The organism is Hymenobacter crusticola (assembly GCF_002154225.1).
GTDB lineage: Bacteria > Bacteroidota > Bacteroidia > Cytophagales > Hymenobacteraceae > Hymenobacter > Hymenobacter crusticola.
In genome coordinates this window covers 1-57671 of sequence record NZ_MTSE01000016.1, presented here as the reverse complement: position 1 = coordinate 57671, position 57671 = coordinate 1, and the positions used below count along the sequence as shown (strand labels likewise).

The following is a 57671-nucleotide window of genomic DNA, read 5'->3' as shown; positions in this document are numbered from 1 at the left end:
CGGCTACGCTCGGCGCGCCAATATCGACGTGCGGGCTCGTATCGACGACTTGGTGGTGAACCGTTGGAATATCGGCCTCTTCGTCTTCGATACTGGGCGTTTCGTGCAGCTCTTCCACGCCGCTCTCCACCGGCACGCTTTCCTCCGGCGCGGCAGGAGCGGAAACAGTTGCCACCGGCCTAGGCGCAACAGGTTGGGGCGGAGCCATCGGCCGTGGAGCCGGGGCCGCCACTGGTGGTGCTACCCTCGGAGCCGACTCGACTGCGGGTGCAGCACCAACCACCGGGACGCTAGGTACTGGAGCAGGTGCACTTGCAACGGGCGCACCCGTTTCTACGCTAGTTTTTTTTTTAGCCTCGCCGTTAGTGGCGTGGCCGTTGCTGGTACCTAGGTCGCGGGCAAACTGCACGGCGCCATTGAGGTAAGCTAGCTTCATCAGCGTAAGCTCCACGTGGAGGCGCTGGTTTTTGGCTTGCTTAAACTCCCGGTCGCACTGGCTCACCAGGTTCAGGGCCGAGAGCAGGAAGGCTAGGGGAGAAGCCTGGGCCTGTTGCACGTAGCGCGCTCGTATGCCTTCCGACACTTCCAGCAGCTGCACCGTCACGGTGTCTTTGCACACGAGCAGGCCGCGCAGATGCTCAGCTGCACCCACCACGAAGTTGTGGAGGTCGAAGCCGTTCTGCATCACCTCATCCAGCAGCAGCAGGGCCGCCGAAAGGTTTTCCGTGAGCAGCGCGTCTACCAGGCGGAAGTAGTACTCGTAGTCGAGCACGTGCAGGTTCTGCACCACATCCTTGTAGGTCAGATTATGACCCGAGAAGGTCACCATCTGGTCGAACATGGACAGAGCATCGCGCAGACCGCCATCGGCTTTCTGAGCGAGCAGGTGCAGAGCATCGTCTTCGGCGGCAATGTGCTCTTGCGTTGCTACGTAGCGCAAGTGCTTGCGAATGTCCTCGACGCGGATGCGATTGAAATCGAAGATCTGGCAGCGCGACAAAATCGTGGGGATGATCTTGTGGCGCTCAGTGGTAGCCAGGATGAAAATGGCGTAGCTCGGCGGCTCTTCCAGGGTCTTCAAGAAGGCGTTGAAGGCCGCGTTGGAGAGCATGTGCACCTCGTCGATGATGTAGATCTTGTAGCGGCCTGCCTGCGGGGCGTAGCGCACCTGCTCCACTAAGGAGCGGATATCTTCGACTGAGTTATTGGAAGCCGCATCCAGCTCGTGCACGTTGAAGGAGGCGTTCTGATTGAACGCCCGGCACGACTCACACTCGTTGCACGCCTCGGCTTCTGGCGTGAGGTTGGTGCAGTTGATGGTCTTGGCCAGAATACGCGCGCAGGTAGTTTTGCCCACACCGCGCGGACCACAAAAGAGGAAAGCTTGGGCTAGGTGATGACTGACAATAGCGTTCTGCAACGTGGTAGTCACGTGCTGCTGCCCAACCACGCTACGGAAGGTGGCGGGACGATACTTACGGGCCGAAACGACGAAATTCTCCATAGTTCTTCCTACAAAGATACCCCAAAAAGGCGGGCTTTGGAAGGGAACAAAATTAAGCCAGCGTAACGTTTCTACTCCTGAATGCGTACATTTGCACCCCGCTACTTGTGGCGGGAACCGTTCTTTCAAATTTGGGGCTGACCGGAATTGACAGCTTGTGCAGGTCGCGAGTAAGCGTGTCAGGAGTTGGACGAAGCTCTCCTGTGAAAAAATCGCCCAAACAATAAATGGCGAGTATAGCTACGCCATGGCTGCTTAGTCTAGGTACTAAGTAATGCCATCGTCCCGCATCCGTCTTCCCTTTCACGGGTGAGTACGGGGCGTCGTAAGTAAGGGGATAGTCTTGGTGGCACTGCGACATCAAGGCGAAACTCAAGCAGATAAGGGTAACCTATAGGCCTGATGTGCGCCCGGGTTGCCACGAAAATTCAAGCATAGATACACACGTAGAAAGCTCGACGGCTTCCTTGTCTGGACCAGGGTTCGAATCCCTGCAGCTCCACAGAAAACCCCGCTCCTGAATCAGGAGCGGGGTTTTCTTTTTTTCTGGGGTACCAGTGGGGGTAAGGCTGTGAACGGTTCCGTCTTGTTTACTGCTTAGAAAAGAAGTTTTGAGTGCGGCGAGTAAGCAGTATGACCTAGGCTTTGCCGTGTAGCAGCTACCTAGCTAACGTGCCTAATTGGCTTGGCGCTGATCCTTTAGTCGGGTTTTAAGGGAGTCACCGCTGCCCCTTTCTGAACTGCTTGGGATGCCTTCAAGGGCGCCCCGTTGAGGGTGACGTGGTCAAATTTTACGTCTGCGTACTTGTTTGGGAAGGTGGCTGTTTCGGCCGTAGCCTCCACGTTTTTGAATGTGATATTCGACACCTTATCAGTGGGGTTGCCATCCAAGACCGCGAACTGCTTGCATTTCACCTTGATCTTGGAAAGGGTAATGTTGCGAATCGTGCCGAAGGGCTTTTCTGTGCTACCTGCCATGTTGAAGAACTGCGTCCAGGGCGAGAGGGTGACGAGGGTGCCGCAGCGCCCAGTTACGTTTTCGATGGTAATGTTCTCGTACAATTGGTACGTATCGGGGCGCATCTTGAACAGCAACAGCGGCCGGTCGTTTTCTACTTTGCAGTTGCGCATCGTGATGCGATTGGCGTGGATGCATTCACTGCCGCAGGTTAGGTTGGCGTGTACTTCCCCAAAGGTGCAATTCTCCACCAACACGTCTTCGATCGGACCGTTTTCCGGGAGATTTTGGGCATTGGGTCCTTTACCGCCTTTCATAACGATGCCATCATCGTTGACGGAGATATAGCAGTTGCGAATAGTAACTTTCTTGCACACATCAATATCCACGGCATCGGTGCTCGGCGCCTTCACTGGCCGAAACGGCGACCGAATATCGCAGCCGTCTATCAGCACATTATTGCACTGGTATAAGTGCGTGGTCCAGAAGCCGGAGTTGTGCAGCTTTACCTTCTCGATGGTTACGTTGTTGCAGTCCCAGATAAAGAGCAGCCGGGGCCGGTGTACTTCTAGGTTGGTAGACGACTTGCCGATTTTCTGCATGGAGTCGCGGTGCGCCCAGAAGCTTTTCCAGAACCGCAGCCCGTTGCCATCGATGGTACCGGGACCCGTCACCCGAAAGCCGTTCACCTGGTACGCATTGACAAGCGCCGCATAGTAATCCAGCTTTTGGCCCTCCATCCGCGACGGAACTAAGGGATAGTCGGCAATCTGATCGGAGCCTTTAAGCTTAGCGCCTTCCTGCAACCGCAGCTGGGTATTCGGTTTGAAAAACAAGGCTCCGCTTAGAAATACCCCTTTCGGAATAACCACCGTGCCGCCTCCGTTGGCGTTGGCCTGGTCGATGGTCCGCTGAATAGCTTTGGTATTCAGCTGCGTGCTATCAGTGCTCGCTCCAAATTGGGTGATGACGTACTCTTTAGGTGCAGCTGCTTTCGGCGGGGCAACGTCGGGAGAGAAAGACAGGGAGAATGCAGCTAGCCCAAGCGGGAGCAGCGCAACAAGAACTTTCATAAGACGAACAGAAGAATGAACAGCGCAAAGAAGCAGCTTTGCTGCGGGAGCACCGTTCTGTAGTTACCTGATTTCAGCTGTCAACGATGTTGAATTATCAGGCATTGCCCACTACATCTGTTCCTAGCTCTGCCAAAGCCTACCCTCCAAGTTGCCTTCTTGTGGCAGCAAAGTAGCATCATGCTAGGCACGGATACCTGCAGGAACCTAGGTATTGGTAGAATAGTAGCTAGGTCGAATACTGAGCCGCTGAGGGCATACTAACCTACTACGTCAGCCTGTAAAGAGCACAGCGATAAATGCTGTGCTTGTGCTATTAAGATTAGTATATAGGCTAAAATACTTATCAACAGCGTGTGGATAACGTTGTTGATAAGTATTTTAGAGTTGTGTTCCTTGCCTTAAATAACGATTCTGTAGGGCCCTAATAGATAGAAGTAGAGGTACATCAGTGCAGGCCTTTTGTACGTACGAGCCAATGTTACCTACGCAACCTAGCTTGGGTGGCGCCTGTGCCCGGACGAAGCATGGCCGCTTCGCCAGAGGTGCCCCGCATGGCCTGTTTTAGTCCTTCGCTTACCGTATGGGCACAATCCTCTACGTGCTGCTTGATTTGTGCTACCAGCTGTTCTTCGTTGCTGTGCGGAATGAAAACCGCGTCTAAATATTTCTCCATCGGAATGAATGCCGATTGGGAGTGCTCTTGGTCGGGATAAAGTTCTACCGTGAAGTTCGTGATAGTATAGCGGTAGCTTCCCTCGGCGGTGTTCAGCGCGACGAGGTAATGTAGTTTGTAGGGAATACGGAGCCCTTGCACTTGTAACTCATACTCCTGTGCACCGGGGCTGCTTATGCTTGCTTGCGGCTGAGGCCGTGCGTGCTCTTGGCGCGCAGGCAACTGAGAATACTGGCCAAGCCACTGCATCCCGCGCGCGTGAAGCTTCGCTTGGGTCTGACCTCGTAGCAGTACCTGCTCATGGTACGCAACCTGGTGCGTGTCGGAGGTACGCGGCAATTCAATTTCTCCGTGGGCGACGGCGGTGGGGTGGGAGGAAACAACTTGAGCCTGCCCAGACAGGGAACCGAACACGAACAGGAAGCACAGAAGACGCAGCATAGCGAGGTAGCAAGGATAGTCCTTGCCAGGAAAAGCAATACTGTGCCAGTTTACCGCGTGGCTTCCTTATTTGTGCAAATAGCCTCGCACAAAGTGAGCAGCTCTTTCCTTTCGCTTACAGGCAAAAGCTGTCCCGTCAGTTCGTTGCACAAACCTAGCTCTTGTTAATCAACAATAAATAGTGCAGCCCATAAAGGTTGCCTTAGCGGTGCAAGGCCGCCGCGTAGCGGCCTTGACCTAGGTACTACAGCGGACGGCGAAAGGGGCGAAACGGCTGCGAGACTGCACGCGACGCAACTGTGCTGCGTCCGCCATGCGCAGTGAAAAAAGACTCAATAGCTGTTTCCAAGGCCGGTTGATCCAGCAACGATACCGTCGCTACTACATCTTGGGCGGCCAGTGGCGCTTCCAGCTGACTGAGCCGGCAGGCGCTAAGGCCGAAAGGATGCTCAATGAATAGCAATGCTCCATCCTGAGCTTGCTGGTTGTGCCGGTAGCGCCACGCTTGGTTGAACGATGGCCGCGCCGTGTCGCGCTCTTCATTGGTAGGGACGAAGCCTAGGCTCCGCAGGTAAGGATCGGTCATGGTCAGCAAAGCGAAATAGTTAGAGCGTAGGAGATATTTCTGCCGACCAGTTCACCTGGCGCAGCAACACGCGGAATTCGGCTTCCGAAGCTACCCGCCCCTGAAAACTGTAGAGTAGCTGCCCCTGAACGACCTCTAACAAGGTTAGCTCGGCGTCTTCGTACACGATGAGGGTTTCCTGACCGCAGTCACTGGCTCGGCTATAACGTGTTTGCCCCGGAGGAGAGGCATAACGAGCAAAGCCAAACGTTAGCAGTAGTTCGGCGGAAGGCTGGTAGGGGGAGGACATGCAAACAAACCGGTGGAGGCCGCACCACCAACTGGCAGTGCGCAAAGCGAGTAGACCGGATGAGCTAGGCCAGCCAGCGCCGTCGCTTAATAGCGAGGGCTGGTACTGGGGTCAAGCGATGCCCGTGATGTTAAGTTCATTCAGGCCAGAGTACTTTCTAAAATAAGTAGGCGAGCCTACCTAGCTTCCTTCGCTGATTGACAAGCTTCTATGCCTTGCACTAGCTTCTTGCTAGCTGATGGGTGCAGCCAGGAAGCTACGCCGAACGCACTATTTGCGCTTACGGGCCGGCTGGCGGCTGCTGTCATGATAAAAGAGCCGCCAGCACCCTAGGTTGTTCCGCGAAAAAGAAAGCCCCTCTCACTGGCCGCGAAAAGGGGCTTTCTTTCTGCAGAAAAATGAATAGCGCCGAGGCGGTGCTGCGGGTTATTGGCCAAACAACAGGTGTTTGCTTTTCTTGGCCGCGCTGTACAGGCTAGCCCAAACCTGATCGGTTCGATCTAACTGCACGATGGACTCCGTGAGGCGGCCGTAGTTGCTTTTATACACGGTGCGGTGCGAGCCATTTTTATAAACCGAGTATTGCAAGCCAAGAGCTGTTTCGTTGGGAACGATGCGGTGGGGGGCCGTCGGCAGCAAAGGGTGAATAGCCAGCGTGTAAGCGAGCGGACCGGTGAGTCGTAGTACGCCAATGCCACCCGTGCCCTGCCGCCAGGGGCGATACTGATCGATGTTGTGCAGCACCGTCTCTAGCACCGCTTTTAGGAAAGGGTGACCCGGGGCCGCCACAATATGCCACTGCTGGTATTCGCCACCGTCCAGATGCGCTACTTCCTCCGATTGGCCGAAGCCCGCGTGCTGCTCGCCGGGCTTGTTACGCCAGTGTGCTAACACATACTGGTCGTCGGGCTGCAAGAAGTTGTCCAACGGGCCCGTGCAAGTACTCTTGATATCGAGGTAGACCCCGCCGTAGTGGTACAGCAATAAGTAGCGAAACAAATCGGCCCGCGCGGCGCCGTAGCGTGGGTTGATTCGTTCGTAGTAGTGCAAAATCTCCGGCCCGTACTGGTCGCGGATGAAGGCCACAATGTCCGCATCATCATACAGCCGATGCACCCACCCCGGATTTTGCCGCTTGAGACTGTCTACGTTCTCTTGCAGCTCGGCTGGTAGCTTTTTCGACATAAACGTCTGGTGAATAATGCGGGGAATCCCCGAGCCCGTAGCCGTAGGCCGCGGTTGCAGAAGACTACTGATGGGGGTAGAAGGAGCAGACGTCTGATTCATAATAAGTCCCGTTCGAAGTGAGAAAGATTCGGTAATCGCAAGCAAGTGTACGATTGCTTATTCGTGGGAGGAGGCAAAGAGCGGAAAAGACGAGGTCAGACAAGCGCTTAAAAGTACTTTGCTTGTGTGCGCTACGCCTTGAATAATTATCTATTACCAAGAAAGCCCCTGCCGAGATACCTAGCTCAGCAAGGAGGTGAAGGGCGCTGTTCGGCTAAAACAAGCGTTAAAGTACGGCGCAAGTATACTATTTGATATTAATTCTAAATTAAGTATTGCTACGCGGGTGCTACACCTGCTCCTTGGTACTCATGATTTTAGCGTTCTGAGCGGAGGCAAATCGCAAAGCTAGCGCCTACTAGGAAGCTCGTTACCGCATTATTGTACTCGCTTAGTTTGTGCGCTAGCTGAAAAAAGCTGTACTGGAGCGCACGAAAAAGCCCGGCTACTCCACTAGCCGGGCTTTCTGTTTTCAAGAGGAGCGCTGATGCGCATAACTATAACGAGTACAAATATAACTTATATATAATAAATAACAAATATTTATAAATTAAGTTTTACAAAATATTAATCTGCCGGATTTCAAAAGGGTTTGGCTTACGAGCACGCGCCGTGAAATAGCGTTGCCTGCTGCGTATTTTTATCCTTAGCAAGGACCTATCTAGGTCGTTGAGGTAACTTAGCGCACCGAACGTTTGCTGCACGTCAAAAAACACTGCTTAGCCAGAACCCAGTGAGTTGGACTTGTGAGCTAGGGAGTAGTACCATCGGTATGCGAAAGGGGGAGTAGGCTACGTTATAGCTCTCCTTTTCGGCTATTGCGTTCGGCTTTGCTCAGCAGGAGCTAGTCACAAATGAGCTTGCTTTGCGCGAGCTTCTTTTCGCATAAAGACTGAACGCCAGCAAATTGAGGACTTTGTATTTATATAATAAGTAATATATATTATAAAATTTATAGTCACATTTCAAAGGTTTTTCGCCTTTTGCCTAGGTGCATAGGATAGTACTTTTAAGTAGTAAAACCGCTTAAGCTGCCCTCGCACATGAATAAGATTGCACCTACCAAATCAAGCTGCTCCGTTGAAGCACCTTGTGGTTACTATACGATCGATGGAGAATTCGTCGCCGGGGAGGTAGGGCAATATGCATTGTTAGCCGGCACGGCTGTGCTAATAGGCGGCCTGCTGGTAGGAGATTTGGGTGGTGCACTCGCTGCCTTGCCTAGTGCCCTGTTTCTGCCTGCCTCTTAGCGAAAGGCGGTAAAAAGCAGAAAAGCCTCAACCAAGGAGCTGAGGCTTTTACTTACCATACCAAGCACCTGAGAGCGTGCTTCTGGGCTAGGAAATACAAATTCAATGCCATATATATTTAATATTCACTATTTACAGAAATTCACCTGTGGTTCCTTTCGTGCGTGAAGCGATGAGTTACGACCCTAAATACGGTCCCGATGCCCAAACTTCGGCGCAGCGGGCCTACGTGCTACAGCAGATGCAGGCAACTAATCCGGCCCGCTATAGCAAGCTATCTGCTTACGTGACAACGCTTTTGACACGATATGTGGATGGCGAACTAAGCTGGACCCAAGTGCAAGCGCTGCGCGCAGCTGCCGAGCCCCGGCCATTCCGAACCGGGAGACTAGAAGCCTAGCCTAATCGCTGTATCGAAAGACTCTTGCCGACAACAAGTATATTATTAGTGGGTAAGCACCTACAACACGAAGCCTTGTCTTACAGCGACGAGGCTTTTTTGTTGGTATAAAAAACTCCTTTGCGTGACAGAACTACCACTTTGGGTGTATCATCGGCTGCGATATTCACTTCGGAAGCGGTGCGGCCGCTGATTCATCCGGCAGGGGAAGCTCAACGGTGAAAACAGTCCCTTCTCCTTCTTGGCTGTGGAAGTAGATGCGGCCTTGGTGCAGCTCCACAATCGCTTTAATAATGGACATGCCTAGGCCCGTGCTACGCTCCCCGCGCAGGCCAGGGCGCCGGGCACGGGTGAATTTTTCAAAGAGCCCGGCTTGGACTGCTGCCGGAATGCCCACGCCCGTATCAGCCACTGTCACAATGGCTACTCCTGGCTTGTGGGCGATACGCAACGTAATGGTGCCTCCATCGGGGGTAAACTTTAGGGAATTCGAGAGCAGATTCCCGATCGCCTGCATGAATTTGTTTTGGTCAATTTCGACGTACAGCAGTGCAACCTCAGGCGTAAAAACGAAGTGCTTATCTAGCGCGGCCGCTGAGGCTTGGTACTCTTCCATAATCAGGCGCACCTTCTCTACCAAGTCGATTCGCTCGCACTTCAGCTCGACGTTGACGGAGTCCAGAAATTCATGATCTACAAAATCACGAATCAGGTTAACACTATCCCGGCAGAGCACACGCATCTGCTCGATCATGTGCATCAGCTCAGGATTTTGCAGCGGCGCCGCAGCATCGTGAAAATAGTCGCTCATCTGCTGCAACAAGGCTAGGGGGCCGGCGAGGTCGTGGGAAAGGATTTCTAAGGTGGTGTTCTTCTTGGAGTTATACTTGTCAGAGTGCCACAAGGCTACCTTGGTAGTGGTAATATCCTGCACTAGGCCACCCACTTGCTGGCCCGTCGCGGCTTCCGCGAGTTGGTGAGGTGTGACGGAGAGCCACTGATCGGCACCGTCGGGGGTGAGCAGGTGCAATTCGAAGGACTCCTGGAGGCGCCCGGCGCGCCAACGTTGCCAGCAATCGACGGCATGCTCGTAGTCATCGGGGTGCACGCGCGCAAGCAGGGCCGGAAGTTCTTCATTCACTTGGTCGCAGTGCCCGCCTAATATGCGTTCGTAAGCTAGGTTGACATACGCCACGTGTTGCGTGGGTACATCATACACGAAGAACACAAAGGGCATTTGATGCAGGAAGTGCTCGGCGAAAGTAGAGGGGAAGGGCATAAGGAGAGGACGGTCTGGGCGGTGCGGCGGAAAAGATAATAGATTGATTGATAGCTTGCTCGCATTAGCAGAGTCAGATCAATGATCAATCAAGAATATGCTGCGGAAAGCGCAGCCTAGGGTGAACAGTGGCTTACAGATGCTGCCAGATTAGCCAGTTAAAAGTTTAGCTGCGCCACTACCTCCGCCACGATAGCGGCATCCGACTCTAGCAGGGTCGCGTCAAATTCGGTTGGTACAGCAGCTGCCGCGCTCATTACTTGGCGCTTGGCGCTAGTATGAAACTCGTGTGCCCCCGTGTGCTCGGCTAGCGCACGGGCATTGAGAGGCGTAATACCTGCACCAGGCATGATGCTGAGCCGCCCAGCGGCTTGCCGGACGAGCCGAGCTAGCTGCTCCTGCCCGGCCACTGCCGAGGGGTGCCCACCCGAGGTAAGCACGCGGTGGCAACCTAGGTCGATGATAGTTTCTAGGGCCCGGGCCTGGTCGGGGCAGACATCGAAGGCGCGGTGAAACGTAATTTGCATGGAACCGGCCGCCGCGATAAGTGCCTGGCAACACGCCTCATCTATTTGCCCGGCAGCATTGAGGGCGCCGAGCACTACGCCCGCGCAACCTAAGTCGCGGCAGGCCGCAACATCGGCGAGCATAAGAGCTTGCTCGTCGGCGTCGTAGCAGAAACCGCCGGGCCGCGGCCTGATCAGAACGAATGCCGGGATGGTGAGCACCGCTTGCACGCGCTGAATCAGGCCGTAGGAGGGCGTGATGCCGCCTTGCTCCAGATTCTGGCAGAGTTCAATACGTTGGGCGCCACCCTGCTGCGCCGCCCGAGCCGACTGCACGGAGTTAGCGCAGATTTCCAGTATCCGCTTCACGAGAGTAAGTATTCGCTCTGGATGAGCTGCTGCTGGTTGGTTTGGTCGCACACAGCGTAGCTGAAGCCCTTTTGCAGGGCGTAGGCACCGTGTTGACCCTGGGCATTCACCGCAATGAAGCACACCTGGATATCGCGGGCTTTGGCGCCCTTGATCTTGGCGATGCGCTCCACCGCCGCTTTGCAGGCCGCTTTGGGCGAAAGCCCTTGGCGCATTAGCTCCACCACCGTGTGGGAGCCCGCAATCCGGATCACGTCTTCGCCCTGGCCGGTGGCGGCGGCGGCCCCCACGGCATTATCCACGAACAGGCCCGAGCCAATGAGGGGAGAGTCGCCGAGGCGGCCGCGCATCTTGAAGCCCATGCCACTGGTGGTGCAGCTGCCGCTGAGGTTGCCCTGCCCATCCTGGGCGAGCATGGCAATCGTGTCGTGGTTGTTGGCGCCGCCCACGGGACCCACCGTCTTCTTGTTGCCCGTGTTTTCGATGTTGACAACGGGTTTGTACTCACTGGTTTTGAGCCACTCCCGGTAGGCTTTTTCGGCATCGGGGCTGAGCTTTTGCGGTTCCAGTGGAAAGCCCTGGGCCACGGCAAACTGCTGGGCACCCTCACCCACCAGCATCACGTGGGGCGTGCGTTCCATGATGCGCCGGGCCACACTGATGGGGTGCTTGATGCGCTCCAGCGCGGCCACGCTGCCACAGTTGAATTGGTCATCCATGATGCAGGCGTCGAGGGTCACGATGCCCTCTCGGTCGGGGTTTCCTCCCAAGCCGACGCAGCAATTTTGCGAGTCTTCCGTCACCATCACGCCGGCTTCTACCGCATCTAGGGCGCGGCCACCTTTGCTCAGCACCTTCCAGGCCCCTAGGTTGGCGGCCAATCCCGTATCCCAGGTGGAAATGACGAGCGGCTTTTTGGCGGGTGCCGGCGGCAAGCTAGCAGCCTCCAGCGAACGGCCCGCGGCGAGCAGGGCAAGCCCGGTGGTGGAGGACGTAATAAATTTTCGGCGAGTAGGCATAGCGCAAGCAAACGAGGGAGTGAGCCCCAAAGAAAAGAATTTCTGACAGCACCACGACGATTGGGTGGTTTGCGGAAGAGACGACGCACGGATAAGCTCGGCTGCACGCAGCACCGCAGCTAGCCCGCCTGCCGCCCAAAACGCCACGCACAGATGATTTGCCGCTGGTGCCGGTTCATCGGACTTATTCGACGCTTCAGTCACGGGTAGTTGTTCCGCAAAAGCTAGGTCACGAGCTTTCGTCTATTCACGGTCAATCAACTTCTCTTCGCCATTACGCCATGCTGTACGCTGTTCTGTTTTCGTTGCCCCCGACTACTCCCGCCGTACGCCTCCTGCTGGGGCTCCACATTGCGGCGGGAAGCCTAGCCCTGTTGGCCGGATTGGTGCCGATGCTAGGTCGCAAAGGCGGACCGCTGCACGTGCGGGCCGGGCGCCTGTACACTTATAGCATGCTCGTAGTGGCGGCCACGGCCGTGCTACTATGCCTACTGCAGCCACTCACGTTAAGTCGTCTTTTTCTGACAGGCGTGGCTGTGCTCAGCTTCTACTTGAGCTTTACTGGGTGGCGCGCAGCACGCCGGCGCAGTACCGTACCCGCCAAAACCGATCTGGGGCTGAGCGCAGTGGCCACGCTGGTAGGCCTCGGGATGGTGGGCACGGGCATCGCGTTGCACGTGGTGTTGTTCGCCTTTTTCGGCGGCCTGATCTGTCTTTTTGCCGGGCAAGATACGTGGGTAGCTGTGCGCGGCGCAGCTGCCGCTCCGATGCCGTGGTTGTTGCGGCATCTCACCCGCATGGGCGGTTCCTACATATCCGCTACCACCGCGTTTATTGTTGTGAACCTAGGTCGGTGGCTGCCGGCAACGGCACCTAGCTGGACGAGCCTCGTGGGCTGGATGGCGCCTACTTTCGTGGGTAGCGTGCTAATTGGGCTAGCAGTGCGCCGGTACAAAGTCAGGTTGCAGGCCGGAAACCTAACATCCGCGCAGAGGATATGATGAACTCCGCAAAGAGTATGACGTTCTTTCCAGGCTGATTTTAAGGACTGAAAAGCCGCTTCGTATCACATGCTAGGTCGCTATCCACTTTGCTTTTGGCTGCCTCGCCTCCAAATGCCGACAGTATAGTGGCGCCCGATGCCACTTGCCGCTAGCGCGGCGAGAGTTTATTGGCCTAGGCTATGCCCACTGCCTGCTGGGACATGCGTAGCAGCAAATCATCAATCTGCTCGGCACAGCGTTCTACTTGCGCTAGGCCTTGGCGGGCTTCCTCTATTTGCCCCCGCTGATACTGTCGCACCAGCGACTGACCTGTGCTGAGCGTGTCTTGCAGCAGGCGCTCCATGCTGCGTACCTCCGGCGAGATACCGTACTTGGGTTTGAGAACAGTTTCTATCCATTGCCCCAATGGATTGTCGCGCACGGCAAATAGTGTAGCGTCGGGCTCGCGCACCCCGTACAGCACCGAGCGCAGCCGTGATTTGAATAGCACCTGTTTGATCTTCGCTTGTTGAAAATCCAGGGTCGTAAGATCCATCTAAAAGAAAAGTGCTAGTGTCAAAAGGTAAAGAAAACAAAGTCTAGGCCACACTAGGGCGTTGTTGCTCCAGCGTCTGGCGGGCATGTACTAAATCGGTAACGTCGTAGGCAAAAGCCGTAACGCCCGCCACTCGCCCATTCTCGCGAAACGGTTGGTAGGAGAAGTTCAGATAAACTCGGCGGGGTTCGGTGCCAGTGAGGCTGGGTACTAGCAAAGGCACTTCGTTGCCACTCACGGGCTGCCCGGTTTGGTACACTTTGTCGAGCAGTTCAATATAACCTTGCTCCACTGCTTCGGGCACGGCTTGCGCAACTGGGATGCCTTCGGCATAACGGCCTTCAAACAAGGCTAGGTACCGTTGGTTGCCAAACTCAAACCGGTGCTCGGGGCCGCGGAAAATAGCGAACATGGCAGGAGCTTCCGCAAATAGCGTCCGTAAAGCATCGCGCTGCCCTTCGGCGGCCTGGTAGGCTTGGTAAGCCTGATCCGAAAGGGCCGCCTGCTGCTCATTGGTTTCGAGGAGCTCCTGCACCAATTGCTTCTGCTCCTGAATATCCGTGCCGCCCCCGACCCACATGGTCACTTGGCCCTGCTCGTTCAGGTGCGGTACTCCGCGCATCAACACCCAGCGGTAGTGGCCATCGGCGCGTCGCAAGCGGTATTCTACTTGGTAAATGCTGGTGTTGGCAACTGCTTCGGTCCAGCGCTGTCGTACCAAGGCGCGGTCGTCGGGGTGTAAGCTTGCAAACCACTGTTCGCCCACTTGCTCGGCCATGGGCAGCCCCGTGAATTCGAGCCAGCGGGCGTTGAAGTAGTCGCGCTGGCCATCTGGAGAAGCTGTCCAGACCATGGCCGGCACCGACTCTAAAATAAAGCGGGCGCGCTCGTGCGTTTCGGCGAGCTCGCGCTGCATTTGCTGGTTGCGCAGTTCGCCCAAATGCTGCTCCGTAACGTCTTCTGTTTTTTGCAGGATATACCGTAGCTCGCCCGCGGGGCTGAGGACCGGAAAATGCGTTGCCTGCCAATACCTAGGTTCGTAGCCACCGGTGGGTAGCGGCAAATCGTAGCGAATCAAAGGCATCGTATGAGGTGTGTGCGTGTCACGTACCTGCTGATGCGACTGGCGCACCACCGCGCCTTCAGCAGCCGAGTTGGGGGGCCACACGTCGAAAAAATCCAACCCTAGCACATCTTCTGGGCGACGCTGGGGTAGGGAAGAAGCCGCGTGGGCATCGTTGAGGGCGAGAACAGTACCTGCAGGAGAAAGCAGTAAATACTTGTCAGGAAGGGCGCGAAATAAATCGAAGTACTCGACAGAGGCGGCTTCGGCGTTCATGCAATAAGCAACTAAGCGGTGTGAACGGTATTCTACGGTTTAGCTGCACAAAAGTGCAGCAAAATGGCCTTCGCTTCACTGCTAGCTTACGGCCTAGCAGCTAACACCTAGCTACTCCACCTGTAAGCGCGCCGTTTGGGTGCCTGCGCGCACGATGTAGAGGCCTGGCTGGATGCCGGTTAGGTCCAGGGCCTGTTCCTGTGCCGCTTGCGTGCGTAGTATCCGGCCGGCCCCGTCCAGCAACTGGACGTTGCCCGCCTGAGCGCCCTGTATCCAGACAGTGCGTTGTGCCGGGTTAGGCATAAGAGCTAGCTTAGCCTGTGGTGGCGTCGCGGCCGTCACCGTCGCGACGGGCGAGTAGGTGCTGGTACCATCGGCGTCTACTTGCCGCAGCCGGTAGTAGCTGGTAGTTGCTAGCGGAGTTGCATCAAGGGCACTGTAGTTTGTGGCTCGCTGGGTGGTGCCGTGGCCGTTCACCTGCGCTACGGCTACGAAGGAGTAGCCATCGGCCGCGCGTTCTATCACAAAATAAGCGCTGTTAAGTTCCTGGGCGGTGCTCCAATACAGGCGAACTTGCCCCGCTTGCCGGGTGGCCGTGAAGGCGCTGAGCACCACCGGTAGCGGCGTCGCCGAGCAGAAGCTAGTAGCGTCGCCAATAGCACCGCCGCGGCTGTCGAAGCCTGCGGTCGGCATGCCGGCGTCGCAGAAGTCAAGCTGGCCGGTCACGCCGAAAGTGCCAGAGTTGGTGGTGTAGCCCGTGGCGCGGATGCTGCCCCGCGACGGGGCAGCTGGGCCGTTCACAATGCCGCTGTTAGTGAAATCACCCACGATGCGCACCCGATTGGCGTTGGTCAGCAGGCCGCTAGTGGTGAGGTTGCCCGTTATGGTAAGTAACCCCTGGTTTTGCAGGGCGCCGCTGCTAACAACATCGCCGTTGATGCTGGTGGTGCCGCTGCTGGTTGTCGCGAGGGTCGAGCCACCAGGTAGCGAGACGAACTCATTAATCGTCAGAATACCGTGGTTGGTGAGCAACGTTGGACCGTTGAAGCTCAGGTTTTCGCTGCTCGGGAAAGTAGCTGTGGCACCCACGTTGTTTGTAAAGGCGTTAGGCCCGGCCGGAAAGTCGATGCCCTTGCCCCAGGTAGCTGCATTGGTAACCGTAAGTGAGCTAGCACTGGCATTATTAGTGGTGAGAATTGCTGCCCATTGGCTACCGGAATGGTCCACGGTCAGGGGGCCGCTGTAATTAACTTGCTCGTTTTTCCAAGATCCCGCATTTTTGATGGTTGTGGTGCCCACGTTGGAAAACAAGGCATTCTGCCAGGTGCCGGTGTTAAGGATCGATAGGGTACTCGTCGTGGCAATTTGTCCAATATCGCCCCAGGTGCCACTGTTGGTAATCGTGAGGGTAGGAGTGGCCACACCTGTGTAGACTCGTGTAGACCAAATAGCCGTGTTAGTAAGCGTGAGGTTGCTGGCAACACCATCAAGATAACCTCCGCTCCACGTGCCATTGTTGATGATGGTCAACGGATTAGTCGTAACGCTGGCTATCGATACGCTCCAGTTGGCGCCTCTAACGTTGGTGATCGAGCCGCCAGGTAGCGTAGCTATTTGGCCATTCCACGCCCCATAGTTCGTAATGGTGAGCGGGGCAGTAATATCAGCTGCGTTGAAAAAGTTGGCCGTCCAGCTAGCTTCTTTGCTGCTAAGGTTGCCGTTGTTGATGGTGGTGGGCGCCCTGAAGCGGATAGTTTGGGAGTTGATCGTGCGCAGGTTGTTGAAAACGGTGCCCGTTACATTGCTGGCCTGGTCAAGAATACCGTTGCCGCTGAAATTGTTGCTAATCAAACCATTGTTATTGATGGTGCAGTTGGTCGCTCCGCTGCCTAGGATAATCTGCCCGGTAAAGGTTACATTCTGACCTAAGTTGATTGTACAGCCGTCGTGGTTAACGGTTAGGGTGCGGCTGAAAGAATCGGCCTCAACGCAAATCGTTTGGTTGGGCGCGGTGGTTGTGTAGTCACTGCTGTCGTCGTTGTCCGTCAGCAGTGTGGAGCATTGCGCTTGGGCTTGTACGCTGGCAAGGATAGCAGTCCACGCAATAAACAACTGACAATAGGAGAGAACTCGAGCCCGCGTAAGGAAGCTAGCAGACGCAAATTGTTGTATAAAGGTGGTGTGAAACATGATAGAGCGAGTTATATGCAACAAATTAAATACAAATATTTATATTTTACTATAACTAGCCTGTTCTTTCTCATAATGGGAGCTATGCTAACCGCCTAAAACAAGCGTGGCTACGATGCCAGGCGGTCATTTCTTCTTCGAGTGATTGGCCATCAGTAAGAGGCTGCCACAGAAAACAGTGGTGCCGCTGTGACCATTTTTATCCGTGCTATCGCTGTGTGCATGCGTGGCTGTTCGCTAGCGAACAGTGTGTTCATTTGTGGACAATATTGATTTGTATGATAAATCATTATTGCGATTTATTATATTGATTTTCAGTTGATTAAATGAGTGGCATGTGGCTTGGCTAGGCCAAGGGGAGTGCCGCCCTGCAAACTTCAAAAACGGACGCTTGCAGGGCGGCAAATCGAAGGCAGAAACTTTTACCCGTTGATCTACGCTCATGAAGACAACCTTTTACGCTAGCTCCCTGCGGCCGCTTGGCTTTTTAGCCTTGGGCCTAGGTACCAGTTTGGCCACGCATGCCCAAACGGCGGCCATCACCGGCGCCGTACGTACGGCGGCCGGCGCCCCCGTTGATTACGCCACCATCACGCTGCACCACGCGGCCGACTCAGCAGTGGTCAAGACGGAGTTTAGTGACGAGAAAGGCTCGTTTCGCTTTGAGCAGCTAGCCGGTGGGTCGTACCTAGTAGCGGCGTCGCAGGTTGGGTTTGGGCGGCAGTGGTCGAAGCCGTTTTCGGTGACCGCGGCCGGTGTAACCCTGCCCACCCTGACGCTCGCTAATAGCGCTGCCACACAGCTTAAGGAAGTGACGGTAACGGGGCAGCGGCCCATGTACGAGCGAGAAGCGGACCGCACCATCGTGAATGTGGAAGGCTCGACGCTGGCCGCTGGTAACACGTCCCTGGATGTGCTGCGCCGCGCGCCGGGCGTAACCATCGACAACAACGACAACCTAGCCTTGCGCGGCAAACAAGGGTTGTTGGTACTCATCGACGGCAAGCGCCAGCCCATGACCGGCACCGAGCTAGCTGACTACTTGCGCGCCCTGCCCGCCGACCAGCTCAAGAACATCGAGCTGATTACCAACCCGCCCGCTAAGTATGATGCGCAAGGCGGGGCCGGCATCATTGCCATCAACCTCCGAAAAGATCAGAAGCTAGGTACCAACGGTACGCTGAACCTGAGTTACGGTCATAGCCCCTACAGTAAGTACACCGGGGGAGTGAGTCTCAATCACCGGCGCAAGGGCGTCAACGTGTTTGGCTCCTACAATTACGCGGATCGGAAATTCCTGAATCAGCTTACCATCAACCGGGAGTTTTACGCGCCTGCGTCGGGTGCCGAGCGGGAAATCATTAGTACCACTAGCCAGGAAAACCGTATTCCCGGCAACTTTCGCTCGCACAACTGGAAAGCCGGGGCGGATATTAACGTATCGGAGCGGACGGTGCTTGGAGGCGTGCTTAGCGGCCTCGATAATCTGTCGAGGCAGGACGGAACCAACAACTCGCTTATCACGGATGTGCGCAGCGGCCGGGCACAGCAATCCAATTCGACGAACTACCGCACCTCGCACAATCCCAACTTAGCCGGGAGCCTCAACTTCCGCCACACTTTCAAAGACTCGTTGGGGGCGCGGGAGCTGAGCGCCGATGCGGACTACGCCCACTACAGCACCGATCGTTATCAGAAGCTAGCCACCAGGCTCGACGGCGAGTCAACCCCGACTCAGGAGGTGATCAGCAACCAGACGGGCACGCTCACCATTCAGTCGGCCAAAGTAGACTACACCCAGCCGCTGACGAAGCAATTGCGCCTGGAGGCCGGCGCCAAAATCAGCAGCGTAACGGCCGACAATGATGTGCAGTTTCTGACCAATGGCCAGCTCGACCTAGGTCGCTCCAATCAGTTCACGTACGAGGAGAACATCAGCGCGGGCTATTTCAACCTGAATTACAGCCAACCCAAGTTAACCCTACAAGCGGGCTTGCGCGGCGAGCAAACCAACGCCGTGGGGCGGCAGACGGTGGTGCAGCCAGGCGTGGAGCCGAACTTCGACCGGCACTATTTCCAGTTATTTCCCAGCGCGGCCCTAAAGCGCCAGTTTTCCGAGCAGCACGAAACCAGCCTCTCGCTCAGCCGCCGCATCGACCGGCCCTCGTACCGCCAACTCAACCCGTTCCGGGTAATTATCGACAAAACCACTTCCGGCGGCGGCAACCCCTACCTGCGCCCCCAAACTAGCTATAACCTGGAGCTCACGCACACCTTCCAGCAGAAATACAGCCTAGGTCTGAGCTACAGCCTCACCAGCCAGCCGCTCATCGAGGTGGTGCAGCCCGAAACCGACAGCACCGTACTTTCCACCACCCGCAACTTGCGTCAGCGGCACTATTATGGCCTCACCTTCACGGCGCCGGTAGAAATAGCGAAGTGGTGGACCGTGTACAACAACGCGGTGCTTTACTACAACCGATTCAAGGGCGACCTAGCCGGCACGAACCTCAACCGAGGCGGCGTCTCGCTGGACCTCACGTCGAATCATACCTTCACCTTTGGCAAGGGCTGGAGCGCCGAGCTCAGCGGCAACTACCAGTCGCGGCAGGTCTACGGGTTCTTTGTGCAGCGTCCGCTTGGGCAGGTCAGCGCGGGCGTGCAGAAGAGCCTGTGGAACCGCAAAGGCAACCTGAAGCTGAGCGTAGCCGACCTCTTCTACACGCTGCCCGCCCGCGTGGTATCGACCTACGACAACTACGTGGAGCGCTTCTACCAGCGCCAGGATTCGCGGGTGGCTACCCTCGCGTTTAGCTACCGCTTCGGCAACGACAAAGTGGCGCCCACCAAACGGCGGCAGAGCGGAGCCGAAGACGAAAAGCGCCGCGCCGGCGGCGGGCAGTAATTTGCCCCATAAAGCAACTGGGCCCGGGAAAGTAGGCGAATGGGAGAGCTAAAGGCACGCGCGTAGCGCCGTAGTTTGAAAGCACGATTGGTAGAGCGGCAACGGTAATATATGTTTTTTATAATATTGTACGATATTTTTGTATTGTCAGAAGGGGAGTAGAAATATTTTATCAAATTTGTAGTCCCTCTCAACCATACCTAGGGGTGTGGCTGTTTATCGCTCATTGTCCACGGAGCAGTAGTTGACTACCTCGCTTGTATCGCTACAGCCGCTTTCCTCCCTATGCCCGACTTTTTTGACGTCAACCTGCAACAGTTACCGGACCATTACTTAACCGGCAACTGGCGGGTAGCGGACCGCGTGCTGAACCGAACGGATCCAAACAGCGCTTTGGCGCAAGCCACCACCCTGCGCCTGAGCGACGTCACCCTGGAGGTACAAACCGTAGATGAGGTGGAGCAGGGCCGCTGGCAAATTCAGCGCGATGAGCTGCTGCGGCGGCCGTACCTGGAGCTGCAACTGGCTCAGGAAACCACCCGCGCACTAATCACGCGTCTGCGCCGCTCCACGGATGGGCTGCGCAGCCAACTCACCCTCTACTTCATGTCGGGAATGGAATTGCTGCTGCTTCAGCCGTAAGTCCTACAGTATTCATTACCACGCTATTCATGCCTACGCCTGAAAATATCTCCGACTTTGAACGCTTGCAGACCGCTGTGGATGCGGCCGGAGTAGGAACCTGGGAGTTCGACCCGCTCACTGGCGAGCTGCTCTGGTCGAAGCGTTGCAAGGAATTGTTTGGCGCCTCGCCCGAGGCGCTCATTAACTACCAACGCTTTCTGGAAGGCTTGCACCCCGATGATCGGGCCGCCACGGATGCCGTGGTGCAGCAGGCCCTTGACCCCGCCGGCAACGGAGAGTACGACATTGAGTACCGCACGATTGGGCTGGAAGACAAGAAGCTCCGGTGGGTGCATGCTACCGGTCGGGCTTTCTTCGACCAAGGCCGGACGCGCGCGGTTCGCTTTATCGGCACCGTCACCGACGTCACGGAAACGCGCCGCCGCGACCTGCACCTAGGTCGGCTACTGGAGTCTGACCTGATTGGCATCGTCTTCTGGAACCTGGATACGCAACGTATTACTGAAGCCAATAATGCTTTCTTGAGCATTGTGGGCTATAGCCGCGAGGACTTGCAAGCGGGCCATATCAGCTGGAAGCAGATGACGCCCCCCGAACTGGAAGCGTTGGAGGCTAGCGTGATCAAGGAGCTGGAGCAAACCGGCGTGCAGCGGCCGTACGAGAAAATGTACATCCGCAAGGATGGTACACGCGTGCCGGTGCTGCTGGGCGGAGCGCTAGCCGAGCCGGGTGGCCGCGATGGGGTGTCGTTCTGTCTCGACCTGACGGCGCAGAAGGAAGTAGAGGCGCAGCTAGCTACCCGCGAGGCTGAGTTTCGGTTCGTGATTGAGTTCTTGCCGCAGATGATCTGGCTGACGGACCCGCAGGGCTACCACACGTTCTTCAACCAGCGCTGGATTGACTACACGGGCTACGACGTGGCGCAGAGCCGGGGCACGCAAATGTGGAACGACCTGCTGCACCCCGATGACCAGCAGCGCTCCCGCGACCGGTGGAACCACTCGCTCACGACCGGCGAATTCTACGAAATAGAATATCGATTCAAAGCCAAAGACGGCACCTACCATTGGTTCCTGGGGCAGGCCATGCCCGTGAAGGATGAGGCCGGCAACATTACCCAGTGGTTTGGCTCCTGCACCGATATCGACGAGCAGAAACGCACCGAGGCTACTTTGCGCTGGAGCCAAGAGCGCTACGAGCTAGCCTCGCTGGCCACCAACGATGCCATCTGGGATTGGGACCTCAACACCCAGGCCGTGTCGTGGAATGCCGCCATTACGCGCATTTTCGGCTATGCGCCCGAAGCAGTGGAGCAAACCGCGCAGTGGTGGTACAACCACATTCACCCCGACGACGCCGAGCGGATTGTGCACGGCATTCACGAGATAATTGATGGCGGCGGTAAGTCCTGGCACGATGAGTACCGCTACCAGCGCGCCGATGGCTCTTATGCGCAGGTGCTGGACCGCGGCTACATCGCGCACGACGCAAAAGGCAACGCCACCCGCATGATTGGGGCCATGCAGGACATCACCGAGTACCGCAAAGCCGAGACGGCCCTGCGCCAGCGCGAAGAGGAGTTTACGACTCTTGCCGACAACATGGCCCAGCTCGCTTGGATGAGCCAACCCGATGGTCATATCTACTGGTACAACCAGCGCTGGTACGACTTCACCGGCACTACCCTCGAAGAAATGCAGGGCTGGGGCTGGGAGAAAGTGCACCACCCGGCGCACGTAGAACAGGTAGTGGCATTTGTGCAAGCGGCCTGGTCTGCAGGGGAGCCCTGGGAGCTGACTTTCCCCTTGCGCGGCAAAGACGGCAACTACCGCTGGTTCCTGACCCGGGCCGTGCCCATGCGCAATGCGCAAGGGCAGCTCGTGCGGTGGCTAGGCACCAACACCGACATCACCGAGCAAAAGCAGTTGCAGGAGCAGCTAGAGCGTTCCTACGCCGATTTGGAAGCTAAAATCATGTTCCGGACGCTAGACCTAGAGCACCAGGTGCAGGAACTGCAACGGCGCTTGGCCGAGGCCACCAAATAGGGCACGCGCCAGCGCAAAAGCTAGGTAGCTAAAGATACGAGCCGCCGCTGTAGTAACGCATCACTACAGCGGCGGCTCGCGCCGTTTGGTAAGGCTAGGCTACTATGGCTGTGGTTTCTTCGACACGTAGAGCACGCCGTTCTGCTCGCCGCAAAAGGCGAAGGCCTGCCCTTGTCCACATAGCGGAGCCGAGGCTGCTACGTATAGCCGCGACTTAGCATCCACGTACAGGCTATTGATCTGATGCTCATTCGGCAAGGCTAGCTTCTGCCCCGTGGAACTATTGATGCCAACCGTTTCGAGGTAGGAGCCACTTGAAGTAGACGAAGCCGGCACCTGCTCAACGTCGATGCTATACTCCGTGCCCGACGCGGCGCTGACCCGGTTCAGGGCTGTTCTGGGTTCAAAGTCGGCACCCCGGCGCCAGTTGCGGTACGGCTTCCAGGTGAGCCCCTGGTCCAGGCTGTAGTGGGAAGGGCTGGCAGCATAAGCGGTTGAGGAGTTGCTAACGACGCTGCCCAGGCGACTGGTCAGGGCTAGGAGCGTATCCTGCTGCTGCAAAAAACCAAGAATGCCATTCCCCACTTTATAATCACTGGTGCGCCACGTACGGCCACGGTCGGTGGTTCGATAGATTTGATAGCCCGTGGTAATAGCCAAAGCCCTATCAATATCACCGGTTACGGCTTCAATCGCGCGGGCATTAGGAGCACGCAGGGCGTACCAGTCGGCATACTCAGGTTGTGCGTCTTCTTTGGTGTCTTTCTGACAAGCACCTAGGGTTAAGAGCAGCGTAGTGGTTACGAGTAACGATTTTATTTTCATAGGAAAAAGAATACCTAGGTTTTAGGATGAGCAGTAGAGTAGGAGCGCCTTAACGAATAGCAGAGCGGGTAAATTAGTAAAAGCTTGCAGGTGCGCCGAAGGTAGGAGAAAGCCAGCGGCTTGGTGCCCTGGCCCAATTACGTTTGCGTTATCTATTCCTGATTACGCGGATAGCACTGGAACGTATAGAAGCAGCCTTTGTAGCTACTACGGAGACTTTGAGTAGCTTCCCGACTCAAGCTCTTACCTGTTTCACGCTTATGCTTCGTTCTTTTAGCTGCTTGCTGGTGCTGTGCACGTTGGCCCTTCACACGCAAGCGCAGTCCTTATACATGCCGCGCGACATTCAGCGGGCGTATCAAAAGGGTACCCGTTCGCCCGACGGCCGGCCCGGTAAAAACTACTGGCAAAACACGGCCCGCTACGACATCACGGTGCGGGCCACGCCGCCCGACCGCGCCATTCGCGGCCGCGAAACCATTACGTACGTCAACCACAGCCCCGATACGCTCAAGTCGCTGGTGTTCCGCGTTATCCAGAACATCCACCAGCCCGGCGCGGCCCGCGACGGCGACGCCGGCCCCGACTACCTAACCTCCGGCGTCGAGATTGACTCGTTTAGCGTGGCAGGGCAGGCACGGCCTACGGCGTGGCAGGGCCCCGCCACCATCAAGATTGTGCCCATGGCCAAGCCGCTGCTGCCCCACGACTCCGTGCGGATGCAGGTAGCTTGGCACTTTCCCATCTCGAAACAGAGCGGGCGCGAGGGCATGATTGACCCCACCACCTTCTTCCTAGCGTACTTCTACCCTAGGGTGGCCGTGTACGACGACTATGCGGGCTGGGACCGGATTCCGTTTACAGACAGCAAGGAGTTTTACAACGATTTTAACGACTACACCCTGCGGGTGCAGGCGCCAGCCAACTACATCGTGTGGGCCACGGGCACTTTGCAAAACCCCCAACAGGTGCTGCAGCCCGCTGCGGCCAAGCGCCTGGAGCAATCCATGACCAGCGACGAGGTTATTCACGTAGCCACGGCGGCCGACCTAGCGAAGCACAGCATCACCAATCAAGCTCCGATGAACACCTGGGTGTGGAAGGCCAACGACATCTCCGACGTTACGTTCGGGCTGAGCGACCATTACGTGTGGGATGCCGCCAGCGTGGTTGTGGACCCGGCCACCAACCGTCGGGCTAGCATGCAGGCCGCCTTTGCCGATGCCACCAAGGACTTCCACTCATCGGTGAAGTTTGGGCAGAACGCCCTCGGGTGGTTTTCGCGCAACTGGCCGGGCATACCCTACCCGTTTCCGAAAATGACGGCTTTCCAAGGCTTTGCTGACATGGAATACCCCATGATGGTGAACGACAGCCCGCAGGAGGACATGGAGTTTGCGCAGTTTGTGCAAGACCACGAAATTGCGCACACCTACTTCCCGTTCTACATGGGCATCAACGAGAGCCGCTACCCCTTCATGGACGAAGGCTGGGCCACCACGTTTGAGCTGCTAATCGGGCGCACCGAGCGGGGCGAGCAGAAGGCCGAGGACCTATACCGACAGTTTCGGATGGGCTGGGTAAGCAACCGCGCCGCCAACCAGGACCTGCCCACCATCACGCCCGCCGATGAACTGAAGCGCGGCGCCGGCACTAACGCTTACGGCAAGCCTTCCATCAGCTACCTAGCCCTCAAGGATATGCTTGGGGATGAGCTGTTCAAGAAGTGCCTGCACGAGTACATGAACCGCTGGCACGGCAAGCACCCCATTCCGTGGGACTACTTCAACTCGATGAGCAATGCGGCTGGCAAAGACCTGACGTGGTTTTTCAACAACTGGTTCTTTACTAACTACTACATTGACCTAGCCGTGGAGAAGGTTGATCAGTCGAAGAAAAAGCCTTCGGTCACCATCCAGAACATTGGCGGCTTTGCAGTACCCGTAGATGTGAAAGTAGCTTACACCGACGGCAGCAACGAAGTGCTGCACCAAACGCCGGCCATCTGGCAAGCTGACCCCCGCCACGCCACCGTGCCGCTGAATGCCAAGAAGACGGTGAAATCAATCGAGCTAGCCGGCAGTATCTTCGTGGATGCCAATGGTAAGGATAATAAGTGGGCAGCGAAGTAGCGGAAGCTAGGTTGGTCTAAAAAGAACGTCATGCTGAGCTTGTCGAAGCATCTCTCCCGCAATGCTAATCAAATTACTTTGGCGGGAGAGATGCTTCGACAAGCTCAGCATGACGTTCAAAAGGATTTGCTTCACGCCACCGAAAGCAACTCAATCACCGCTGCCGGGTCGGCCACTTCGATAATGAGCTGATCGTAGTCGTCGTGCTCTAGGTCAATGATGACCGCCTTGTCCTCATTGTGCACGTCCCAAAAAATACGGCGGTCATCTTTCAGAAAAGTGCCGGCAGTGATGAGGCCGGGAACGTGCGTGCCAGGCAGTCGCCAGCCTTTCCACCAGCCTTTGAGTGCTTCCGGATCTTGGCGCACCCCACGAATATGCGCTACTGGGACTTGCAGCTGACTCTTAAATGCCCAGAGTTTGTGCAGGCCTTTCACATTGAACAAGATACTATTGCCTTCCTTGCTGACGTCGATCATGTAGCGGCTGGGATTGGTGAGAGAAGATATTGCCAGTAAGTTAGCGCATCAAGCTATTGCTGATACGCGCCTGATGAAGTTCCTTTTTCGCTCTTTACTCTGTACCTAATGCGTTCTTTTCTTACCCTAGGTCTGCTATTGTGTGCCGCTGGTGCGCAGGCACAAGCCTTCAAACCCGAAGAAATTGCCCGCTGGCAGCAGCAAGCCAAGCAGATTTCCGTTGTGCGCGACAACTGGGGCGTGCCGCACGTGTACGGCAAGACCGACGCCGATGCGGTGTTTGGCCTGCTCTACGTGCAGTGCGAAGACGATTTTGCCCGTATTGAAGACAACTACATTACCAACATCGGGCGCTTAGCGGAGGTGCAGGGCGAAGCAGGCTTGTATAACGACCTACGGGCTAGGCTCTTCCTCGACAGCACCCAGGCCATTTCGATTTATAAGAAAAGCCCGGCCTGGATGAAGCAGCTACTCGATGCCTTCGCCGCGGGCACCAATTACTACCTCTACACGCATCCCACCGTGAAGCCCAAGCTGCTCACGCGCTTTGAGCCCTGGATGCCGCTCATGTTCAGCGAAGGCAGCATTGGCGGCAACATCAGCGTGGTGTCGCTGGAGCGGATGAAGGCCTTCTACAGCCAGCGCAAATCGACGTCGTGGCTGAATAATGACTTTGAAAAGCTAGACCGGGAGCCAGTTGGGTCAAACGGCTTTGCCATTGCGCCAGCCAAAACGGCCACTGGCCACGCCATGCTGCTGATCAATCCGCACACCTCGTTCTACTTTCGGCCTGAGGTGCAAGTGACGAGCGAACAGGGTCTGAACGCCTACGGCGCCGTGACGTGGGGGCAATTCTTTGTGTATCAGGGCTTCAATCCGAATTGTGGTTGGATGCATACCTCCAGCAACGCCGACTCCATGGACGAATACCTAGAAACCATTGAGGAGAAAGACGGTAAGTTTTATTACCGCTACGGCAAGAAGCTTCGACCCGTGCAGGTGCAGAAAGTGAGCCTAGCCTATAAGCAGGATGGCAAAACGCTGCGCAAGGAATTCACTGCCTACCGCACGCACCACGGCCCAGTAGTTGGCCAGCAAGCCGACAACAGGTGGGTGACGGTGCGCATGATGGATACGCCGCTGGAAGCCTTGGAGCAATCGTATCTGCGCACCAAAGCTACCGACTACGCAAGCTTCAAGGAAGTGATGAAGCTCAACGGCAACGCTTCTAATAACACCGTATTTGCCGATAGCAAAGGCACCATTGCCTACTGGCACGGCAACTTCATGCCCAAGCGCGACCCTAGCTTCGACTGGAGCCAACCCGTGGATGGAAGCAACCCCAAAACCGAGTGGCAGGGCTTGCACAAAGTAGAAGAGCTGGTACAGGTGCACAATCCCGCCAGCGGCTGGATTCAGAACTGCAACTCCACGCCCTTCACCGTGTCGGGGGCGAGTAGCCCCTCGAAGCAGCAGTATCCCATGTACATGGCCCCCGACGCCGAAAATTACCGTGGCATCAACGCCGTGCGCGTGCTCAGCCACAAGTCGATTTTCACGCTCGACACGCTGATTGCTGCGGCCAAAGATCCATACCTAGCTGCCTTTCAGGAGCTGATTCCGGCTTTGTCGTCCGATTTTCAGTCCGCTTCCGACGGCACGAATCCGCCCCAGGGCGACGTGGTAGAAGCCATGAAGCTGCTGCGCGACTGGGACAAGCGCTACAGCAAAACCTCCGTGGCCCAAACAGTGGCTATTTATTGGGCCGAGCGGTTGCAACGCCTCGCCCGCGGCCGCGTGCCCGCCGACCAAAAGTTGGACTACATTTCGTTTACGGGCTTCACCATTCGCAACACTAACGCGCAGGAAAAAGTAAACGCCCTGCAAGAAACCCTCGACGAATTAACCCGCGACTTTGGTACTTGGCAAATGCCGTGGGGTGAGGTAAACCGCTTCCAGCGCTTGACCGGCAACATCGAAGAAACCTACGATGACCAGAAACCTAGCTTGCCGGTGGCGTTTACCTCGTCGGCCTGGGGTTCGTTGGCGGCATTTGGCGCCAAGACGCAGCCGGGCACGAAGAAGCGCTACGGCACCGTCGGGAACAGCTTCATTGCAGTGGTCGAGTTTGGGCCGCGCCTCAAAGCTAGGTCGGTGCTCACGGGCGGCGTAAGCAGCAATCCTAGCTCACCGCATTTCACGGATCAAGCCGCGTTGTATAGCGAAGAGAACTTCAAAGACGTACTGTTTTACCCGGAAGACGTGCGCCAGCACGCCGAAAAAACCTATCATCCCGGCGAGTAACATCGCCCAACGCGCGCCTGCCGGTCCGACGCCCTAGGCGTCCGACCGGTTGTCGTTGGACAATTCTTCAGAACGGCCGTCTTACACCTAGCTCATTCGACTTTTGTTCTGGCGGTAACCGGTCGGACGCCTAGGGCGTCGGACCGGCACACGCGAGTTGGACGACGACACGTACCTCCGAACCTGTATACTGTATTTTAGTCACTCCCCTCAACCATGAGATACCTTAACCAAAGCACCTCGAAGTGGCTGCTGGCGGGCCTGAGCCTAGCTTTGCCCTTCAGCGGAATAGCCCAGAAAAAAGCCGCAACCAGCAAAGCCACTACCTCGGCCAATGCGCTGAGCGCTATTCGCGAGAGCGACGTGAAGAGCGACCTGTTTGCCCTCGGTGGCGACCATTTTCGCGGCCGCGAAGGCGGCACGCTCGATGAGCTAAGGGCTTCCGCCTGGATTGCCGAGCAAATGCGCGCTATCGGGGCGCAGCCCGCCGGCGACGATGGCACGTATTTTCAATTCTTTCACATCCAGCATACCCGCATCACCAAAGCCAGTCAGATCAGCATTGGCAACCATAAGCTGACCCACGGCCAAGATGCTTTTGTGCTAGCCCCCAGCAAGGCCACCGTGAATGCGCCGCTGGTGTACGTGGGCACGGGCACGCCCGCCGACTTAGCCAAAGTCGACGTGAAAGGCAAAGCCGTGGCCATCCTGTTCTCGGGAACGGGACCCGCTGACCTGAGCTTCCGTCGCTACATGACGGCCACGATGCGCGACCGATCGGCCGAGCTGGTGAAGGCGGGCGCCGTGGCCGTGGTATACGTTTCCGACGCGCGGGCGCAGGACCTGTTTGAGCACTGGAGCACCGGCTACGAGCGAGGCCGCTACAGCTTGCCCGGCGCGGCTACCACCAAGGTTGTTGCGCAAGCCCCCACCATTTGGTTGCCTACTACGGACCTAGCTTGGGTGCAGCAGGCCGGGCAGCAGCTTGTGGCCAACATTGAGGTGGAGAGCTTCACTTATCCGTCGGTGAACATTGTGGCGAAAGTGCCCGGCACCGATGCCAAGCTAAAAAATGAGTACGTGCTGTTCAGCACCCACCAAGACCACGACGGCGTGCGCAAAGCCATAGCCGGCGACTCCATCTGGAACGGCGCCGATGATAACGCCACGGGCTGCGCCGGTACGCTGGCCGTGATGCGCGCCTTCGTGAAAAAGCCCGCGCGGCGCACGGGCCTGTTCGTGTTCCATGGCGCTGAGGAGCGCGGTTTGCTGGGCTCGTACTACTACTCGGAGAAGCCCACGGTGCCGCGCGAAGCCATAGTGGCCGTGCTCAACGCCGAAATGATTGGCCGCAACGCCCCCGATAGCGCCGCCCTGCTTGGCTCGCAACGCCCCCACCGCAACTCCGCCGACCTGGTGAGCCTAGCGATGAATGCCAACCAAGCTGGCCCGAAGTTCAAACTCGATACGCTGTGGGATAAGCCTACGCACCCCGAGGGCTGGTACTTCCGCAGCGACCACCTACCGTATGCTAAGCTAGGTATCCCGGCCATCTGCTACACCACGCTGCTGCACAAAGACTACCACACGCCCAAAGACGAGCCCGAGCGCATCAACGTAGCCAAGCTCACGAACGTCACGCGCTGGATCTACCTGACCGGCTGGGCCGTGGCTAACCGTGACCAGCGACCAGCACCGGATAAGGACTTTAAGTTGGAGCGGTAGATTAGTCGTTTCTCACCGCTCGTTGTTTTTTCGTTGTCGGACCTAGGCTCACTTTATAACCTAGGTCCGACAACGAAAAAATCTACTCGCAATTTAGCATAGCATCAAGTGACGGCCGGCCGGCTCCTCTCACTAGAATGAGCAGCAGCAACCCCAGCACGGCGGTAGAAACCCAAAGCTCGATGTTATCGAAGTGGATACCATTTCGCATGTTAACCAGGAAAACGGCTCCTAGCAGAATCGGAATTTGTAGCAGGGCAGCTAGGCGTGTTTGGTAGCCAAGCGTAATCATCGCGCCGCCTATGATGTGCATGATGCCTGCCATCATGGTCGCTTTGCTGTAGTGCCCGGATAGAAAAGGGGTGGCACTTACCATCCGGAATACCTCGGAGGTGTACTCCGCAAACAGCAAGCCTTTGATCAGCAAAAAAATGCCGAGCCCAATGCGGGTAATACCTAACCCTAGGTGCCGGTGAACGAGGGGAGCAGAAGCGGGGAAATGGTGGGTGGTTTCCATGACAAAGAGCGTAAAAAAAGGATGGGTTGACTACTTACATGCCAGGTAAGATAAGTGATTCGCTATCAAGAATCAAGGGGAAATGCAGGATCGGTAATTTGCGAGGAAAAGCTCGGGGCACTGCTGGTTTTCTTTGCGCTGGCAGGGGGTGTCAGTTAAAAAAACGGATAGCCGAGCTGAACCAAAGCCGGGCGCCAGTTGTGCTAAGAAGAGAGGAAAGAAAGCAACTTGGACCCGCCAGCACGCTTTTGCGGCTGATGCAAAACATAAGTTGATGTCATTCCGTACCTTGCCTGCTTTCTTCTATAGTTGAGCTTGCTTGCCGCAAGCAGGTTTTTTCTCTTTCGCATGAACCACCTCGTGTACATGAGCCGGGCAGTCCGGCCGCTTTCCGACCAGGATTTACAGGAGTTATTAGCCCAGTGCCGCCGTGATAATGCCCGTGATCATGTCACCGGGATTCTTTTCTACAGCCACGGCAACATTGCGCAGTTGATCGAGGGAGAAGCAGACGTTATCGAAACCTTATTCAGGCGCATCGCCCGCGATGGGCGGCACTCGCACGTGCATAAGCTGGTCGAAAAACCAATTGAGCAACGGAGCTTCTCGGAGTGGTCGATGGCTTTTCACCCATTGGAAGCTGGCGCTTTTCACCAGCTAGCGGGCTTTTTCTTGCCATCCCAGGTGCCTGCACTGCCCGGCACCCTCACAATTGCGGATGCGCTGCTCGTCGACTTGGTGCGGCAGGCTGTGTTTGGTCCCGTTCGGCAGGCTGGTCAGCCCGCGCCGGATGCTGCCTCTGCTTGATATAAACTCCTTTTACTCAGTTAATACCTCTGCTCCTACGCACTGCATAAGCAGGTTGGGATTTCCTTGTTGAAATAAGCCACTTCTGTTTTGGTGCCTCCTTTGTTCGCTATGCGCGATTATCAGCTTCAAAATATTCTGCGCCATATGCCAGCTGGTATTGCGACTTTGTTGGGGCCGGAGTTGCGCTATGGTTTTGTGAACGAAGCCATGCAGGTCCTGCTAGGAGCGGAAGCGCCCGAAGGACAGGCGTTGGCCGAACACGCTGCGCTTCCTGAAGACTTGCTAAAAGTAATGCAGGAGGTGTACCGCACGGGCAAGCCTTACGTGGTGAAGGGGTACGGTTTGCCGCAGGTGAATGCGCAGGAGGCCGAAGAAGAGCCCGCTATGCGCTACTACGACCTAGCTTTGGAGCCAACGCAGCCTGAGGGTGAGGAAGAGCGTGGGTTGCTGCTGTTTGCCGTAGATGTGACGGCGCAGGAGGAAGCGCGGCAGCGGGCGCATCATTTGGCGCTCGAAACTCGCCGGCTAGATGCGCGCCTGCGCGTGCTCACCGAAACGGCGCCACTAATCACTTTCACCATTGATGCGGCGGGGCATTATGAGTACGTGAGCCCGCAGTGGTATTACTTCACGGGGCAACCACCCACTGCTGATCTGAACGCCATCTGGCCGCTGCTCATTCACCCGGATGACCGCTTGCGCGTGCTCTACCAGTCGGATGCGGCGCGGGAGGCAGGCACCGGCTGGAACTACGAGTACCGCTTGCGCCGGCACGACGGCAACTACCGCTGGTTTTTGAGCCGTGCCCTGCCCGAGTTACACGCCGCCCCCGACAAACCCATGCATTGGCACGGAGCCGTGACGGAGGTGCACGATCAGCGGGAGCTGGCGGATGCCCTGCGCCGGGGCGAAGCCGAGCTGCGCTTTCTAGCCGATAGCATTCCGCAGCTCATTTGGACGGCCACCGCAGAGGGCCTCATTGAGTACTACAACCAGCATACCGCCGCCTACTCCGGCCTGTCGCCCGCCGAGCTAGGTCCTACGGGGTGGGTTGCGTTGCTGGATCCCACCGAGCAGGCCGGCGCCGCCCGGCGCTGGGTGCGGAGTGTGGCGACAGGCGAAGATTACGAAGGCCTGTTTCGCATGCGCCGCTACGATGGGCAGTACCGCTGGCACATCATCCGGGCCCGGCAGCTCACCGACGAACGCGGACCACGCTGGTTTGGCGCCTGCACCGACGTGGACGACCAGCACCGGCTGCGCGAAGTATTGCAGCTACAGTACGATGAGCTGGCCCGCACCAACCGCGACCTAGATACGTTCGTGTACACGGCCTCGCATGATCTGAAGCAGCCGATTTATAACCTGCGTGGCCTGTTCGACGAGTTGCGCCGCTCAGCGACCTTCGAGGACCCAGAGCAAGAGCAGCTGCTCGGCATGGTGGACGAGTCCCTGCACCAGCTCGACGTGACGTTGCATGACCTCGCGGCCACGGTGCAAGATCAGCGGCAGCTAGCTGCCCCCACGGAGCCCATCGAGCTTGAACACGTCACTGAAGAAGTGCTGCTGGGGCTGCGGACGCAGATTTTGGATGCTCAAGCCACAATCACGGCGGATTTTGCGGCGGCGCCAACGCTACTATACGGACGCGCCAATCTGCGTAGCGTATTGCACAACCTGCTCAGCAATGCCCTGAAGTTTGCGCACCCTGAGCGGAAGTCCCACATTCAGCTTCGTAGCACTATCTCGGAAACCGGTAATCCATGCTTGGTAGTGCGGGATAACGGGCTAGGTCTCACCCTGCAAGAAGAATCAGCTACTGATTTTCAGCGCTTCGAGCGGCAGCACCCGCACGTAGCTGGCGCGGGCATTGGCTTGTATTTAGTGCAACGCATCGTAACGAGTCGGGGCGGGCACCTAGAGGTAGAAAGCACTGTGGGGGAGGGCACTGCCTTCACCATCCATTGGTTCGACTAACAAAGCAATGGGTATTCGGGTAGCTAGCTCGATAGTTTTGCCCGGGTTACCATGGCCTGGTAAGCGGGCGACAGCGCGTTAGGACGGTTGGTTAGTTCGGCTACTTCGTCCAAGGTCAGTTCCCCATCGATGTAGCGTTGCAGATCCGCCAGCACATAGGCCGACGGCTCGCCGCCCCCAAGGCGGGCCACGGCAATGCCCCATTCGGCCTGGCGCTGGCGCTGCTGACGCGCTTCCAGCTCTTCAGGGGCTAGGTCTGGTGGAAAAGGAGTGAAGTACTTGCTGACCATCGTAGACTCAAACAAGGCAAACCAACCAAGTGTGCCCTTCTTCGTCCTCTTTTTTTATAACTACAGCTTGGCTGTGTGCAATTGCCTAGAAATTAGCCATTCTGGAACGTGAGGTGCACGATCTGGTTCAGCAAAGGCGCGTTGCTTGCGTCGGTAGCAGCCTGGGCCAGATCCTCTGGGTGAGCAAAACCCGTCAGGGTGCGGAAAGCTTGGTCGTCGACCGGACGGAAGGCCATCGACCATTCGCCGAAGTTGCGCGTGGTCAATGCGCTATCGGCTAGCTTCACAACACTGGTATGCCGCAAATCAGCCCTGATTCGTTCGTACAGCGGAGCAATTACCGCTTCTTCCCCCTCTAGCACTTGCACAAACTGGTTGTTGTGATACAGCAGCACCCCCGTGATATCGTGCGCCCCGTTGAAGGACTGCGCTTGGGTTAACAGTCCCTGCAACTCGGCATCGTACATGGGGCGAATAGCAGTACTCTGGTAAATAATGTGGTGCAGGGCCATAGAAGCAGGGAGTAGGTGCGGTGGCAGCTTGTGGCTAGAAGAGCTAAATAAACGCTAGATGGGAGGCAATTTACGCATCCGATTAAAAACGGAAAATTTTCCAGGAATGAAACCGCTAGGGCGCCAGCAACTAGTACCACGTCATAAGCATCAGCCAGAAACCACTGCTAGTTGGCTAGTGCTAACGGATAATGGGTGGACGCTACGAGGTTTGCGGAGCCGTAAATAGCTAGTTGTCAGACAGGATATTGTCGAAATACTTTTGTAGTACTGTGTTTATCTTGTCCTTCGTCAAGGGTTTGCTCAAGAAGTCGGAAACGCATAGCTGCTGAGCCCGTGCCATATCGCCGGGGAGCAGTGACGTAGCAGTGAGCATGACGACCACAATAGCTTTTTGCTGCGGCAAGGGCAGCTGCTGATAGGCTTGTAAGAATTCAAACCCGTTCATGATCGGCATATTGCTGTCTAGCAAAATCAGGGCAGGACAAGCCTCGTCAGGCCCCGGCTGACAGTGCTGTTCCAGCAGGTCGAACGCTTCTTGGCCGTTGAGGGCCACAATTAACTGTTCAGTAACAGCTAGGCCCTCTAGCAATCGTTGGTTAAGAAAGTTGTTAACCGGGTCGTCGTCGACTAACAAAATACAGGGTAGTTTTCCCACAATAACGCAAAGAGTAAGAAGTTCAGAAATCGGGGCCTTTTTAACGAGCTAAGCAGCCGCAAAAAACCTCGAACCAGGGTGTATCAACTGATGTGGGCCGCCAGTGTGCTGGCGTAAGCTGACTAGGTGTGTAAAGCAGCTTGTGGTTGACGTGGATAAATCAACTACCTCACCGGCCAGGCGTGCTTCCTGTCGGTGATTTACCTGATACCCAAGCCAAAACACAAGAGCGTTTCCATGCTGTGCATGCGTGTACCGCGGTATGCCTAGCCCGGATGAGCTACGCAGAGCGGCCGCAGAGATGCTAGCAGAGGAAGCGTGCATAGGGCGGTTAGTGAGCAAAGATAGAGTCAAATAAAGTAAGAAAATACTAGCATTCCGTGATATTGATATTACTTTAAATTATGATAATTTTTTAGGGGCTTGGATTCTTTATAGCCACAGAGATGCGCTAAGTGCTGTCTCCGGAGCGGGCTGGTTTGCCCCCGTACGCCTTTCCCTTACCTTTACGCCGCTACTTAACCCCCGCTGCGGATGATCCGGACTGTAATTTTTGATATGGATGGCGTCGTTATCGACACCGAGCCGATTCACCACAATGCCTTCTTCACCCACTTTGCGGAGCTAGGTATTCAGGTGCCCGCCGAACTGTATGCGACTTTCCTAGGTTCCTCGACCCGCAACATGTACCAGCGCATCAAGCGCGAGTTCGGGCTAAGCGATGACGTAGAGCTGTTGATGAACCGCAAACGTGAGCTGTTCAACAAAGAGTTTGACGAGAACCAGACGCTGGACCTGTTGCCTGGCGTGCGCCACTTGATCGAGGACCTGCACGAGCACGGCGTGCAGCTCGTGTTAGCTTCCTCGGCCTCGAAGGCAACCATCAAGCGCGTGTTCACGCGCTTTGAACTGTACCCATACTTCTCGCACTTGGTAAGCGGCGAAGATTTCACGGAGTCGAAACCTAATCCGGAGATCTTCAACCACGCCGCCGACCTAGCTCAGACGCCCAAAAATGAGTGCATCATCATTGAGGACTCCACCAACGGTATAGCGGCCGCCAAAGCAGCCGGCATTTACTGCATTGGCTACGCCAGTGAGCATTCAGCCATGCAAGACTTGCACCTAGCTAGTCAGGTCATTAAGCATTTTGACGAATTGAGCGCTGAAAAGATTATAGCCATTACGCCTGCTGGCGTTTAACAAAGGCCGCAAGTAGCCCCAAGCTAGGCTACTGTCTAACGCGTAGACCCTCAACCGAATAAAGCCATGTTGCAGTCATGCAACATGGCTTTATCACTTTTAGCTGTTTACTTGTGAATTTGCTATAACCTAGGGAGGAGTATTACGTTAGAGAAAAATTAAAACATTACAAGATATTATAGGATTTCTGTGCTACACAGGCCCTATACTTGCTTTTCTCCTCACCCCTCCTAGTATGCAATTCACTCCTACACTCGGTAAAAGCCATTCGGCTGTCCGGAAGGTATCGTCTCACCTCTTAGGCACCGGGTTCTTACTCGGTTTGCTGACCACTGCCGCCCATGCCCAAGTGCCGGTAGTCACGGCATTTTCGCCGGCGCGCAATGCGGTGGCGGCTCCGCGTACCACGCCGGTTGCGGTTAGTTTCAATCAGCCCCTTAGTAATGCTACGGCTACCCAGCAGGCCCTGAAAGTGTTCAGCCAGCAAGCTGGGGGCAAGAAGGCAGGCACGGCCAGCGTCAGCAGCAACACCTTGCGGTTTGCGCCAGCCACTCCTTTCAAGGCGGGTGAAACGGTGTTGGCTACCGTCACGACCGCTGTGCGCAGTAACAATGATCAACCCCTGGAAAAATCGCAGGTGTTTCAGTTTACTACGGCTACTACGCGCAGTGTGGGCGTGTTTAGCCCCGGCTCTGACCCGGCCGTGGGACCGACGCCAGCAGAAACTACGCTCGGCGACGTAGACGGCGATGGCGACCTGGATCTGCTGACGTCCAATTATAATTTTAATGGTACCGTGAATGTGAGGCTCAACAACGGCGCCGGTACCTTCAGTGGTAGCCAAGAAGTGAGCGTGGGCAATCTACCCCTTGGTCTCGTCTTAGGGGATGTAGACAGTGATGGCGACCTTGACTTGCTGACGGCAAACCAATATAGCAGCACCGTGAGCATACGCCTGAACAATGGAACCGGTACGTTCAGCGGTAACTATGAGGTGCCGGTAGGAAGAGGCGCTACCGATGTAGCCGTGGCGGATGTGGATGGAGATGGTGACTTAGACCTAGTTACGGCGAATACAATCACGGCAGGTACCGTGAGTATACGCTTCAATAATGGCCTAGGCACATTCAGTGGCAACCAAGACCTCAGCGTGCCTAGTAGCCCGGCCGGCATTGTGGTAGGTGACGTTGATGGCGATGGCGACCTCGATCTGCTTACCGCCAACGGTGCCGATATCAGTGCTAGCGTATGCCTAAACAACGGGCTGGGCTTCTTCACGTTGGGGCAACGGATATCTGTAATTTCAGGTCCCATTGATGCTGCCGTAGGGGATATAGATGGCGACGGTGACCTCGACTTGGTAGTGCCGGGTTCCAACTCGCTCAGGAGTGTTGTATCTGTTCGGCTGAACAACGGCAGTGGCATCTTCTCTGGCGACCAAGAGGTGAGCGTCGGTACACGCCCTAGCAGCGTCGCTCTTGGTGACGTAGACGGCGATGGCGACCTAGATATTGTTACTTCTAACAGCACCGCCAACACTGCCAGCATACGGCTGAATAATGGCAGCGGCAGCTTCAGCGGCAATCAGGAGGTAAGCGTAGTAACTGCGCCGAGCAGTGTGGCCCTAGGCGATGTAGATGGTAATGGCACCTTGGATATCGTAACGGGTGGCAATGCATCAAATAGCAACACTATCAGCGTACGCCTGAACAGCCAAGTGCTAGCTTCCGCTGCGGCGCAGAAAGTGCTGCCTCTAGGCTTATATCCCAACCCGGCTCACGCGAGCGTACGCCTGCAATTACCTACCGGCTTTAGCGGTCAAGCCACGCAAGTGCAGGTACTGAATGCACTTGGGCAAGTGGTTGTAGCACAGCACCTGCAAGGAACAACGCTGGATATAGCGTTGCCGGGCCTAACTCCTGGCCTCTACACCGTGCAGCTTACTACCAACCAAGGCAACCTAGCTTCCCGCTTATTGGTGGAGTAACAGCTGATTAGCCATAAACAAAGGGTCTGTTTGCTTAGCAAACAGGCCCTTTGTCGTTACAGAATAATCGTGCGGACCGAGCCGTGACCAACGGCGTTGGTGAAAATATCGTCGTGCACGAGGTCGGTGGTGGGCTTGGCGGGGGCGCTGGCTCTGTTCAGGCTGGCGCCTGCCGCCGCTTTGGCGGAGCTAGCTTTGCTGGGCATCCGAATGAGCGTTTGGTAAGAGCCCGCCGAGAGATACACATCCTTGTCTGCGTTCCGAATGGTGTTATCCTCGATGATGGTGCCGAGCACCGCCGGGATTCCTTCATCAATAAAGGTTTTGGGCCCCGGGTGCCACTCGTGGTAGGCAAACAGGCCGTTGGGATAGTTAGCATCCACTACCGTTTGCACGTTGGGTGTGCGCGCAATGAGCGTATTGTGGCGCATCACAAAGTCGAGCACGGCAATACCGAAGGTTTTTTCGAGGGCATGCAGCACCGCGTGTACTCCCAAAAAACCGCCGTTGCTGGGGTCGTTGGCTACATCCACGGTGTTCTGCATCACTTCGTTGTTCCAGGCTGGGTTGAACTCCATCTTTTCTTCGCCCTGCTGAATAGGAGAGAAGTCGATGGCACCGTTGTTCGTTAACTTGTTAGCAACGATGGCTACCTGGCGGATAGCGCCCTGGTACAGCGTGATGCCACGGCGGTTGCCTTCCATGATATTGCCCTGCACCAGCCAGTTCTCCGCGCTCCAGTTGAAAATACTGTAGCGGCTGGTGGCGTCAGGAGCTAGGTCCCAAGCCCGGTCGACGGTCAGCACCGTGGGCGTGCGGCTCCGGATAGTGCGGCATTGCCCCGCGCCGCGCCCGTATACAATGGCGACTACCTGGTGAGGTGGGCCCGTTGTTTTCCAGTTTTTGGTAGTGTCTTGCAGCGTCGTGGCGCCGCCGCCAGTGGCAGTGCCGGTGTCCTGCTCGTGTCGTTGGTAGCCGATGCCTTCGCTGATAATGGTTTCGCCATCGTTGATGTTGACGGTAGGCCAGTTTTTCACCTTAAAGGTGTTGCTGAGCACCGCCGTATTCCGCGTGAAATTCATCGCCAGCACGTGGTTTACCACCTGAATCGGCTTGCCGTCGCGCTCAGTAGGGTACTTGATGCCCCCGAGCCGATAGATGGTATTCTGCTCAAAAATGCCGCTGTCGGCACTGTTGATACTGATGCCGTCGACGGCATAGTTGACGGTGTTGCCGCGCACTACCCAATGCGTAGCGCCATCGAGGCGCAAAGGACCATGAATGCCCGCCGCGAAGTTGATGCCTTGGGTAAACTCGTTGTTGACAATAGCTAGCTTTTGATGGTCAGCCAATTCCAGCCACGGCGATTCGTTCAGGGTGAACCGGCAGCCTTTTAGGAAAAATTCAACGCCTTTGCCCACCAAGTTATAGTAGGGGTTATTGTCGCGCGGGGTGCTGCGGTTTTCGTAGGTCAGGTTGCAGATACCGCCGCGCCGACATGGCCCATCAGTGCTCGGGCCATCGACCAGCAGAAACGTCCACGACTGTTGCTTGGGGTCGGTGCTGGCGTTGCCCTCCACCAAAATCTTCGTGTGGTCTTTGCCGTCACCCATCAGCACCACCCCTGAGTGCAGCCGGAGCCCAAAGCCGGTGAAACGCAGCTTGTAGGTGCCAGCGGGGAGCCGCACAATGCCGCCGCCCATCTTCCAGACCTTCTGGATGGAGTCGTTGATAGCGTCGAGGTCGTTGGCTTGGCCGTTGCCGAGGGCTGGCTTGTCGGGGTTGGTTTTGGCGTTGTACACGTTTGTTTTGTACTTGCCTGGAGCCCACCCAACACCTAGGTGAAAATAGTCGACGCCCGCGGGAAGGGTTTTCACGGTTTGCTCAACCTTGGTTTCGGTATGGTCGCCACCTAGGCCATTGCTAACGAACAGCTCATACTCGACCCCGTGCGCTAAGCCGGCCGGCGTGTGGCAGATCAGCTTGCGCTCGTCGCTACCCACCGTATTGATCTGGCCCGATAAGCTTTTGCCCCCGCCTTTCGGTGCAAACCGTACCCGCGCCTTGCCCGCCACCAACTGTAAGTTTTGCCCGAAGATGCGCAGATACTCTCCCGGCACAATCTCCGGCGAGTCCAGGAATATACCCCGCGCTCGGTTTACGTACGCGAGCGGACTTTTCTGGCCGTTTTCTTGTACGTACAACTGGTACAGCTCGGGACCAACACCCGCAGGCGCTTCCACCAATACGCTACCGGCTCCCTGTGCCTTGGTTTGGCCATCGGAGCTTTGGATCGGTGCTAGCTTCTGAAAACTGGTGCTGCTGCCCTTTGCCAGATATACCTCTGCCGTGCTGCCAAAGCTGCCCTGCAAGCTAATAGCCTCACCTGGGCGGGCTGAAGGCGTGCAATTGAAAACAAAACAGTCACCCGCGGCGGCCTCCTCAGTGGCGGTAACAGCAGGTGTATTGGCGGCCGCAGCCTGGGACTCAGCAGAAGGAGCTGCTGAGCAAGTAGTTGAGGCCAAGCCCGTGACCAAGCTAGCCCCCATGCCGAGCCGATCAGAGCCGGAGGGAGTAACTCGTGGTAGCGAGGTAGTGGGTAGCGTAGGGCGCGGAGCGGTCATGCGTCGGTAGTCTGAAGTCTTCAAGACCTAGGGTAGAAATTGAACTAGCAAGCTAAGCAGGAAAGGGTTGTCGACCATTGCCTATTGGCGCAGACATAACGAAAGAGTGACAAAGATAAGCAAGCCGGTAAGCTGCGCACGCGCTCTTGCGGTAACGCTCGCGGTGTAACTGACGTGGTTATCAGGAGCGTAGCAAGCAGATTTATGCATGATCGGCTACAAGAAAACCGGACGCATGGCATGACGCTAAACGCGAAGGAAAATAGGATTCATTATGGAAAGCACGGCAGATCGAATACCCGGAGGAAACAAGCAGAGCTCGCACGCGCAGTGAGCGGGGCATTTCAGATACGCGAAAGCCGGTGCTGCCAGAACCGTTAGGTTGCACGAGCTTAGCTAGATGGTATGCCTGCGAATCCCGTCTAGGGGCACGGTATAAGGCGTTTGAGCTGCTTACAGAGAAGCACGGGCTAGCTCTGCATTGAACTAGGCGGTAAGATTGGATTTTTACGACAGTGTTGCGTTTCTCTGATAGAGTAGTGCATAATAGTAATGAACATAAATAGGTGGTTTACAACGCGTTTTTAGCTCTAAAATCAAAGAATATGATTTTTATAATATATGGCGCTGTTTTTGAAAAGCTCCTGACCACACCTTACTGTTATGTCCGTTACAGAAACTCAACTAACTACTTGTTTGCAGGAATACGACGTGCGTCACGCCGGCCTCCTACTCGCGCAATGGGTCCAACAATACTACTTTGCCCTGAAGCTCACCCCAACCCAGCAAGTGCACTTGCAAGAGTGTTGCCACCGTATTATCGAGCGGCACTCTGGGCTAGATATGGAAGCCTTGCTGGAAGAGGCGACCGTATGCTTGCATCAGGTGCGTAACCCATTAGGGCAGGATATAAGAGAAGTGGCAGTATTGGCGAAGGCCAACGCCTAAAGCGCCGCCAATATAATGCTCCCGGTGCTACAAACCGAGTTTTGTAGTCGTATTTTCAGCTCAAACGAAAGCTAGCTAGGGCTTTGACCTAGCAAAGAAGCAGAGTGGTTCACCTGCTCCAAAAGAAGTAGATTAGTTTGTCGGACCGGTATCTACCTTAGCTTCGATAACGCTCTGAATGGAGGCGGGGACTTCCGAGAGTAAATCATAACCCGTCGCCTTCTCAATGGCATCGACCGTCGTGCGGTAGATCTCCCAAGAAGGATTGATACTATTCGTATTCGGCGTATTAATAGCAATAACGCGAGTCGTGGGCGTGACGCGGCTTGCGTCGTTGGTGCCCACTGGCACTAGCACGATTACCTTCCAGCAATAAGCCGGCACCGTTACGTGGCCCTCGTCAATCGTGGTGGCCGGGCCATTGGCGCCGTTTCCTCCTTTGCCGTAGCTGCCGCAGATAATGTAAAGCTCGTTGCCGGCGGCTACGAGCGTACGGCAGTAGTTTTCTAAGCCTGCCCAGGTCTGTTGGTTACTGGTAGGCGCTTGCGGCATCATGTTGCTCATCAGAAAAGTAGCCGAGTTGTCGGCCACCGAGCTTGTGCGGTCGGCGGAAGGGCAATTGTGGCCTCGGTCGAAACCCGATCCACTGTAGCTAGAGCTACTCACCCGATACCACCCAGATGGCAGCGTATTGTCGGTTCCAAAGTTATCTTGCCGTGCGGTGTTGCCGAGCCATGCGCTGCTCAGGTGCCAACTCACCCAGTTTGGTTTGCCTTGGTCGCGGTGGTAGCTCATGGTGTACTGCGCCTTCGTTAGCAAGTAGTTCGAGTAGTTGGCTGGGTTAGCTGTGGCCCCGCTCGGGTTGCCCATGGCTAGGTTGTCGTCGCGCGTTGGGGTAGCAACAGGGGTTGGCGCAACAGCTTCGTCATGCGAGCACGCCGCCGCAAATGCACTCAAGGCAACCGAAGTGACAAGTCGAAAGAAAGTGTGCTTCATAGAAAGGCAGGGTTAGGCGCGGGCAAAGATGCGACTTCCTCTGGTAAGCATTGTCCCATCGACCAGGGTTTGGTTACAGTTATGCTTTGGAAAAGTCTACTATCTCGCTTTTGCTCGGGTGGTACGCATTTCCCTTACGCCAATCGATGCCTTCGCAGCGCATTCGATAAGGAGCAACGCGCTACTCATCTCACGCAAGCTACGCGAACCGATCGGGGGCATACAACCTAGGTTAGGGGCCAAATTAACTGGTGAGGGCAGAGCCGACGAGCCAACCAGTAGCGCATTAGAATAAGAAGCCGGTTTCTTTAATCACTTTTGAGAACGTTACCGGCAACGTTTGCATAAATATTAGTTTAAATTTATAGCTCTTACTATCAGTTAGTCCGCTAAAATTAAGCGTCCTAATGAGAGTTGACTGCAACAAGCCACCGGAAACCATTGCATAGCTACCAAGTCGTGCTAGCTTCAGTAACTCCTGGCAGGCACATCACGCTCTGGAAAAAGCATCCTACTACGTCCCCTCATCTGCTCTATTTCTCACCTATAATTCCAATTTGAATGAAAAAGTATGTACTGTTAGTTTGGCTGTTGCTGAGCATCGTGCTAGCTGCCACGGCGCAGCAACGGCGCATTGAGGGCACGGTAACGTCGACGGAAAAAGGGGAAACGTTGCCCGGCGTAACCGTAGTGGTGAAGGGAACTACGATTGGCGCTACCACGGACGGAGAAGGCAAATTTGGCATCAGCGTACCAGCAGGTGATGATGTGACGCTGCGCGTAAGCTATGTAGGCTACACCGCCAAGGATGTGGCCGTTGGCAACCGGAGCAGCATCACCGTGCAGCTCAGCCCAGACACCAAGGCCCTGGAAGAAGTAGTTGTGATTGGTTATCAGCAAGTGAACCGTCGCGACGTAACAGGGTCGGTTTCTTCCGTTAGTGCGCAACAAATCAAGGACGTGCCGGTAAACTCGGCGGCCGAAGCACTGACGGGCCGCCTAGCAGGCGTGCAGGTAACCTCGGCCGAAGGAACTCCTGGCAACCAAAATGTACAAATTCGGGTGCGCGGTGGGGGCTCCATTACCCAAGATAACTCACCGCTCTATGTGGTTGATGGGGTGCAGGTTGAAAACGCTCTGAATGTGATTTCACCCCAGGATATTGCCTCCGTCGACGTACTCAAGGATGCCGCCGCTACGGCCATCTACGGGGCGCGGGGTGCCAATGGGGTCGTGATCATTACCACGAAAAGCGGCAAGGAAGGCCGCACGATTATCACGTACAACGGCTTTGCTGGCGTGCGCCAACTGAGCCGCAAGCTTGACCTAATGCAGCCCGCCGACTTCGTGGATTATCAATACGAGCGCGCCTTGTCGACAAACACGCTGCCGACCTTCAAAACGTTTTTTGGTAGCTCCAACTTCGCGGGTGATACTGTGCAACGTGCCCGTAATCTGCCTTTTCTGGACTGGCAGGATAAAGTGTTCGGCCGGGATGCTTTCCAGCAAACGCATAACCTGTCGATTGCTGGGGGCGCCAAGAACATGACGTATTCGCTGAGCCTGACTCGCAACGGAGAGCAAGGTATTCAGCTAGGTTCTGACTACACGCGCAACCTGGTGAACCTACGCCTCGACAACAAAGTGAGCGATAAGTTCAGCTTCGGCCTGAATGTGCGCTTCAACGACCAAGTGCAGAATGGCCTAGGTACCTCTACCACGGGTTCCAGTACCACTTCGCGCCTGCGCAACGCCGTGATCTACCTGCCGCTGGCGGTGGACTTGCCCGGCGCCTTGGACCCGAACGTGTTCGACGAAGCGTTTTCAACTACGGCGTCCCTGATCAACCCCGTAGTGGCTATCCAGAATGACTACCGGCGCGATAAGCGGCGCAACCTCAACCTAGGGGGTAACATTGCCTTCAACTTCACCAAGGACCTAGTGTTCCGCTCGACGGTGGGTTTCGATTTGACGAACTCCATGGTGGAAACATTTGCGGGTCGCTACTCGCCCGCAATTCGTCAGCCGGGCGGCGGCTTCAATACGCAACCCTACGCGGCTATTGCCTCGGGGCAGGCGACTACTATCAACCAGTCGAACGTGCTGACTTACAGCTTCAAGAAGAACAAACACTCGTTGGACGCGCTGCTAGGCCAAGAGATTTATACGCAGGTCAATACCACGCAAAATATTCAGGTAAACTTCCTGCCGCTGAATATTACGGCGGAGCGGGCCATTGCCAACATCAACCAGGGCGTATTGCCTTCTACGACCTCGGTGCAGCCCAATCCTTCGTCGGGTCGCCCCGTGGACTCGCGCTTGCTCTCGGGCTTCACGCGCCTGAATTATGCTTTCGACGATAAGTACTTGGTAACGGCAACATTGCGCGCCGATGGCTCTTCGAAGTTTCGGGCTGGGCAACGCGTTGGGTATTTTCCCGCTGCGTCGGTGGCTTGGCGTCTGTCGCGCGAAGAATTCATGAAGTCCGTGACGCAGATTTCGGATTTGAAGCTGCGCCTCAGCTACGGCCTAGCCGGCAACAACCGCATCAACGACTTCTTATACAATCAGCTGTTCCAGGTGGGCGGCGGCCAGTACGCGCTGAACGAAACGGTCGTGCTTGGTACAACCGCAACCGGCCTGCCGAACACAAACTTGAAGTGGGAAACAACGGTGTCGCGCAACGTCGGCTTGGACGTGAGCTTGTTTAACAACCGTGTGCAGTTCACCGCCGACGTGTACAAAAACACCACCCGCGACCTGCTCGTGAGCGTGCCAATTCCGCCCGTGGCCGGCTATACTAGCCAGCTGCAAAACATCGGTTCGACTTCCAACCGCGGCATCGAATTGCAACTCAGCGGTACGGTCATGCAAACCGGCAACTTTACGTGGTCGGCTACTGCTAACACGTCGCTAAACCGCGGCCGTATCGAAAGCCTAGGTCCTATTACCAGCATTCCCGGTATTGCCTCGGGCTGGGCCAGCACCGCCATTGCCACCGACTACCTAGCCCGCGTGGGCGACCCAGTCGGCCTGATGTACGGCTACGTGACCGACTTCGACAACGGCCGCAAAGGCTTCTACACCGTGGATGACTTCGAAGGCTACAATGCTACCACCAAAACCTGGACCCTGAAATCGAACGTTGCCAGCGACGTAGCCGTGCAGGGACAAACCGTGGCTCCGGGCATTGTGAAGCTCAAGGACCTAGACGGCAACGGGGTAGTAAACGACCTCGACCGCACGGTGATTGGCAATGCCAACCCCAAGCTAACGGGCGGCCTGAACCAGCAGTTTACCTACAAAGGCTTCGACGCCAGCATCTTCGTTAATTTTGTGCTCGGCAACGATATCTACAACGCCAACAAGCTTGAGTTTACCACGGCGGGCTCGCCCTTCACCAACCTGCTCGGGGTAATGAAGGACCGCTACCGCACCGTGGACGCGAGCGGAGCCCTGATCACCAGCCCGGAAGTGTCGCGGCAGGTAAATCAGAATGCCCAAATCTGGCAGCCTACGCGCCAACTCTTTGTTCATTCCTGGGCCATTGAAGACGGCTCCTTCCTGCGTTTGAACAACATTACCCTAGGTTATTCGCTGCCCAAAACGCTGATCCAGCGCATCAAGCTCACGCAGTTGCGCTTCTACGTGACGGCCAATAACCTGTACACCTTCACCAAGTATTCGGGCTACGACCCAGAGGTGAACACCCGCCGCAACTCGCCGCTCACGCCGGGCATGGACTTCGCCGGCTACCCCCGCAGCCGCGTGCTGCTACTCGGGGTAAACCTTTCTCTATAATGTCTCACACCACTCAGCGTCAGAAGATGAAATTTCCTTTATTCCGTTCGACTCTTGCGGTCTCGGCCGTGCTGGCTGGCCTGCTAGGCACCACGGGCTGCAAAGATTACCTCGACATAGATCCGGTAGCCTATTCCAATACCGATGTTGCCTTCTTGGACGTGGCCGGTGCTACCAGCACCGTTATTGGGGCCTACGATATGCTCTCGGGCGACACGGGCTATGGCACCCGCGTGAACCTGTACTACCCCTACGACTCCGACGAGATGCAGGCAATTCCGGGGCAGGCCTTCAACGCCGGCAACCTAGGTATTGCGCGCTACGCTGCCCTGCCGGTAAACAATGAAATCACAAATCCCTTCAATAACCTGTACCAAGGCATTGAGCGGGCGAACATCTGCATCAAGTACATTCCTCAAATGGCCGCTTACACCAGCGGCTCGGCGGCCGATACGGCGGCGCTGCACCGCTTGTACGGCGAAGTGCTAACCCTGCGGGCACAATACCTGTTCGAGGCCATCCGCAACTGGGGCGACGTGCCCGCGCCATTTGTACCGGCGATTGATGCGCCCGATGTGAAGCTAGCCAACGCCGACCGCAACGCCACGTACGATCGGCTCATCGCTGATTTGCTACAGGCCGAAAAGCTGGTACCGTGGCGTACGGCCGCTGGCACCACCAACGAGCGTATCACGAAGGGCGCGGTGAAAGCCTTGCGAGCTCGCCTAGCGTTGTACCGCGGAGGCTATTCACTGTACGGTTTGGAAATGAAGCGCCAGCCCGACTACTTGGAGTACTACAAAATTGCTCGTCAGGAGTGCCTGGAGCTGATGGCCAAACGGGGCGAGCACACGCTCAATCCGAGCTTCGAGAACTTGTGGCGCAGCGTCAACCAGTTGCAGTTTGATCCGGCCCGCGAAATCATCTTTGAGGTGGCTGAGGGAGCTTCTAGTGCTGCATCCGACAGCAAGCTAGGCTATTACAACGGACCGCGCCAAAACGCCTCCACCACCTTTGGCAGCTCTACTGGCTCCATCGGCGCGCTGCCCACTTACTTCTACGCCTTCGACTCGACTGACCTGCGCCGTGATATCACCGTGACGCTGTACACCATAGAAAGCAACAACCAGCAGAAAGCCGTGGCCCTCACTGCCGCTACCGATGGCAAGTTTCGCCGCCACTGGCGCACGCCCGCGTTGGCCGGCACCGGTAACTACCTAGGCTACAACTGGCCCCTGATCCGCTTCGCGGATGTGCTGCTGATGTTTGCTGAGGCTGATAATGAGCTAAATGGCCCTACGGCCGCCGCGTTGGCTGCCGTGCAGGAAGTGCGCAACCGTGGCTACGGCTCTGCCAGCGCCGCCGGCGCGCGGCTTACACTGCCGTCGAGCAAAGCCGCCATGTTTGACCTCATTGCCAACGAGCGTTTTCTAGAGCTAGGAGGCGAAGGCATCCGCAAGTACGACCTGATTCGCTGGAACCTGCTCAGCACCAAGCTGGCAGAAGCTAAAACTAATCTGACCGCTCTGAAGAATGGCACCGGCCGCTACGCCAATGTGCCCCTCACCGAGTACTACCGCGTGACGACGAACGGCACCGTACAATTTGCCCGCTCCTTCTTCCGGCCGGCCCCGGCCACCGCACCTGCTGGCACAACGGCCATCGGCTGGCGCTCCGCCATGACGGATGCCCTCATTGCCAACCTAGCTTCGGAGTACAAGCCGAACGCGGGCAAGGAGTTGTTTCCCTATCCGCAGGGCACCATCGATACCGACCCGAATGTGAAGCAGAACGCAGGCTATTAAGCGCTGGTCTGGAAGCAGGGCTACTACCAAGTAAAACGTCATGCTGAGCCCCGCGAAGCATCTCGCGTGCAATCGTAAGTAGATTACTTTGGCCGGAGAGATGCTTCGATAAGCTCAGCATGACGTTTTTCTATTCTTACCTAGGTTCGCAAACTGCACAAAATGGCAAAAGACAATACGCGTCGATATTTTTTGAAAAGAGCGGGGCAGGGCCTGCTGGCGGCACCTCTAGCATCCTCGCTGCTTGGTTGCAGCACAGCTGGCTCAGCAGCAAAGGCGTCGGTCGGCGATAACAAAACCACCCCAAGTAGTAACTTAGGTAAGCCCAGCGTCACGCTGAACGTGCGCGACTTTGGCGCCACTGGCAACGGCACCACCAAAGACACCGTGGCCATTCAGCAGGCGCTGGATCGGTGCTGGGTGCTGGGCGGAGGTGAGGTGGTAGTGCCCGCTGGCAATTACCTGACGGGTGCCATTGCACTGAAATCGAACACCTTGCTGCGGTTTGAAAAGGACGCGGTGTTGCTCGGGACGCCTGATTTCGCCGATTATCCGGTGATGCAGGTGCGCTGGGAAGGTAAGTGGATTTCGGGCCACGTGGGGCTGATTTACGCCGTAGAAGCCAACAACATTGGCGTAGTTGGTCCTGGTAAAATCATGGGCCACCACGACCTAGGGGGCAGGCCCACGGCCGAAAATCCCTTGCGCCACCCGGCCCTCATTGAGCCTATTGGCTGCAACAACCTGCGCTTCGAGGATTTCTCAACCGATTACTTCCGCATGTGGTGCCTGCACCCCACGTATTGCCAGAACATCACCATTAAAAACCTCACCATTCGCAGCACCGGCGGCAATGGTGACGGTATCGACATCGATTCCTGCAAGCACGTGCGCATCGAGGGCTGCGACATCAACACCGGCGACGATTGTATCTCGCTGAAATCGGGGCGCGGTATGGAAGGCTACTCGCTGCTGCATACCACCGAAGACGTGCACATCAGCAACTGCACTTTTGCCGATTCTATATTCGCCTGCATCGGGATTGGCAGCGAAACATCGGGCGGCATTCGCAACGTGCGCATCGAGCACTGCAAGTTTACTTTCGCTCAAACCCACGCTATTTACATCAAAACCCGGCCTGGTCGTGGGGCTTTTATCGAGGATATTATCGTCGATGATATTGACGTGACCGGTACCGTGGCGGGTTTCCTGCGCTTCAACATGCTGGGCAGCGGCATTCAGGACCAGAACCCCGTGCCCGGTGACGAAGGCATTCCAACCATCAAGAATTGGCAGTTCTCCAACATTCGCGTGAAAGACGTGCCGATGCTCGTGGATGGCACCTCGGTGCACCCCAGCAAGCCCCTAGAAGGCTTTTCGTTGGTGAACGTGACGGGCACCTGCGCGAAGGGCATCTTCCTGGCCAACGTCAAGAAAGCCAAGCTGCGCGACATCAACGTGACGGGCTTTACCGGGCCATTGCTCGGCCTCAGCAATGTGACAGGCAGTGGTCTGGAAGGCGCCACCACCATCGAGTCGCCCAAGCTGCCAGACCCCGTGCCCACGCCTGCGCAGCCCTACAAGCTAGGCTAGGTGCAGCGCGGCCATTGGTGTCCGCGTAGCGCGAAGCTAGCTGCTTGTCTTTGCTTGGTCATTAACTCATCCTGCTCCCGCACAGACGATAACGTCTGCGCTACATGCTTTCCTGATGCGCTACCAGCTTCTATCCTTAGTGCTCTTCGCCTGTTCGCTGACAGCAGCACAAGCCCAAACAAACGCGTCGGCTCTTCCGTGGAAAAACAACCTCGCTTATAACTCTTATTTGATGCGCGCTGTGCATCAGCAGTACGCCACCCGCCTAACCGAAATAGCCGAAGCCACGGCTTCCAAAAAGGCTATACTGCGCTACCAGGAAAGTCGGCGGGCGCGCTACCGAAGCATCCTCGGTGACCTGCCCAAAAAAGCTAGCCTCAATGCGCGGGTAACGGGCACTTCGCAGCAGAAAGGCTTTCGTGTGGAGCGTATTATTTTTGAGAGCGCGCCGCATCGATACGTAACGGGTAACTTGTATTTGCCGGAAGGAAAAGGGCCGTTTCCGGTGACGTTGTCGCTTTCGGGGCACGGCATGAACGGCAAGGTGTCGGACCAACGAGTGGCTGCCTTGTTCGCGCTCCATGGCATTGCCTGCTTCGCCGTCGACCCCGTCGCGCAGGGCGAGCGGCTGCAGTTGATTGACGCCAAAGGCAGCACCCTCACGCGTGGGTCTACCACGGAGCACACACTCTTGAACGCTGGCGCCAACCTCGTCGGGACTAGCGTGGCCGCTTACGAATACTGGGACAACACCCGCGCCATCGACTACCTAGAAACGCGCGCCGACCTCGATAAAAACAAGATTGGCTGCATTGGCAGCTCGGGCGGCGGCACCCAAACCACGTACCTGATTGCGCTCGATGACCGCATAAAAGCAGCGACGGTGTGCAGCTACGTGTCGCGGCGCGAACGGGTGCTAGAAATGAGCGGCCCTTCTGATGGCTGTCAGCATATTCCTTACGAAGGCCGCGAGCACCTGGAAATCTCGGATTTTCTTACTCTATTTGCCCCAAAGCCCTTGTTGATTATGTCGGGGCTGTATGACTTCGTCGATTACTGGGGCGCTACGCAGTCCTACGAGGAGCTAAAAAAAGTATATGCTGCTTTCGGCGAGTACAAAAAAGTAAATCTTTTCACCGCTGAAAGTGGACACGGCATGCCGCAGCCCAAGCGCGAAGCTGCGGCCACCTTTTTTCGGACGTGGCTGGCCAATGACGCCACGCCCGTTACAGAAGGCTCTATTGCTGCCATTCCCGAAAAAGAACTGCTCTGCACCAATACTGGTCAAGTTGCGACGGCCTTCCCAGATGCGGTGAGCGTGATGCAGTACAACGAGAGCCTAGCTAAGGACTATGCGCCGCAGCGCGCCGCGTTCATAAAGCAGGATAAAGCAGCCGTGACCAAGCAGGTGCTGGCACTGCTCGGCATAGAAATGCCCCAGGAAAAGATCAGAGTGGAAGCCACTGGCACGACGGCAGCACGCACCTACACGCTAAACAAATACCAACTACTGCGCGCCGGGCAAATGCCGGTACCATGCGTCGTGTTGACGCCGGAAAAAGTAACGGCTGCGGCTACCGTGGTGCTGTACCTGAATGCGGCGGGCAAGGAAGCTATCTTGAACGACGATGCAACGGTTGGCAACTATATGAACCGTGGCGACATTCTGGTGCTCGCCGACTTACGCGGCTTTGGCGAAACCACCGACCCGGCGGAGCTGAACGACCTGAAGTATTGGTCGAAGGAATACCGCAATGCCATGCTCAGCCTGCACACGGGCCAGCCCATCATAGGGCAGCGCGTGGTGGATGTACGATCGGTAGTCGATTTTATGAGTAGCGAACCTAGCTTACAAGGGCACCCAATCAAGCTGGTCGCCAACGGCCTCTACGGCCCCACGGCCATCCATGCCGCCTACCTCGACGACCGAATCAAAGCCACGGAAGTGGCAAGGTCTTGCAAATCGTTTGTGCAGCTGGTGCAGGAGCCGATGCAAAATGACGCCTACACGAACGTGCTCTACGGCGTTCTGAAATATTATGACCTGAAAGATCTGATGGACAAAGCCGACGGCCGAATCCGGTTTGTAGATTAGGAAGGTAACAGGAAGAAAAACGAATCATGGGAACCTCATTCCGCGCTGCGCGAGAAATCTCGCGTGCTGACAGTACTCGGAATGAGGTTTTATTCAAGGAGACGATTAAGAACTATGCCTAGGTATTTACTTCTACTATCGCTGCTTTTCGGAGCAGTATGTAGCGTCCACGCGCAGGCCGCGAAGCGCCAGATCGTGGTAGCGCAAAATGGCTCTGGCGACTTTCGCACGATCCAGGAAGCCATAAACAGCTTGCCGAAAGGTGCGGCGTCGCTGCCGGTGGTGCTCATCAAAAACGGCACCTACCGCGAGAAGGTAACGATTGATGGCAAGCCGGGCTTGGTGTTGCGCGGGCAAAGCGAGAAAGGCGTAATCATCACGATTTCGCAGGCCAATGCCTATTTCCGTTGCGACGCGGCAACTGCGGGCCGCTGGGATGTAGCTACCCTAAACCTGCGCGACAGCCCCGGCATGACGTTGGAGCAACTAACCGTTGTGAATAGCTATGGCGCCGACCACCCGAATGGTGAGACCCTCGCTTGCCCAACTAGTCCGGGCGGGAAGATCACCATCAATAGCGCCGACCACCAAATGGCCTTGTACACGGGCGCCAACACCACGCGCTTGGTGGTGCGACACTGCACGTTTCGCACGCTCGGCAACGACACGGTAAGCCCCTGGGACAAGGAAGATGGGCTGTATTACTTCGCCGACTGCACCCTGGAAGGTTCCGTGGATTTTTACTGCCCGCGCGGCTGGGCCTACGCCGAGAACTGCCGCTTTATCTGCCACAACCTGAATGCGGCCATCTGGCACGATGGCTCCATGAACAAAGACGCCAAAACGGTGCTGAAGAACTGCACCTTCACCGGCGACAAAGGCTGGAAGCTAGGTCGCTACCACCACGATTCGCAGTTTTACTTGCTGAGCTGCCGCTTCGACCAGAACATGGCCGACGCCGACATTTACCCCGCACCCTCGGGCGACTCGGCGCCGATGTGGGGACGGCGCGTGTACTATTACAACTGCCACCGCCAGGGCGGCGACTACGCTTGGCTGCGCGACAACCTAGCTTCCGCCAGCAACGCGCCCACGCCCGCGCAAATCACTGCTAACTGGACCTTTGGGGGCCGCTGGAACGTGGACCCGAAAGCGCCGAAGCTACCCGCACCTGGTCCGGTAGCCAAGGACAGCACCGCTGAACGTATGCTGTACTATCAACGCCTCGACGGCGGCTGGCCTAAGGCCATTGGCGAGCACAAAATCGACTACAATCAGCCGCTGAGCGCTGTGCAGAAAGCCACCCTCACCGATGATGGTGGCCGCAATGATGCTACCATCGACAACAACGCCACAACCCACGAAATTACCTACCTACTGCACGCCTTCACCACCACGAGCAACCCAGCGTACCGCAAGGCGGCCGAAAAAGGCATCAGCTACTTACTGAAGATGCAGTATCCCAATGGTGGCTTTCCGCAGTTCTACCCTGATCTGACGGGCTATCATCACCAAATTACCTACAACGACGACGCCATGATTCGGGTGCTGCGGCTGCTGCGCACCATCACCGAACGTAAGGGTGACTACGCCAGCGTTGATCAGAACCTGCGCTTAAAAGCCCAACAGGCCGTGGAGCGCGGCATCGACTGCATTCTGAAAACGCAGTACGTGCAGCACGGCAAACTCACGGCCTGGTGCGCGCAATACGACGAGAAAACCTTGCAGCCCGCCAAAGCCCGCAACTTCGAGCTGCCTTCGCTCAGCGGCAGTGAAACGGTGGGCATCGTGGAGTTTTTGATGCAAATCGACAACCCGTCGCCGGAAGTAAAGCGGGCCATCGACAGCGCCGTAGCGTGGCTGCAAGAGGTGAAAATACCGGGCTACACCATCAAAACCATCAAAGACCCGAAGCAGCCGAAAGGCTTCGACCGAGTAATTGAGCCAAATGCCAGCTCTACCATCTGGGCGCGTTTCTACGACCTCGAAACGAATAAGCCAATTTACGTGGGCCGCAACAGCGAGAAGAAAAACTCACTGGCCGAAATCGAGTACGAGCGCCGCACCGGCTACGGCTACGCAGGCACTTGGCCGGAAACGCTGCTCGCGAAAGAATACCCGGCGTGGCGGCAGAAGTGGGAGAAGTAGCGCGGACTTTGTAGTCCGCGCCGCGCAGAACGACTGTAGCGCGAAGCTCCTGCTTCGCGTATCGTTGAACGATGAAGCGAGTGCGGCAACCTAGGGCAAGTCGAATAATGGATGCGCGAAGTAGGAGAAATGATCGGTAATGCTAAGAGAAGATGAGAGGGTACAAGAGACTAAAAGCTAGGCATGATGGCGCTAATTTCTTGATAGAAGAAGACAAGCCAGATGTAGGAGCTTACTTATATGTGTTCCGGGGTAGTACTGTGTGGGATGATCTACAAAACTCCATTCTAGACTGTCAAGAAATAGCGCTGGAAGACTTTGGTGTCCCATTGGACGCTTGGAGGCCGATAAAATCAATTTTTGTATAGCTCTGCTAAACAATGCACACCTGCCGGTCCGACGCCCTAGTCGTCCGACCGGCAGGCGTGAGAACGATCCGTTAGGACGGCCTAAGTACGCCTAGCTTTTCACCGGCGTCCGCAGCCGACAACCGGTCGGACGACTAGGGCGTCGGACCGGCAGGAGCGTTATTCCGCAACGCTCAGGCTACAAAGTCCGCGCTGCAAAATCATGACAGTACAGAAGACTTAGCCTAGGCCGGAGAAGTTACTTAGCACCCGTAACTTGTCGGCCAGTGGGCGCTGTGTGGTGCCTGCTGGTCAAAACGTACATTTTAGTCGTTCGTCTTCATGTTCAGTTTACAAGGAAAGACCGCCGTTATTACGGGCGGGGGTAGTGGTATCGGGCGGGCCATCTCGCTGTTGTTTGCTCGCCAGGGCGCCACGGTGCACATCGTAGAATTGAATGCCGAGGCGGCGGCGCACGTGCTGAGCGAGATTCAGCAGGCGGGCGGCCAAGCGCAGGTGCACCAAGCCAACGTAGCCGATCAGCAGCAAGTGCTCCAAGTGTTTGAGCAAATTGGTAAGCTCGATATCCTTGTCAACAACGCCGGTATCGCGCACGTGGGCAACGTAGAAAACACCAGCGAAGCCGATTTTGAGCGCGTATACAGCGTGAACGTGAAGGGCGCCTACAACTGCTTGTTTGCCGCCGTGCCGCGCCTGAAAGCCCAAGGCGGTGGCGCCATCGTCAACCTAGCTTCCATTGCTTCGCATGTGGGCATCACCGACCGGTTTGCGTATTCCATGAGCAAGGGCGCCATTTTCGCCATGACGCTCTCCGTTGCCCGCGACTACCTCGCCGACAAGATTCGGTGCAACAGCATGTCGCCGGCCCGCGTGCACACGCCCTTTGTCGATGGCTTCATCGCCAAAAACTACCCCGGCCGCGAAGAAGAAATCTTCGACAAACTCTCGAAAAGCCAGCCCATCGGCCGCATGGGCACGCCGGAGGAAGTAGCCACCCTAGCCCTTTTCCTGTGCTCCGACGAGGCGAGCTTCATCACCGGCTGCGACTACCCCATCGACGGCGGCTTCATCAGGCTGAATAATTAATTCATTTGGTGCCTGTCGTAAAAGGCAAACGTTATTTCGACCAGCGGGAGAAATCTTGCGTGCCGTAGTAACTCTACCGGAAAGGGTTTACCATTGCACGCAAGATTTCTCCCGCTGGTCGAAATGACTTCCTGATAAAAAGGTACCCAGTACTAAACCCAAACCATGAAACTAATTCGCTTCGGCCAGCCCGGCCAGGAAAAACCCGGTGTCATTCTGAACGACCAGCCATACGACGTAAGTGCTTTTGGCGAGGATTATACGGAAGCGTTTTTTACCAATAACGGCCTAGGTCGCCTAGCTGAGTTTGTGGCTGCCAACGAAGGCAAGCTGACAACCGTTGCCGACGGCGAGCGGCTTGGTTCGCCCATTGCGCGCCCGTCCAAAATCGTGTGCGTGGGCCTCAACTACGCCGACCACGCCAAAGAAACCGGCGCTACGCCGCCCGCCGAGCCGGTGCTGTTCTTCAAGTCAACTACCGCGCTGGTGGGCCCCAACGATGCTATCATTATTCCCAAAAACTCCACCAAAACTGACTGGGAAGTGGAGCTGGTCGTGGTAATTGGCAAGAAGGCTTCCTACGTGGAAGAGGCTGACGCCCACGAGTATATTGCCGGCTACGCCCTGCACAACGACGTGTCGGAGCGGGAGTTTCAGCTGGAGCGCAGCGGCACCTGGGACAAGGGCAAAGGCTGCGACACCTTCGCGCCCGTGGGCCCGTTCCTGGCCACTCCCGACGAGCTAGGCGACGTAGACAACCTGCGCCTGTGGCTCTCGGTGAACGGTAAGATGATGCAGGATGGCACCACGGCCAACCTCATTTTCAAGATTCCCTTCCTGATTTCCTACATCAGCCAGTTTATGACTTTGCTGCCCGGCGACATCATCTCGACCGGCACGCCCGCTGGCGTGGGCCTGGGTTTCAACCCGCCCGTGTACCTGAAGCCCGGTGACGTGGTAGAGCTAGGTATCGACGGCCTGGGCACCTCGCGCCAGGAGTTGAAAGCGTACGCCAAATAATCTGTAGCGCGAAGCTCAGGCTTCGCGCTACCTTCTCGCTATGACTACCAAAATCGATTCCCACCAGCACTTCTGGCAGTTCGACCCCGTGCGCGACAGTTGGATTACGGACGACATGGCCGTGATTCGCCGCGACTGTTTGCCGCCGGACCTAGCGCCGCTTTTGCAGCGCCACGGCTTTGCGGGCTCGGTGGTGGTGCAGTCAGATCAGACGGAGGCGGAAAACGAATTTCAGTTGCGCAATGCAGCGGCCCACGACTTCATCAAGGGTGTTGTCGGGTGGGTTGATCTGCGCGCTGCGAACATCACGGAGCGGTTGGCGCACTATCAGCAGTTTGACAAGCTGAAGGGCTTCCGCCACGTGTTGCAGGGCGAAACCGACCGGGCCCTCATGCTCACGCCCGAGTTCAAGCGCGGCATCGGGGCGCTGCGGGAATTTGGCTTCACCTACGATATCCTCATCTTTCCCGACCAACTGCGCTTTGCCGCCGAGCTGGTTGCTAGTTTCCCCGATCAACCCTTCGTGCTCGACCACCTAGCTAAGCCTTACATCAAAGACCAGAAGCTAGAAGGCTGGGAGCAGGACATTCGGGCCCTAGCCGCCCACAAAAACGTGCTCTGCAAAGTATCGGGCATGGTAACGGAGGCCGATTGGCAGCACTGGCAGCCCGCCGATTTTCGCCCGTACCTGGATGTCGTCTTCGAGGCTTTCGGCGCCAACCGGGTGATGTTCGGCTCCGACTGGCCCGTGTGCGAAGTGGCTGGTGGCTACGACCGGATGCTAGGCGTGGCGCACGATTACCTAGCTAGCTTCTCCGCGACGGAGCAAGCGCTGTTTTGGGGCGGCAACGCCACTACATTTTATAAGCTGTAAGAAGAATGGATTTACAACTGCGTGATAAAGTAATTATCGTCACGGGCGGGGCGAAGGGCATCGGAGAAGGCATCAGCCAAGTGCTGGCCCGCGAAGGAGCTATTCCGGTCATCGTCGGGCGCAAGGAGCAAGACAACCAGCAGGCCGTGGCGGCCATTGAGGCTGCGGGCGGCAAGGCCTGGCAAGTGGCTGCTGAGCTAGCCGACCCGGCAGCCTGCGCCCAGGCCGTAGCAGCCGTCGTAGCGCAGTTTGGCCGCATCGATGGCCTCGTGAACAACGCCGGCGTGAATGACGGCGTGGGCCTGGAAAGCGGCAGCTACGAAGCGTTTATGGCGAGCCTGCACAAGAACGTGGTGCATTATTATCTGATGGCCCACTACGCCCTGCCCGAGCTGAAGAAGTCGAAAGGCGCCATTCTCAACATCACCTCCAAAACGGCCGAAACCGGCCAGGGCAACACCTCCGCTTATGCCGCTGCCAATGGTGGCCGCAATGCCCTCACCCGCGAGTGGGCCGTAGAATTGCTCAAGTACGGCATCCGCGTGAATGCCATTGTGGTGGCTGAGTGCTGGACGCCCGCCTACGAAACCTGGA

Annotated in this window: 42 protein-coding genes and 1 other RNA gene (1 of these 43 running past the window's edge); 23 read left to right on the top strand and 20 right to left on the bottom strand. The window is 56.5% G+C overall.

All coding sequences use genetic code 11. The features are described 5' to 3' along the window. A protein-coding gene (locus tag BXP70_RS21760) for a DNA polymerase III subunit gamma/tau (RefSeq protein WP_086596236.1) crosses the window boundary here: on the bottom strand, positions 1–1504 show its 5' portion. It extends 569 nt beyond the left edge of the window; only the first 1504 of its 2073 coding nucleotides appear in the window; its start codon is at positions 1502–1504; its stop codon lies off the left edge, out of view. A gap of 133 nt (positions 1505–1637) precedes the next feature. Between BXP70_RS21760 and ssrA the strand changes: the two genes are divergently transcribed. After that, positions 1638–2009: a transfer-messenger RNA gene (gene ssrA, locus BXP70_RS21755) on the top strand. 194 nt (positions 2010–2203) lie between these two features. Here the strand turns inward: ssrA and BXP70_RS21750 are convergent. From BXP70_RS21750 to BXP70_RS21730, 5 genes are all read right to left on the bottom strand, one after another. Further along, positions 2204–3535, bottom strand: a complete 1332-nt coding sequence (locus BXP70_RS21750; protein WP_086596235.1) for a glycoside hydrolase family 28 protein — start codon at positions 3533–3535, stop codon at positions 2204–2206. A gap of 481 nt (positions 3536–4016) precedes the next feature. Next, positions 4017–4652, bottom strand: coding sequence for a hypothetical protein (locus BXP70_RS21745; RefSeq protein WP_086596234.1), 636 nt, complete (start codon positions 4650–4652; stop codon positions 4017–4019). Between the two features lie 244 nt (positions 4653–4896). Beyond that, positions 4897–5238, bottom strand: a complete 342-nt coding sequence (locus BXP70_RS21740; protein ID WP_086596233.1) for a hypothetical protein — start codon at positions 5236–5238, stop codon at positions 4897–4899. A gap of 19 nt (positions 5239–5257) precedes the next feature. Further along, positions 5258–5527 (bottom strand): hypothetical protein, encoded by a 270-nt coding sequence (locus tag BXP70_RS21735; protein ID WP_086596232.1) that lies wholly within the window; start codon positions 5525–5527, stop codon positions 5258–5260. A gap of 426 nt (positions 5528–5953) precedes the next feature. After that, positions 5954–6814 carry a glycosyltransferase family 32 protein gene (locus BXP70_RS21730; RefSeq protein ID WP_086596231.1) on the bottom strand — a complete coding sequence of 287 codons (861 nt, stop codon included), beginning with the start codon at positions 6812–6814 and terminating at the stop codon, positions 5954–5956. Positions 6815–8236: 1422 nt separating this feature from the next. Here BXP70_RS21730 and BXP70_RS21725 point away from each other — a divergent pair. Next, the gene (locus BXP70_RS21725) at positions 8237–8464 is read left to right on the top strand and encodes a hypothetical protein (protein ID WP_086596230.1); all 228 of its coding nucleotides are present in this window, start codon (positions 8237–8239) and stop codon (positions 8462–8464) included. Positions 8465–8630: 166 nt separating this feature from the next. On the opposite strand, the gene BXP70_RS21720 is transcribed toward BXP70_RS21725, so the two are convergent. The 3 genes from BXP70_RS21720 to BXP70_RS21710 all read right to left on the bottom strand — a co-directional run bounded on the left by BXP70_RS21720 (position 8631) and on the right by BXP70_RS21710 (position 11637). Continuing rightward, complete coding sequence (locus tag BXP70_RS21720; protein WP_086596229.1) at positions 8631–9743, bottom strand: PAS domain-containing sensor histidine kinase; 1113 nt, start codon at positions 9741–9743, stop codon at positions 8631–8633. A gap of 158 nt (positions 9744–9901) precedes the next feature. Further along, positions 9902–10618, bottom strand: coding sequence for a copper homeostasis protein CutC (locus tag BXP70_RS21715; RefSeq protein ID WP_218779839.1), 717 nt, complete (start codon positions 10616–10618; stop codon positions 9902–9904). Further along, complete coding sequence (locus BXP70_RS21710; RefSeq protein WP_086596284.1) at positions 10615–11637, bottom strand: N(4)-(beta-N-acetylglucosaminyl)-L-asparaginase; 1023 nt, start codon at positions 11635–11637, stop codon at positions 10615–10617. Before BXP70_RS21710 ends, BXP70_RS21715 begins: the two co-directional genes overlap by 4 nt. A 281-nt stretch (positions 11638–11918) precedes the next feature. Here BXP70_RS21710 and BXP70_RS21705 point away from each other — a divergent pair, with 281 nt between their 5' ends. Next, positions 11919–12638: a DUF2306 domain-containing protein gene (locus BXP70_RS21705; protein ID WP_086596228.1), complete on the top strand. Its 720-nt coding sequence runs from the start codon at positions 11919–11921 to the stop codon at positions 12636–12638. 175 nt (positions 12639–12813) lie between these two features. On the opposite strand, the gene BXP70_RS21700 is transcribed toward BXP70_RS21705, so the two are convergent. The 3 genes from BXP70_RS21700 to BXP70_RS21690 form a co-directional block, all read right to left on the bottom strand. After that, positions 12814–13176 (bottom strand): hypothetical protein, encoded by a 363-nt coding sequence (locus BXP70_RS21700; protein WP_086596227.1) that lies wholly within the window; start codon positions 13174–13176, stop codon positions 12814–12816. A gap of 43 nt (positions 13177–13219) precedes the next feature. Beyond that, a complete protein-coding gene (locus BXP70_RS21695) occupies positions 13220–14515 on the bottom strand; it encodes a PAS domain-containing protein (protein WP_086596226.1) in 1296 nt (431 codons plus the stop codon). Between the two features lie 111 nt (positions 14516–14626). Next, positions 14627–16705: a T9SS type A sorting domain-containing protein gene (locus BXP70_RS21690; protein WP_143436620.1), complete on the bottom strand. Its 2079-nt coding sequence runs from the start codon at positions 16703–16705 to the stop codon at positions 14627–14629. Between the two features lie 442 nt (positions 16706–17147). Between BXP70_RS21690 and BXP70_RS21685 the strand changes: the two genes are divergently transcribed. The 3 genes from BXP70_RS21685 to BXP70_RS21675 all read left to right on the top strand — a co-directional run bounded on the left by BXP70_RS21685 (position 17148) and on the right by BXP70_RS21675 (position 22300). Next, positions 17148–19610, top strand: coding sequence for an outer membrane beta-barrel protein (locus tag BXP70_RS21685; RefSeq protein ID WP_086596224.1), 2463 nt, complete (start codon positions 17148–17150; stop codon positions 19608–19610). A gap of 285 nt (positions 19611–19895) precedes the next feature. Continuing rightward, the gene (locus BXP70_RS21680; RefSeq protein WP_086596223.1) at positions 19896–20252 is read left to right on the top strand and encodes a hypothetical protein; all 357 of its coding nucleotides are present in this window, start codon (positions 19896–19898) and stop codon (positions 20250–20252) included. 29 nt (positions 20253–20281) lie between these two features. Then, positions 20282–22300 carry a PAS domain-containing protein gene (locus BXP70_RS21675; RefSeq protein WP_086596222.1) on the top strand — a complete coding sequence of 673 codons (2019 nt, stop codon included), beginning with the start codon at positions 20282–20284 and terminating at the stop codon, positions 22298–22300. Between the two features lie 102 nt (positions 22301–22402). Here the strand turns inward: BXP70_RS21675 and BXP70_RS21670 are convergent, their stop codons facing one another. Further along, positions 22403–23125: a hypothetical protein gene (locus BXP70_RS21670; RefSeq protein ID WP_086596221.1), complete on the bottom strand. Its 723-nt coding sequence runs from the start codon at positions 23123–23125 to the stop codon at positions 22403–22405. Positions 23126–23385: 260 nt separating this feature from the next. Between BXP70_RS21670 and BXP70_RS21665 the strand changes: the two genes are divergently transcribed. Beyond that, entirely contained in the window at positions 23386–25257 is a 1872-nt protein-coding gene (locus BXP70_RS21665) for a M1 family metallopeptidase (protein ID WP_086596220.1), read from the top strand. A gap of 131 nt (positions 25258–25388) precedes the next feature. Here BXP70_RS21665 and BXP70_RS21660 read toward each other — a convergent pair whose 3' ends face one another. Continuing rightward, positions 25389–25736, bottom strand: coding sequence for a hypothetical protein (locus tag BXP70_RS21660; RefSeq protein WP_086596219.1), 348 nt, complete (start codon positions 25734–25736; stop codon positions 25389–25391). Positions 25737–25844: 108 nt separating this feature from the next. Here BXP70_RS21660 and BXP70_RS21655 point away from each other — a divergent pair, with 108 nt between their 5' ends. Then, positions 25845–28040 carry a penicillin acylase family protein gene (locus BXP70_RS21655; protein WP_086596218.1) on the top strand — a complete coding sequence of 732 codons (2196 nt, stop codon included), beginning with the start codon at positions 25845–25847 and terminating at the stop codon, positions 28038–28040. Positions 28041–28256: 216 nt separating this feature from the next. Continuing rightward, entirely contained in the window at positions 28257–29765 is a 1509-nt protein-coding gene (locus BXP70_RS21650; RefSeq protein WP_086596217.1) for a M28 family peptidase, read from the top strand. Between the two features lie 82 nt (positions 29766–29847). Here the strand turns inward: BXP70_RS21650 and BXP70_RS21645 are convergent, their stop codons facing one another. Continuing rightward, positions 29848–30282 carry a DoxX family protein gene (locus BXP70_RS21645; protein ID WP_086596216.1) on the bottom strand — a complete coding sequence of 145 codons (435 nt, stop codon included), beginning with the start codon at positions 30280–30282 and terminating at the stop codon, positions 29848–29850. A 348-nt stretch (positions 30283–30630) separates the two neighbouring features. Here BXP70_RS21645 and BXP70_RS21640 point away from each other — a divergent pair, with 348 nt between their 5' ends. Both BXP70_RS21640 and BXP70_RS21635 read left to right on the top strand, forming a co-directional pair. Beyond that, complete coding sequence (locus BXP70_RS21640; RefSeq protein WP_086596215.1) at positions 30631–31089, top strand: BLUF domain-containing protein; 459 nt, start codon at positions 30631–30633, stop codon at positions 31087–31089. A gap of 111 nt (positions 31090–31200) precedes the next feature. Next, on the top strand, positions 31201–33069 hold the full coding sequence (locus BXP70_RS21635) for a PAS domain-containing sensor histidine kinase (protein ID WP_086596214.1): 1869 nt from the start codon (positions 31201–31203) through the stop codon (positions 33067–33069). A 23-nt stretch (positions 33070–33092) separates the two neighbouring features. On the opposite strand, the gene BXP70_RS21630 is transcribed toward BXP70_RS21635, so the two are convergent. The 3 genes from BXP70_RS21630 to BXP70_RS21620 all read right to left on the bottom strand — a co-directional run bounded on the left by BXP70_RS21630 (position 33093) and on the right by BXP70_RS21620 (position 34529). Continuing rightward, positions 33093–33374, bottom strand: coding sequence for an antitoxin VbhA family protein (locus tag BXP70_RS21630; protein WP_143436619.1), 282 nt, complete (start codon positions 33372–33374; stop codon positions 33093–33095). Between the two features lie 77 nt (positions 33375–33451). Next, positions 33452–33871, bottom strand: coding sequence for a BLUF domain-containing protein (locus tag BXP70_RS21625; protein ID WP_086596212.1), 420 nt, complete (start codon positions 33869–33871; stop codon positions 33452–33454). A 229-nt stretch (positions 33872–34100) separates the two neighbouring features. Then, on the bottom strand, positions 34101–34529 hold the full coding sequence (locus BXP70_RS21620) for a response regulator (protein WP_086596211.1): 429 nt from the start codon (positions 34527–34529) through the stop codon (positions 34101–34103). A 534-nt stretch (positions 34530–35063) separates the two neighbouring features. Between BXP70_RS21620 and BXP70_RS21615 the strand changes: the two genes are divergently transcribed. Beyond that, positions 35064–35732 (top strand): HAD family hydrolase, encoded by a 669-nt coding sequence (locus BXP70_RS21615; RefSeq protein ID WP_086596210.1) that lies wholly within the window; start codon positions 35064–35066, stop codon positions 35730–35732. Positions 35733–35967: 235 nt separating this feature from the next. Beyond that, positions 35968–37719 carry an FG-GAP-like repeat-containing protein gene (locus tag BXP70_RS21610; RefSeq protein WP_086596209.1) on the top strand — a complete coding sequence of 584 codons (1752 nt, stop codon included), beginning with the start codon at positions 35968–35970 and terminating at the stop codon, positions 37717–37719. 56 nt (positions 37720–37775) lie between these two features. On the opposite strand, the gene BXP70_RS21605 is transcribed toward BXP70_RS21610, so the two are convergent. Next, on the bottom strand, positions 37776–40343 hold the full coding sequence (locus BXP70_RS21605; protein WP_143436618.1) for a right-handed parallel beta-helix repeat-containing protein: 2568 nt from the start codon (positions 40341–40343) through the stop codon (positions 37776–37778). Positions 40344–41006: 663 nt separating this feature from the next. Here BXP70_RS21605 and BXP70_RS21600 point away from each other — a divergent pair. Next, positions 41007–41291: a hypothetical protein gene (locus tag BXP70_RS21600; protein ID WP_143436617.1), complete on the top strand. Its 285-nt coding sequence runs from the start codon at positions 41007–41009 to the stop codon at positions 41289–41291. Between the two features lie 132 nt (positions 41292–41423). Here the strand turns inward: BXP70_RS21600 and BXP70_RS21595 are convergent, their stop codons facing one another. Continuing rightward, positions 41424–42287 carry a DNA/RNA non-specific endonuclease gene (locus BXP70_RS21595; protein ID WP_086596206.1) on the bottom strand — a complete coding sequence of 288 codons (864 nt, stop codon included), beginning with the start codon at positions 42285–42287 and terminating at the stop codon, positions 41424–41426. Between the two features lie 561 nt (positions 42288–42848). Between BXP70_RS21595 and BXP70_RS21590 the strand changes: the two genes are divergently transcribed. The 9 genes from BXP70_RS21590 to BXP70_RS21545 form a co-directional block, all read left to right on the top strand. Continuing rightward, on the top strand, positions 42849–46088 hold the full coding sequence (locus BXP70_RS21590; RefSeq protein WP_086596205.1) for a SusC/RagA family TonB-linked outer membrane protein: 3240 nt from the start codon (positions 42849–42851) through the stop codon (positions 46086–46088). After that, entirely contained in the window at positions 46088–47893 is a 1806-nt protein-coding gene (locus BXP70_RS21585) for a RagB/SusD family nutrient uptake outer membrane protein (protein ID WP_245849710.1), read from the top strand. Before BXP70_RS21590 ends, BXP70_RS21585 begins: the two co-directional genes overlap by 1 nt. A 162-nt stretch (positions 47894–48055) precedes the next feature. Then, positions 48056–49486 carry a glycoside hydrolase family 28 protein gene (locus tag BXP70_RS21580; protein WP_086596204.1) on the top strand — a complete coding sequence of 477 codons (1431 nt, stop codon included), beginning with the start codon at positions 48056–48058 and terminating at the stop codon, positions 49484–49486. Between the two features lie 115 nt (positions 49487–49601). Beyond that, positions 49602–51581, top strand: coding sequence for an alpha/beta hydrolase family protein (locus BXP70_RS21575; protein WP_086596203.1), 1980 nt, complete (start codon positions 49602–49604; stop codon positions 51579–51581). Positions 51582–51695: 114 nt separating this feature from the next. After that, a complete protein-coding gene (pelA, locus tag BXP70_RS30600) occupies positions 51696–53729 on the top strand; it encodes a pectate lyase (protein ID WP_245849709.1) in 2034 nt (677 codons plus the stop codon). Positions 53730–54418: 689 nt separating this feature from the next. Beyond that, positions 54419–55183, top strand: coding sequence for an SDR family NAD(P)-dependent oxidoreductase (locus BXP70_RS21560; protein WP_086596202.1), 765 nt, complete (start codon positions 54419–54421; stop codon positions 55181–55183). 165 nt (positions 55184–55348) lie between these two features. Beyond that, entirely contained in the window at positions 55349–56203 is an 855-nt protein-coding gene (locus tag BXP70_RS21555; protein WP_086596201.1) for a fumarylacetoacetate hydrolase family protein, read from the top strand. Between the two features lie 40 nt (positions 56204–56243). Continuing rightward, complete coding sequence (locus BXP70_RS21550; protein WP_086596200.1) at positions 56244–57077, top strand: amidohydrolase family protein; 834 nt, start codon at positions 56244–56246, stop codon at positions 57075–57077. A gap of 5 nt (positions 57078–57082) precedes the next feature. Beyond that, positions 57083–57671, top strand: a 589-nt coding sequence (locus BXP70_RS21545) for an L-fucose dehydrogenase (protein WP_143436616.1), incomplete at its 3' end; no start/stop codon positions are given.

Bases quoted from the DNA above. Each gene is read 5' to 3' on its own strand.
- BXP70_RS21700 (WP_086596227.1), bottom strand. From the start codon at position 13,176: ATGGATCTTACGACCCTGGATTTTCAACAAGCGAAGATCAAACAGGTG.
- BXP70_RS21655 (WP_086596218.1), top strand. From the start codon at position 25,845: ATGCGTTCTTTTCTTACCCTAGGTCTGCTATTGTGTGCCGCTGGTGCG.
- BXP70_RS21685 (WP_086596224.1), top strand. From the start codon at position 17,148: ATGAAGACAACCTTTTACGCTAGCTCCCTGCGGCCGCTTGGCTTTTTA.
- BXP70_RS21615 (WP_086596210.1), top strand. From the start codon at position 35,064: ATGATCCGGACTGTAATTTTTGATATGGATGGCGTCGTTATCGACACC.
- BXP70_RS21560 (WP_086596202.1), top strand. From the start codon at position 54,419: ATGTTCAGTTTACAAGGAAAGACCGCCGTTATTACGGGCGGGGGTAGT.
- pelA (WP_245849709.1), top strand. From the start codon at position 51,696: ATGCCTAGGTATTTACTTCTACTATCGCTGCTTTTCGGAGCAGTATGT.
- BXP70_RS21585 (WP_245849710.1), top strand. From the start codon at position 46,088: ATGTCTCACACCACTCAGCGTCAGAAGATGAAATTTCCTTTATTCCGT.
- BXP70_RS21750 (WP_086596235.1), bottom strand. From the start codon at position 3,535: ATGAAAGTTCTTGTTGCGCTGCTCCCGCTTGGGCTAGCTGCATTCTCC.
- BXP70_RS21650 (WP_086596217.1), top strand. From the start codon at position 28,257: ATGAGATACCTTAACCAAAGCACCTCGAAGTGGCTGCTGGCGGGCCTG.
- BXP70_RS21665 (WP_086596220.1), top strand. From the start codon at position 23,386: ATGCTTCGTTCTTTTAGCTGCTTGCTGGTGCTGTGCACGTTGGCCCTT.
- BXP70_RS21710 (WP_086596284.1), bottom strand. From the start codon at position 11,637: ATGCCTACTCGCCGAAAATTTATTACGTCCTCCACCACCGGGCTTGCC.
- BXP70_RS21695 (WP_086596226.1), bottom strand. From the start codon at position 14,515: ATGAACGCCGAAGCCGCCTCTGTCGAGTACTTCGATTTATTTCGCGCC.
- BXP70_RS21740 (WP_086596233.1), bottom strand. From the start codon at position 5,238: ATGACCGATCCTTACCTGCGGAGCCTAGGCTTCGTCCCTACCAATGAA.
- BXP70_RS21635 (WP_086596214.1), top strand. From the start codon at position 31,201: ATGCGCGATTATCAGCTTCAAAATATTCTGCGCCATATGCCAGCTGGT.
- BXP70_RS21600 (WP_143436617.1), top strand. From the start codon at position 41,007: ATGTCCGTTACAGAAACTCAACTAACTACTTGTTTGCAGGAATACGAC.
- BXP70_RS21680 (WP_086596223.1), top strand. From the start codon at position 19,896: ATGCCCGACTTTTTTGACGTCAACCTGCAACAGTTACCGGACCATTAC.
- BXP70_RS21580 (WP_086596204.1), top strand. From the start codon at position 48,056: ATGGCAAAAGACAATACGCGTCGATATTTTTTGAAAAGAGCGGGGCAG.
- BXP70_RS21730 (WP_086596231.1), bottom strand. From the start codon at position 6,814: ATGAATCAGACGTCTGCTCCTTCTACCCCCATCAGTAGTCTTCTGCAA.
- BXP70_RS21605 (WP_143436618.1), bottom strand. From the start codon at position 40,343: ATGACCGCTCCGCGCCCTACGCTACCCACTACCTCGCTACCACGAGTT.
- BXP70_RS21555 (WP_086596201.1), top strand. From the start codon at position 55,349: ATGAAACTAATTCGCTTCGGCCAGCCCGGCCAGGAAAAACCCGGTGTC.
- BXP70_RS21675 (WP_086596222.1), top strand. From the start codon at position 20,282: ATGCCTACGCCTGAAAATATCTCCGACTTTGAACGCTTGCAGACCGCT.
- BXP70_RS21550 (WP_086596200.1), top strand. From the start codon at position 56,244: ATGACTACCAAAATCGATTCCCACCAGCACTTCTGGCAGTTCGACCCC.
- BXP70_RS21610 (WP_086596209.1), top strand. From the start codon at position 35,968: ATGCAATTCACTCCTACACTCGGTAAAAGCCATTCGGCTGTCCGGAAG.
- BXP70_RS21735 (WP_086596232.1), bottom strand. From the start codon at position 5,527: ATGTCCTCCCCCTACCAGCCTTCCGCCGAACTACTGCTAACGTTTGGC.
- BXP70_RS21590 (WP_086596205.1), top strand. From the start codon at position 42,849: ATGAAAAAGTATGTACTGTTAGTTTGGCTGTTGCTGAGCATCGTGCTA.
- BXP70_RS21705 (WP_086596228.1), top strand. From the start codon at position 11,919: ATGCTGTACGCTGTTCTGTTTTCGTTGCCCCCGACTACTCCCGCCGTA.
- BXP70_RS21645 (WP_086596216.1), bottom strand. From the start codon at position 30,282: ATGGAAACCACCCACCATTTCCCCGCTTCTGCTCCCCTCGTTCACCGG.
- BXP70_RS21575 (WP_086596203.1), top strand. From the start codon at position 49,602: ATGCGCTACCAGCTTCTATCCTTAGTGCTCTTCGCCTGTTCGCTGACA.
- BXP70_RS21595 (WP_086596206.1), bottom strand. From the start codon at position 42,287: ATGAAGCACACTTTCTTTCGACTTGTCACTTCGGTTGCCTTGAGTGCA.
- BXP70_RS21640 (WP_086596215.1), top strand. From the start codon at position 30,631: ATGAACCACCTCGTGTACATGAGCCGGGCAGTCCGGCCGCTTTCCGAC.
- BXP70_RS21725 (WP_086596230.1), top strand. From the start codon at position 8,237: ATGAGTTACGACCCTAAATACGGTCCCGATGCCCAAACTTCGGCGCAG.
- BXP70_RS21720 (WP_086596229.1), bottom strand. From the start codon at position 9,743: ATGCCCTTCCCCTCTACTTTCGCCGAGCACTTCCTGCATCAAATGCCC.
- BXP70_RS21670 (WP_086596221.1), bottom strand. From the start codon at position 23,125: ATGAAAATAAAATCGTTACTCGTAACCACTACGCTGCTCTTAACCCTA.
- BXP70_RS21660 (WP_086596219.1), bottom strand. From the start codon at position 25,736: ATGATCGACGTCAGCAAGGAAGGCAATAGTATCTTGTTCAATGTGAAA.
- BXP70_RS21690 (WP_143436620.1), bottom strand. From the start codon at position 16,705: ATGTTTCACACCACCTTTATACAACAATTTGCGTCTGCTAGCTTCCTT.
- BXP70_RS21745 (WP_086596234.1), bottom strand. From the start codon at position 4,652: ATGCTGCGTCTTCTGTGCTTCCTGTTCGTGTTCGGTTCCCTGTCTGGG.
- BXP70_RS21625 (WP_086596212.1), bottom strand. From the start codon at position 33,871: ATGGCCCTGCACCACATTATTTACCAGAGTACTGCTATTCGCCCCATG.